This window comes from Exiguobacterium sp. J17977, from assembly GCF_018616375.1.
GTDB classification, from domain to species: domain Bacteria; phylum Bacillota; class Bacilli; order Exiguobacteriales; family Exiguobacteriaceae; genus Exiguobacterium; species Exiguobacterium mexicanum.
Genome location: NZ_JAEQBB010000002.1, coordinates 170474 through 228144, shown reverse-complemented (window position 1 = coordinate 228144; position 57671 = coordinate 170474). Strand labels below are relative to the sequence as shown.

At 52.4% G+C, this 57671-nt stretch carries 55 protein-coding genes (2 of these 55 running past the window's edge); 45 read left to right on the top strand and 10 right to left on the bottom strand.

Features of this window, described 5'->3' with window-relative positions; genetic code table 11:
* The 4 genes from KNO58_RS04660 to nhaC all read left to right on the top strand — a co-directional run.
* Positions 1-776: the 3' portion of a S1C family serine protease gene (locus KNO58_RS04660; RefSeq protein WP_214752112.1), read on the top strand. 487 nt of this gene lie to the left of the window's left edge; the window shows 776 of its 1263 coding nt (coding positions 488-1263); its start codon lies off the left edge, out of view; the stop codon is at positions 774-776.
* Between the two features lie 56 nt (positions 777-832).
* On the top strand, positions 833-1177 hold the full coding sequence (locus KNO58_RS04655) for a DoxX family protein (protein ID WP_214752111.1): 345 nt from the start codon (positions 833-835) through the stop codon (positions 1175-1177).
* Positions 1178-1197: 20 nt separating this feature from the next.
* On the top strand, positions 1198-2292 hold the full coding sequence (locus KNO58_RS04650; protein ID WP_214752110.1) for an amidohydrolase: 1095 nt from the start codon (positions 1198-1200) through the stop codon (positions 2290-2292).
* A gap of 161 nt (positions 2293-2453) precedes the next feature.
* On the top strand, positions 2454-3854 hold the full coding sequence (gene nhaC / locus KNO58_RS04645; RefSeq protein ID WP_214752316.1) for a Na+/H+ antiporter NhaC: 1401 nt from the start codon (positions 2454-2456) through the stop codon (positions 3852-3854).
* Positions 3855-3867: 13 nt separating this feature from the next.
* Here the strand turns inward: nhaC and KNO58_RS04640 are convergent, their stop codons facing one another.
* A complete protein-coding gene (locus KNO58_RS04640) occupies positions 3868-5061 on the bottom strand; it encodes a helix-turn-helix domain-containing protein (protein ID WP_214752109.1) in 1194 nt (397 codons plus the stop codon).
* 78 nt (positions 5062-5139) lie between these two features.
* Here KNO58_RS04640 and KNO58_RS04635 point away from each other — a divergent pair, with 78 nt between their 5' ends.
* Together KNO58_RS04635 and KNO58_RS04630 are read left to right on the top strand one after the other, a co-directional pair.
* Entirely contained in the window at positions 5140-6270 is a 1131-nt protein-coding gene (locus KNO58_RS04635; protein WP_214752108.1) for a mandelate racemase/muconate lactonizing enzyme family protein, read from the top strand.
* Positions 6257-6928 carry a hypothetical protein gene (locus KNO58_RS04630; protein WP_214752107.1) on the top strand — a complete coding sequence of 224 codons (672 nt, stop codon included), beginning with the start codon at positions 6257-6259 and terminating at the stop codon, positions 6926-6928. The genes KNO58_RS04635 and KNO58_RS04630 overlap by 14 nt, the downstream gene beginning before the upstream one ends.
* A 35-nt stretch (positions 6929-6963) precedes the next feature.
* Here the strand turns inward: KNO58_RS04630 and KNO58_RS04625 are convergent, their stop codons facing one another.
* The gene (locus KNO58_RS04625; RefSeq protein ID WP_214752106.1) at positions 6964-7713 is read right to left on the bottom strand and encodes a GDSL-type esterase/lipase family protein; all 750 of its coding nucleotides are present in this window, start codon (positions 7711-7713) and stop codon (positions 6964-6966) included.
* A 117-nt stretch (positions 7714-7830) separates the two neighbouring features.
* Here KNO58_RS04625 and KNO58_RS04620 point away from each other — a divergent pair, with 117 nt between their 5' ends.
* The 7 genes from KNO58_RS04620 to hfq all read left to right on the top strand — a co-directional run bounded on the left by KNO58_RS04620 (position 7831) and on the right by hfq (position 14581).
* Positions 7831-8751: an ABC transporter ATP-binding protein gene (locus KNO58_RS04620; protein ID WP_031200222.1), complete on the top strand. Its 921-nt coding sequence runs from the start codon at positions 7831-7833 to the stop codon at positions 8749-8751.
* Positions 8744-9742: an ABC transporter permease gene (locus tag KNO58_RS04615; RefSeq protein WP_214752105.1), complete on the top strand. Its 999-nt coding sequence runs from the start codon at positions 8744-8746 to the stop codon at positions 9740-9742. The genes KNO58_RS04620 and KNO58_RS04615 overlap by 8 nt, the downstream gene beginning before the upstream one ends.
* Positions 9743-9920: 178 nt before the next feature.
* Complete coding sequence (locus tag KNO58_RS04610; protein ID WP_214752104.1) at positions 9921-11450, top strand: M4 family metallopeptidase; 1530 nt, start codon at positions 9921-9923, stop codon at positions 11448-11450.
* Positions 11451-11562: 112 nt separating this feature from the next.
* Positions 11563-12423, top strand: a complete 861-nt coding sequence (locus KNO58_RS04605; protein WP_214752103.1) for a PPK2 family polyphosphate kinase — start codon at positions 11563-11565, stop codon at positions 12421-12423.
* Between the two features lie 113 nt (positions 12424-12536).
* Positions 12537-13130, top strand: coding sequence for an AmiS/UreI family transporter (locus KNO58_RS04600; RefSeq protein ID WP_214752102.1), 594 nt, complete (start codon positions 12537-12539; stop codon positions 13128-13130).
* 239 nt (positions 13131-13369) lie between these two features.
* Positions 13370-14320: a tRNA (adenosine(37)-N6)-dimethylallyltransferase MiaA gene (miaA, locus tag KNO58_RS04595; RefSeq protein WP_214752101.1), complete on the top strand. Its 951-nt coding sequence runs from the start codon at positions 13370-13372 to the stop codon at positions 14318-14320.
* 12 nt (positions 14321-14332) lie between these two features.
* Positions 14333-14581 carry an RNA chaperone Hfq gene (gene hfq, locus KNO58_RS04590; RefSeq protein ID WP_021067304.1) on the top strand — a complete coding sequence of 83 codons (249 nt, stop codon included), beginning with the start codon at positions 14333-14335 and terminating at the stop codon, positions 14579-14581.
* A 42-nt stretch (positions 14582-14623) separates the two neighbouring features.
* Here the strand turns inward: hfq and KNO58_RS04585 are convergent, their stop codons facing one another.
* Positions 14624-15136 carry a hypothetical protein gene (locus tag KNO58_RS04585; protein ID WP_214752100.1) on the bottom strand — a complete coding sequence of 171 codons (513 nt, stop codon included), beginning with the start codon at positions 15134-15136 and terminating at the stop codon, positions 14624-14626.
* 156 nt (positions 15137-15292) lie between these two features.
* On the opposite strand from KNO58_RS04585, the gene KNO58_RS04580 reads away from it, so the two are divergent.
* The 6 genes from KNO58_RS04580 to KNO58_RS04555 all read left to right on the top strand — a co-directional run bounded on the left by KNO58_RS04580 (position 15293) and on the right by KNO58_RS04555 (position 21733).
* A complete protein-coding gene (locus KNO58_RS04580) occupies positions 15293-16471 on the top strand; it encodes a DNA-binding protein (RefSeq protein ID WP_214752099.1) in 1179 nt (392 codons plus the stop codon).
* A 15-nt stretch (positions 16472-16486) separates the two neighbouring features.
* Positions 16487-17416, top strand: a complete 930-nt coding sequence (locus KNO58_RS04575) for a CobW family GTP-binding protein (RefSeq protein ID WP_214752098.1) — start codon at positions 16487-16489, stop codon at positions 17414-17416.
* Entirely contained in the window at positions 17413-18198 is a 786-nt protein-coding gene (locus KNO58_RS04570; RefSeq protein WP_251026080.1) for a 5'-3' exonuclease, read from the top strand. Before KNO58_RS04575 ends, KNO58_RS04570 begins: the two co-directional genes overlap by 4 nt.
* Positions 18179-18568 (top strand): reverse transcriptase-like protein, encoded by a 390-nt coding sequence (locus KNO58_RS04565; protein ID WP_214752097.1) that lies wholly within the window; start codon positions 18179-18181, stop codon positions 18566-18568. Before KNO58_RS04570 ends, KNO58_RS04565 begins: the two co-directional genes overlap by 20 nt.
* A gap of 107 nt (positions 18569-18675) precedes the next feature.
* Entirely contained in the window at positions 18676-20076 is a 1401-nt protein-coding gene (gene fumC / locus KNO58_RS04560) for a class II fumarate hydratase (RefSeq protein ID WP_214752096.1), read from the top strand.
* Between the two features lie 169 nt (positions 20077-20245).
* The gene (locus KNO58_RS04555; RefSeq protein ID WP_214752095.1) at positions 20246-21733 is read left to right on the top strand and encodes a GGDEF domain-containing protein; all 1488 of its coding nucleotides are present in this window, start codon (positions 20246-20248) and stop codon (positions 21731-21733) included.
* Positions 21734-21748: 15 nt separating this feature from the next.
* Here the strand turns inward: KNO58_RS04555 and KNO58_RS04550 are convergent, their stop codons facing one another.
* The 3 genes from KNO58_RS04550 to KNO58_RS04540 all read right to left on the bottom strand — a co-directional run bounded on the left by KNO58_RS04550 (position 21749) and on the right by KNO58_RS04540 (position 23843).
* The gene (locus KNO58_RS04550) at positions 21749-22228 is read right to left on the bottom strand and encodes a dihydrofolate reductase (RefSeq protein WP_214752094.1); all 480 of its coding nucleotides are present in this window, start codon (positions 22226-22228) and stop codon (positions 21749-21751) included.
* Positions 22225-23019: a thymidylate synthase gene (locus KNO58_RS04545; RefSeq protein ID WP_214752093.1), complete on the bottom strand. Its 795-nt coding sequence runs from the start codon at positions 23017-23019 to the stop codon at positions 22225-22227. Before KNO58_RS04545 ends, KNO58_RS04550 begins: the two co-directional genes overlap by 4 nt.
* Positions 23020-23156: 137 nt before the next feature.
* Positions 23157-23843 carry a Type 1 glutamine amidotransferase-like domain-containing protein gene (locus KNO58_RS04540; protein WP_214752092.1) on the bottom strand — a complete coding sequence of 229 codons (687 nt, stop codon included), beginning with the start codon at positions 23841-23843 and terminating at the stop codon, positions 23157-23159.
* A gap of 173 nt (positions 23844-24016) precedes the next feature.
* Here KNO58_RS04540 and KNO58_RS04535 point away from each other — a divergent pair, with 173 nt between their 5' ends.
* From KNO58_RS04535 to KNO58_RS04515, 5 genes are all read left to right on the top strand, one after another.
* The gene (locus KNO58_RS04535) at positions 24017-24298 is read left to right on the top strand and encodes a hypothetical protein (RefSeq protein WP_214752091.1); all 282 of its coding nucleotides are present in this window, start codon (positions 24017-24019) and stop codon (positions 24296-24298) included.
* 105 nt (positions 24299-24403) lie between these two features.
* Positions 24404-25324: an NAD(P)-dependent alcohol dehydrogenase gene (locus tag KNO58_RS04530; protein WP_214752090.1), complete on the top strand. Its 921-nt coding sequence runs from the start codon at positions 24404-24406 to the stop codon at positions 25322-25324.
* 89 nt (positions 25325-25413) lie between these two features.
* Positions 25414-25938 (top strand): type 1 glutamine amidotransferase domain-containing protein, encoded by a 525-nt coding sequence (locus tag KNO58_RS04525; protein WP_214752089.1) that lies wholly within the window; start codon positions 25414-25416, stop codon positions 25936-25938.
* Between the two features lie 26 nt (positions 25939-25964).
* Complete coding sequence (locus KNO58_RS04520; RefSeq protein WP_214752088.1) at positions 25965-26699, top strand: Bax inhibitor-1/YccA family protein; 735 nt, start codon at positions 25965-25967, stop codon at positions 26697-26699.
* Between the two features lie 76 nt (positions 26700-26775).
* On the top strand, positions 26776-27894 hold the full coding sequence (locus KNO58_RS04515; protein WP_214752087.1) for an NAD(P)/FAD-dependent oxidoreductase: 1119 nt from the start codon (positions 26776-26778) through the stop codon (positions 27892-27894).
* 65 nt (positions 27895-27959) lie between these two features.
* Here the strand turns inward: KNO58_RS04515 and KNO58_RS04510 are convergent, their stop codons facing one another.
* Positions 27960-28523, bottom strand: a complete 564-nt coding sequence (locus KNO58_RS04510) for a TetR/AcrR family transcriptional regulator (RefSeq protein ID WP_214752086.1) — start codon at positions 28521-28523, stop codon at positions 27960-27962.
* Positions 28524-28645: 122 nt separating this feature from the next.
* Between KNO58_RS04510 and KNO58_RS04505 the strand changes: the two genes are divergently transcribed.
* From KNO58_RS04505 to KNO58_RS04480, 6 genes are all read left to right on the top strand, one after another.
* Positions 28646-29518, top strand: coding sequence for an ABC transporter ATP-binding protein (locus KNO58_RS04505; RefSeq protein WP_214752085.1), 873 nt, complete (start codon positions 28646-28648; stop codon positions 29516-29518).
* Positions 29519-30316, top strand: a complete 798-nt coding sequence (locus KNO58_RS04500) for an ABC transporter permease subunit (protein WP_214752084.1) — start codon at positions 29519-29521, stop codon at positions 30314-30316.
* 66 nt (positions 30317-30382) lie between these two features.
* Complete coding sequence (locus KNO58_RS04495; protein WP_214752083.1) at positions 30383-31195, top strand: aldo/keto reductase; 813 nt, start codon at positions 30383-30385, stop codon at positions 31193-31195.
* A 218-nt stretch (positions 31196-31413) separates the two neighbouring features.
* On the top strand, positions 31414-32163 hold the full coding sequence (locus KNO58_RS04490; RefSeq protein ID WP_029595576.1) for a TspO/MBR family protein: 750 nt from the start codon (positions 31414-31416) through the stop codon (positions 32161-32163).
* Between the two features lie 280 nt (positions 32164-32443).
* On the top strand, positions 32444-36883 hold the full coding sequence (gene gltB, locus KNO58_RS04485; protein WP_214752082.1) for a glutamate synthase large subunit: 4440 nt from the start codon (positions 32444-32446) through the stop codon (positions 36881-36883).
* Positions 36880-38331: a glutamate synthase subunit beta gene (locus KNO58_RS04480; RefSeq protein WP_214752081.1), complete on the top strand. Its 1452-nt coding sequence runs from the start codon at positions 36880-36882 to the stop codon at positions 38329-38331. Before gltB ends, KNO58_RS04480 begins: the two co-directional genes overlap by 4 nt.
* Positions 38332-38479: 148 nt before the next feature.
* Here KNO58_RS04480 and KNO58_RS04475 read toward each other — a convergent pair whose 3' ends face one another.
* The 3 genes from KNO58_RS04475 to KNO58_RS04465 form a co-directional block, all read right to left on the bottom strand.
* Positions 38480-39799, bottom strand: a complete 1320-nt coding sequence (locus tag KNO58_RS04475; RefSeq protein WP_214752080.1) for a Na+/H+ antiporter family protein — start codon at positions 39797-39799, stop codon at positions 38480-38482.
* Positions 39800-39945: 146 nt separating this feature from the next.
* Positions 39946-40659: a YebC/PmpR family DNA-binding transcriptional regulator gene (locus tag KNO58_RS04470; protein WP_021067327.1), complete on the bottom strand. Its 714-nt coding sequence runs from the start codon at positions 40657-40659 to the stop codon at positions 39946-39948.
* A gap of 79 nt (positions 40660-40738) precedes the next feature.
* Positions 40739-41185 (bottom strand): MarR family winged helix-turn-helix transcriptional regulator, encoded by a 447-nt coding sequence (locus tag KNO58_RS04465; RefSeq protein WP_214752079.1) that lies wholly within the window; start codon positions 41183-41185, stop codon positions 40739-40741.
* Positions 41186-41573: 388 nt separating this feature from the next.
* Between KNO58_RS04465 and adhE the strand changes: the two genes are divergently transcribed.
* The 15 genes from adhE to KNO58_RS04390 all read left to right on the top strand — a co-directional run.
* Positions 41574-44165 (top strand): bifunctional acetaldehyde-CoA/alcohol dehydrogenase, encoded by a 2592-nt coding sequence (gene adhE / locus KNO58_RS04460; RefSeq protein WP_214752078.1) that lies wholly within the window; start codon positions 41574-41576, stop codon positions 44163-44165.
* Between the two features lie 141 nt (positions 44166-44306).
* Complete coding sequence (locus KNO58_RS04455; protein WP_214752077.1) at positions 44307-45503, top strand: zinc-binding metallopeptidase family protein; 1197 nt, start codon at positions 44307-44309, stop codon at positions 45501-45503.
* A gap of 481 nt (positions 45504-45984) precedes the next feature.
* On the top strand, positions 45985-46434 hold the full coding sequence (locus KNO58_RS04450; protein ID WP_214752076.1) for a hypothetical protein: 450 nt from the start codon (positions 45985-45987) through the stop codon (positions 46432-46434).
* Between the two features lie 79 nt (positions 46435-46513).
* Complete coding sequence (locus tag KNO58_RS04445; RefSeq protein ID WP_214752075.1) at positions 46514-46651, top strand: hypothetical protein; 138 nt, start codon at positions 46514-46516, stop codon at positions 46649-46651.
* A 616-nt stretch (positions 46652-47267) separates the two neighbouring features.
* Positions 47268-48179 (top strand): alpha/beta hydrolase, encoded by a 912-nt coding sequence (locus KNO58_RS04440; RefSeq protein ID WP_214752074.1) that lies wholly within the window; start codon positions 47268-47270, stop codon positions 48177-48179.
* A gap of 139 nt (positions 48180-48318) precedes the next feature.
* A complete protein-coding gene (locus KNO58_RS04435; protein WP_029595570.1) occupies positions 48319-49065 on the top strand; it encodes a DeoR/GlpR family DNA-binding transcription regulator in 747 nt (248 codons plus the stop codon).
* Positions 49062-49991: a 1-phosphofructokinase gene (pfkB, locus tag KNO58_RS04430; RefSeq protein WP_214752073.1), complete on the top strand. Its 930-nt coding sequence runs from the start codon at positions 49062-49064 to the stop codon at positions 49989-49991. The genes KNO58_RS04435 and pfkB overlap by 4 nt, the downstream gene beginning before the upstream one ends.
* A complete protein-coding gene (locus tag KNO58_RS04425; protein WP_214752072.1) occupies positions 49988-51895 on the top strand; it encodes a PTS fructose transporter subunit IIABC in 1908 nt (635 codons plus the stop codon). The genes pfkB and KNO58_RS04425 overlap by 4 nt, the downstream gene beginning before the upstream one ends.
* Positions 51896-52028: 133 nt before the next feature.
* Positions 52029-52550, top strand: coding sequence for a GNAT family N-acetyltransferase (locus tag KNO58_RS04420; RefSeq protein WP_214752071.1), 522 nt, complete (start codon positions 52029-52031; stop codon positions 52548-52550).
* A gap of 53 nt (positions 52551-52603) precedes the next feature.
* Positions 52604-53287: an alpha/beta fold hydrolase gene (locus KNO58_RS04415; RefSeq protein ID WP_214752070.1), complete on the top strand. Its 684-nt coding sequence runs from the start codon at positions 52604-52606 to the stop codon at positions 53285-53287.
* 195 nt (positions 53288-53482) lie between these two features.
* The gene (locus tag KNO58_RS04410; RefSeq protein ID WP_214752069.1) at positions 53483-54001 is read left to right on the top strand and encodes a hypothetical protein; all 519 of its coding nucleotides are present in this window, start codon (positions 53483-53485) and stop codon (positions 53999-54001) included.
* A gap of 54 nt (positions 54002-54055) precedes the next feature.
* Positions 54056-54916: an SDR family NAD(P)-dependent oxidoreductase gene (locus KNO58_RS04405; RefSeq protein WP_214752068.1), complete on the top strand. Its 861-nt coding sequence runs from the start codon at positions 54056-54058 to the stop codon at positions 54914-54916.
* Positions 54917-54977: 61 nt separating this feature from the next.
* Complete coding sequence (locus KNO58_RS04400) at positions 54978-56456, top strand: class I adenylate-forming enzyme family protein (RefSeq protein WP_251026079.1); 1479 nt, start codon at positions 54978-54980, stop codon at positions 56454-56456.
* 68 nt (positions 56457-56524) lie between these two features.
* Positions 56525-56992 (top strand): SRPBCC domain-containing protein, encoded by a 468-nt coding sequence (locus tag KNO58_RS04395; protein ID WP_214752067.1) that lies wholly within the window; start codon positions 56525-56527, stop codon positions 56990-56992.
* A 171-nt stretch (positions 56993-57163) separates the two neighbouring features.
* Positions 57164-57671, top strand: partial view of a methyl-accepting chemotaxis protein gene (locus KNO58_RS04390; RefSeq protein WP_214752066.1) — the start only. 1472 nt of this gene lie beyond the right edge of the window; 508 of the gene's 1980 nt are visible here — the first part of the coding sequence; it begins with the start codon at positions 57164-57166; its stop codon lies off the right edge, out of view.

Here is a 57671-nt window from a genome sequence, read left to right as displayed (position 1 = left end):
TCAATGATGGGTCGACAGCGGACGCGAAATTGATGGGCAGCGACGCCACGTACGATTTGGCTGTACTCGAAGTCGATGCGGACAAAGTCTCATCCGTCATCACGATTGGGAAGTCAAGTGAACTAAAACCTGGACAGACCGTCATCGCCATCGGCAATCCGCTCGGCCAGTTTGAGAACTCGGTCACGCGCGGCGTCGTCTCGTCGACGTCACGTCTCGTGCCGGTCGATACGGATGAGAACGGACAAGCCGATTTTAATGCCGAGGTCATCCAGACAGATGCCGCCATCAACCCGGGTAATTCCGGTGGCGCCTTGATTAACGAATCGGGCCAATTGATCGGCATCAACTCGATGAAAATTGCGACGGAATCAGTCGAAGGGGTCGGTTTCTCGATTCCAGTCGATATCGCTTTGCCGCTCATCAATCAAATCGAACAGACAGGTGAAGTGAACCATCCGTCGCTCGGCGTGTCGCTCCGAGACGTGTCCGAGTTCCCACCAGGGTACTTGACCGAGCAAATCAATTTGCCGGAGTCGGTGACAGCCGGTACGATTATCGTCGAGGTGCAGGCGAACAGCTCGGCCGCACGGGCCGGACTTGAAGCGCGCGACGTCATCGTGAAAATCAATGATCAAGCCGTCTCGTCGTTCATCGACCTTCGGAGTGAATTGATTCGCGATACGGACGGAACGGTCACCATCGAATACGTTCGTGACGGCAAGACCGAGACGGTCGATGTCGAGATTCAAAATGCGAATGGGGATGCATTGTAAAGATGGGCACGTAGCCCATCTTTTTTGTTATGCTTAGAAAAAAGGAGGGGATTCCATTGATTCGCACACTATACGGGGTTTTATTTTTAGGAGCCGGCATCATGCACTTCGTTCAAGAACGGGCATTCATGTCGATTATTCCGAAATCATGGCCGTTCAAACGGTTCATGGTCCAGGCGAGCGGGGTCATCGAGGTTGTCTATGGGGCACTGTTGCTCACGAACAAAGGGACACGGTTCGTGAAGCGCACGTTACCGGCATTTTTAATTGCCGTCTTCCCGGCTAATATCAATATGGCGCTCAAACCGTCAAAACTCGGTAAGATGCCACTCCCGAAATGGGTGACGTGGGCCCGCTTGCCGCTGCAATGGGTATTGATTAAAGGGGTCAAAAAAATATAAGTACATATGGGGGATCGATCATGACGAACGTATTGAACTGGTTTGAGCATTTTCATGCCCATCCCGAAGTGAGCTGGAAAGAAATCGAGACGACGAAGACGATTGCCGATATTTTGACGTCATGGCAAGTCCGTCACGAAACGTTTGCCGACGTCACCGGCGTCATCGCCGAGATTGGTGAGGGAGATGATGTCATCGCTGTCCGGGCCGACATCGACGCGTTATGGCAACAAGTTGACGGGACGTTCCAAGCGAACCATTCATGTGGCCACGATGCCAATATTAGCATGGTGCTCGGTGCACTTGATGCGTTGCGACACGAACACTTGTCGAAACGGGTCCGGTTTATATTCCAACCGGCTGAAGAACAAGGCAATGGGTCGCTCGCGATGATTCGACACGGGGCGTTAAAAGACGTCAGTCAGCTGTACGGTATTCATTTGCGTCCGCTCGAGGAACTGAAACGCGGTCAATATGCGGCTGCGATTCAACACGGGGCCGCCTTCTTCTTGAAAGGCAGAATCAGCGGCGACGATGCTCATGGCGCACGGCCGCATCAAGGTCAGAACGCGTTAGACGTCATCTTCACGATTCAACAGATGCTCAAAAGCATCTATTTGTCGCCGTTCGAGCCACATTCAATCAAATTGACGGGCGTCCAGGCCGGGAGTGACAATTTAAATATCATTCCGGGTAATGCGACGTTCTCGATTGACGTCCGAGCCCAACAGAACAAGGAACTGCTCGAGCTGCGCGACCGGGTCGAGACGATGTTGCACCAGATTGCCATCCTGCATGGGGTGACGATTGACTGGGAATGGCAAGATTTCACCCCAGGCGCCTTGATTGGCGAGCGTTCGAGCCGTCATGCGGCCGAAGCGATAAGCGAGCGGTTCGGCGCCGAAGCGCTCGTCGATCGCATCATCACGTCAGGTAGCGACGATTTTCATTTTTATACGGTCGAACAGCCGGGACTCGATGCGACGATGATTGGAATCGGGGCCAATTTGACGCCAGGGCTTCATCATCCACAGATGACGTTCGATCGTGACGTATTACCGGAAGCGGCCGATTTGCTCGCCGATACGTTGCGCCGGGCCGTACACGCTATATGAACGACGAAATGAACGAGGCGACTTCGCTTCCGTTCATTTTTTTATTGCCTTCCTCGAATGTAAGCGTTATCATCATCTTATTAGCGACAATATAACGACAATTCAGAATCTTTCGCTATCGGGGAGGAAGACACATGGAACAACAGGGGAACAAGGTAGACATGAAGCTTCGCTGGGCGGTATTGCCGCTACTTGTCATGATTGGGGTCATGCTCGTAGCCATCGTCCAATTAAAACAAGGGCCACACATCCCGCTCATCATCGGGACGGCGGTGGCGGCACTCGTCGCCTGGCGACACGGCTATAAGTGGAAAGAGATTGAAGAGATGATGTACAAAGGGATTCGGCTCGCCTTACCGGCGGTCGTCATCATCATCTTGGTCGGCTTGACGATCGGGGCGTGGATTGGGGGAGGTGTCGTCGCGACGATGATTTATTATGGGTTGACGATTATCTCGCCGGCCTATTTCCTCGTGACGATTTGTATCATCTGTGCGGTCGTCGCGCTCTCGATCGGCAGTTCATGGTCGACGATGGGGACGATCGGAGTCGCCGGGATGGGCATCGGGCTCAGTATGGGGATACCTGCGCCGATGGTCGCCGGAGCCGTCATTTCAGGCGCTTACTTCGGAGATAAGATGTCACCATTGTCAGATACAACGAACTTGGCTGCCGGTTTGACGCATACCGATTTATTCGTACATATCCGTCACATGCTGTATACGACGATTCCAGGGCTCATCATCGCGCTTGGCGCCTATTGGTGGCTCGGCCGCCGCTTCAGCGAGACGACGACGGACTCGTCGGAAATCGTCCAGACGCTCGCGATTTTAAAAGACAGTTTTGTCATCTCACCGTGGTTGTTGCTAATCCCGCTCGCCGTCATCGCGCTCGTCGCGAAAAAAGTGCCGGCCATTCCGGCACTCGTCGTCGGCATCGCCCTTGGCTTTTTGGCGCAAGTCATCGTCCAAGGCGGCTCGCTCTCAGATAGTGTCGGCGCGCTCCAAAGTGGATACGTGATCGACACCGGCAACGAACTCGTCGATAACTTGTTCAGTCGGGGTGGTCTCGATGCGATGATGTATACCGTTTCGATGACGATCGTCGCGATGACGTTTGGGGGCATCTTGGAATACTCGGGCATGCTCCAGTCCATCATGAACCAAATCGTCAAACTTGCGAAGACGGCCGGATCGATGGTCGCTTCGACGATTTTAGCGGCGTTCGCGACGAACGCATCATGTTCCGAACAATACATCTCGATCGTCGTGCCGTCACGCATGTTCGCCAGTGCCTACGAGAAGATGGGACTTCATTCGAAGAACTTGTCGCGAGCGCTTGAAGACGGCGGTACGCTCACGTCGGTCTTCATCCCGTGGAATACGTGCGGCGTGTTCATTCTCGGGACACTCGGCGTCGGGGCTTTCGAATACGCGCCATACGCTATCTTAAACTTTGTCGTTCCTGTCATTTCAATCATCTATGCGTTCACAGGCTTCACGATTGAACGGATTGCTGTGTTGAGTGCAGAACCACCGATTGAACAACAAGCTGCACAATAAAAAATTCCCGGCCTCATGAGGTCGGGAATTTGAATTTATAGACGGCGCGAGGCCTGCCTTGGCCATAGCTCATCTCTTCACCGATCACATCGACGATGCCGGCGTCATGAAGTTTTTTGATGAGCCGTTCCGCAGTCCGTCGCGTCACATCGAGATAGTCGGTCAACTCTTTAGCCGTGAATTCATGCTTTCGCTTGGCGAACTGTAAAATCTTCCCGATATTGACGGGGCTGACTCCGGCTTGTTTGATGAAGTCGAAGGCAAGTTGTTCCGTCACGCGATACGGGATTTGCGCGTCACGGGTTGGGAACGATAATCGTTTCGAATCATCGACGATGCGGATGCGCTCTTTACTTGCGGCAGACAAGGCGATTTGAGCATGCTCGTCCGCCTGTTGATAGTCCGTGCCATAGCCGATTCCGATGCGGTACGTCCCGTTCGGTGCGAGCGTATCTTCTTCGAACGCGTTCATCACTTCACCTTTTGTCGTCAATACCGTGAGGAGAAGGTCCTCAGCGGACTCGAGATGTCCACCGAGATATCGGACCGAGGCGAGGTGATCCCGCAATGATATATCGTCTGTGTCGTAGCGGATGATGGCGAACTGGGCGGCATCGGCCAACTGTTGCCGCACTTGTTGAATCAACTGGTCGAGATGATGCCTGACGGTCGCTGTCGGCTCAATCATCAGTTGGCTGTTCAATCCGGTACGAACGAGCTCATGATGCACCCGCTCGATGCTCGTGATGGCTAGCGAAGTTTGCTTCACTTGGTGGCTGGCGTGAAAGGCGATGACGTCCTCGAAGGCTAAATCAGGACTGATGCGCATGACGGTGGGGATGCCCCGTTCGTTCGGGAACGAGTCGAGAATCGATGTCAGCCGTTCCGGGTCGACCAAATCGATGGATATTTGATTGAGCGACACGGAGTGGGTGAGCGTCGCATATAAGAGCGTCGTCAAGAGGACAGTCTCGTCCTGGACGACGTGATGTGCTGCCACGTGGCTAAGGTGAGGGATTGCATAGGCGAACGGGAACGAGCCGGAAAAAAAGACGCCGTCGAACGAGCCGAGTGTTTGAGCGATAGTCGCCGCTTCGTGTGGATGCTCATACGGATGATAGGCGAACCGGACGTCCTCTGGTGAACCGAGCGAGCGAATCGTCTCCACGAATTCGTGCGATCCGACGATGGCGATATGGATGGACATCAAAACTCCTCCTTGCAATTTAACGACTATTTAACGACAATATAGCTAATGACACGTAAGAAGTAAAGGAGAATAGATATGAGAATAGACAAGATTGAACTGTTTGCGATTCGTTTACCGTTAAAAGTGCCGTTCATCGTCAGTTACCATCGTTATGACGACATGCCGTCGGTGATTGTAAAATTGACGACCGAATGTGGTCATGTCGGCTATGGAGAGGCCGTCGCCGATGAACACGTCACGGGCGAATCGCTCGATAGTACAATCAGTGTGATTCGACATGTTCTCGGGCCACTCTTGATTGGCGAAAATCCGCTGCAGATGGAACGGATTCACGACGTGATGGACCGGGCCATCCGTGACGTGCCGGCGGCGAAGGCGGCGCTCGATATCGCCTGTCATGACGTCGTCGGGAAAAAGCTCGGGCTTCCAGTGTATGATTTGCTCGGTGGCCGTTATCACGACGCGTTTCCGGTCACGCACGTCCTCAGTATCGGCGAGCCGGAGGCGATGGCGGCCGAGGCTCGCGAACAGATTGAACAAGGGTACACGGCCGTCAAGATGAAAGTCGGCGTCGACGTCGCCTCGGACGTACGTCGGGTCGAGGCGGTCCGTCGTGCCGTCGGTCCAGACGTGCCGATTCGGGTCGACGTCAATCAAGGCTGGGTGAATGCCGCCAAGACACTTCAAGCGATGAAGCAGCTCGAGCCATTCCAAATCGATTGGGTCGAACAGCCGGTCAAGGCCGACGACTTTGAAGGCATGGTCGAAGTGAAAGGGAAAATCACGGTGCCGCTCATGATTGATGAAGGCGTGCGCGGCGTGACGGAGATGCGTCGGTTGACGATGATGCAGGCCGCCCACAAAGTAAACATTAAACTGATGAAGTGTGGCGGCATCTATCCGGCGAAAAAACTCGTGCATATGGCCGAAATGTCGGGCATCGAGTGTCAAATCGGGTCGATGGTCGAGTCGTCGGTCGCCTCGAGTGCAGGCTTCCATGTCGCCTTCTCGAGCAAAATCGTCCAATCGGTCGAGTTGACAGGTCCGCTTCGTTTCGCCGAAGACATCGGCAACTTAATGTACGACTTGCCATTCATCCGCCTGTCCGATGGGCCAGGTCTCGGTGTCGACGTCGATGAGGCCGTCTTGTCACGGCTGACAACGGCGACGTACGTCGTCGGAGGGGCCGACCATGTGGCGCGGTGATTGTAACGGTCTCGACATCGAGGTCAACTATTTGACGATGACAGAGCTCGAACAAGTCGAGGCGGTGCAACAGGAAGTCATGGCCACATTGACGGAAGGAAGCCAGTACCAGTCCCTCACAACTGATGAGTTCGTGAAGCTATTGACCGACCGTACGTTGATTGGGGCGTATCACGAGGGGACGTTGATTGCGTTCCGTGCACTCCTGATCCCGCCGCTCGACGAAGAGCATCTAGGATACGACATCGGTTATCCGTCTGATGCGCTCGACCGCATCTTGTATCAAGAAGTGACAAACGTTCATCCGGATTACCGCGGCTATGGTCTGCAACAGCATCTAGGTAGGCTACTCATGGAAGAGCTTGAACAGGGCAGTCGGTTCGACCTCGTCTGCGCGACCGTCGCGCCGTTCAATATCCCGAGCCTGAAGGACAAGTTCGCCCTCGGCCTTCGCATCGGTGCCCTCAAACCGAAATATGGCGGAAAGCTGCGTTACATTTTTATGAAGGAACTGCATAGCGACTGGCAACCGTCCGGTGAGGCGACGTGGCTCGATATGGGCGAGACGGAGAAGCAAGTCGCCTTATTGAAAGCAGGCTGGTTCGGGACGATGATGACACGCGACGGGGAGAGCTGGCTCGTCAAATATGAACGATAAAACATGGCCTGATCGCGACGATCAGGCCATGTTGCTTATTCGAGGATGAACAATACGTCCTCGGCTAACTTTTCATATGTCCGGTCGCTCGGATGGAACTGGTCGGTCGCAAGGTCACGGCCGACGTCCGAGACGTAAGCGAACGGGTCGATTACATCGATGCGTTGCGCGTTAGCGAACGTGGATGCCGAGGCGTTCCAATCGAGAATCAATTGATTGAACGCCTCACCGTTCTCGTTCTCTTGGAACGGGTTATAGAGCGCGATATAGACGATTTGCGCCGAATCGTTCAATCCGCGAACTTGTTCGAAGATGTCATTCAAGTTCGTCTTCGCATCGGTCACGACTTGCTCGATATCAACCGATTCGAAATTGTCGACGTTCTCGCCGCGGTTGAACAAGTCGTTGCCGCCGATTGTGAGCGTGATATAGCGGGCGTTCTCAATCGTACGTCTCACTTCAGGTTGTTCGAGCTGCGCTAATAAGTCTTCCGTCCGCGCACCAGAGACGGCCAGATTCTGCGTGCGGATGTCATCTTCCTCGAGCGCTGCGCCGACCGGTTGGACGTAGCCCGCACCCGATGTAGAGCCGACACCGCGTGTCAATGAATCTCCGAGTGCGACGTAGACATCCCCGACCGGTTCGGGTCTCGAGTCTTCGCTGACGGAAAGTGTCCGTTCCGGCGGATTGACGATATCTTGATAACCGATCCATAAACCGTATAGGGCGATGCCCGTCAAGAAGATAGAACCGATTAAAAACGTATACCATTTCCCATTTTTCATGTGATGACCTCACTTTCTATAGAACTATCATATCAAATAAGTTTGAACCTGCCCTATGTGAATGTTCGAATAGGACAGATGCGATTGAGTCCGATAGAATGTAGGAGAGGTGAGATGATGCAACCAACATTGAAAATAGACCATTTGACAAAAGTAATCGGTAAGAAAACGATCATCGATGACATCTCGTTCGATGTGTTCCCCGGGGAAGTGTTCGGCTTCTTAGGACCGAACGGGGCCGGCAAAACGACGACGATTCGGATGATTGTCGGATTGATTAAGCCGACGAACGGGACCGTCTCGATTTGTGGGTTCAGCGTCGAACGTCAATTCGTTCAGGCGATGAATCAAATCGGCGCCATCGTTGAAAATCCGGAACTGTACAAGTTCATGAGCGGGCGTGAGAACTTGAACGCCTTCGCGCGAATGTTGCCTGGGGTCGATGAGGCCCGGATTCAAGAAGTGATTGATCTCGTCGACTTGACGGCACGAATCGATGATAAAGTGAAGACGTATTCGCTTGGGATGCGGCAACGGCTCGGCATCGCCCAGGCCATGCTGAACAATCCGCGTGTCTTGATTCTCGATGAGCCGACGAACGGGCTCGACCCGATGGGGATTCGTGACCTTCGACTCTTCATCCGCCGTCTCGTCGAAGAGACAGGACTGAGCGTCCTCGTCTCGAGCCACATCTTGGCCGAGATTGAACTGCTCGCGGACCGCGTCGCCATCATGTCGCGCGGGAAAATCGTGAAAGTTGGGACGGTCGAAGAACTGATTCATGAGTTGGCGTCGACGGTCGATGTCCATGTGGCCGACAGTTTTGAAGTTTTGCCAATCATCCGCGGATTCGAATCGATTGATCATGCCGACGTCGTCGACGAACGGACGATTCGGGTGTCGATGAATTTAGAAGACACGGCCCGCTTGAACCGCTATTTGCTCGATCGCGGCGTCGACGTGTTCGGTCTCGAACGACGCGTCCAGACGCTCGAAGAACTGTTTATCTCATTGACCGGGGGTGACCACATTGTCTAATCCGTCAATCCTTGGCCTCATCCGGAACGAAGTGTTAAAGATTCATAAGAAACGTCGGCTGCTCGTCGTGTCAATCATCCTCATCGTGCTCGTCTCGATGTTCACGTATGCCAACTACCGGCAAATCGAGAAACAACGGGAAGAACAAGGGACAATCGACTGGCGTGTCGATTTACAGCAAGAGATCGTCGATACGCAAAACCGGCTCGCCTCGGCGAACGTGCAGGACGAGTTCCGTCAAATTTTGGAGTTCCAGGTGCAACAGAATCAATACTACTTAGATAATGATATTAACCCGAACTACCCTGGGGCGCCGACGTTCATGCGTGTCTTCTTCTCGCAAGGGACGACGCTCGTGCTCCCACTCTTCATCATCGTCCTGATGGCGGATATCGTCAGCGGCGAACATAATGACGGCACAATCAAGACGCTGTTGTCCCGTCCGGTCCGGCGCTTTAAGATTTTACTTGCCAAATGGATGACGACGCTGCTTTACACGTCGATTCTCATCTTCATCACGGCACTTGTCAGCTATGCCATCTCCGGCATCGTACTCGGCTGGGACGGTTGGACCGCCCCGATTTTGACGGGGTTCCAAGCCTCGGCGACCGGGACGTTCTCGACCGACTTCGTCCATACGCTGCCGATGTGGCAATATTTGCTCATGTCGGTCGGCCTATCCTGGTTCGTCGTCGCGGCCGTGGGGACGATCGCGCTCATGATTTCGGTCATCGTCAAAAACACGGCGACCGGGATCGGAATTATGATGGCCGTCCTGATCTCAGGACCGCTGCTCACGTCGCTCGGGTCAAATTGGGACAGCTCGAAATACTTGGTGAACGTCAACTTCGGTCTTCATACCTATCTCGAGGGGCAAGCCCCACCAATCGAGGGGATGACATTACCGTTCTCGCTCATCGTCATACTTGTCTGGTCGCTAGCAGCTCTCGCGTATGCGTTCTACCATTTCACACAAAAAGATGTCTATTGATGACGGGCGTCACCTTCCACGGTGACGCTTTTTTTGTAAGGTTGAAATGACTACAAGGAGCTCTCGAGTAGGACAAATGTCTTAATAATTTGAATTGTCAAAATAATTAGATAGTTGGATATCTTGATTGTGGGAAACTATGTAAAGTAGGAGACACCACATAAGGAGGGAAACACATATGAAAAAAGTTTTATCTACATCACTCATTGCAGGCGTTTTGCTCGTGCCGCAACTTGTCGGCGCAGCGGAACTCAAATCGGGCACGTTGACGAAACCATCGAGCGAGGCTCCGACGACAATCGTCAAAGAGTATGCGAAAGCGAAAGGCGAATTCAAAACGCTCGAATCAAAACGTGACAAAGTCGGACAAGTCGTCAAATTACAACAGACGGTTGACGGTGTACCGGTCTTCGGCGGGATCGTCGTCGGTGTCGTCGACAACGAGGGACAATTAAAAACGGTCGTCGATGACACGAAACAACTTAAAGGGTTACATAAATCAATCAAACTGAATGAACAAAAAGCGGTCGCTCGTTATAAAGAGCTTGTCGGCCATAAAGGCGCATATGAGCTTGAGCCGGCGGCAGAACTCGTCGTTTATCCGAACGGGGAAGAGGCAGCCTACGCGTATGAAGTGACCGGAACGATTCTTGACGCGGATGAGCCGTCACGCTGGACGTACTTCATCGATGCAGCAAGCGGGAAAGTATTGAACAAATATAACCAATTGGCGCATGCCAAACCGGCGAACGGCGTCACGGGCACGACGTTCACGGGAACGGGAATCGACGTCCTTGGCCAGAGCCAAACGTTCAAGACGACGAAGAGCGGCTCTTACTACTATCTTCAAGACTCGACACGCGGCAAAGGCATCTACACGTATGACGCGAAAAACCGGACACTGCTCCCAGGATCGCTTTGGGCCGATGCCGATAACGTCTTGAACACGACGTATGATCGGGCGGCGGTCAGCGCCCATGTCAACGCGACGAAGACATATGACTTCTTCAAGAATACTTATGGACGCAACAGTTACGATAACAACGGCGCGGCCCTTAACTCGACGGTCCACTATAGCCGCAGTTACAACAACGCGTTCTGGGATGGCAGCAAGATGGTGTATGGTGACGGTGACGGGCAAACGTTCACGTACCTCTCTGGCGCTCTTGACGTCGTCGCTCACGAATTATCACACGCGGTCACAGAATACACGGCCGGTTTGATCTATCAGAACGAATCAGGCGCCATCAACGAGGCCATATCCGACATCTTCGGTACAGTCGCGGAGTATAGCGTCGGCTCGAACTTCGACTGGTTGGTCGGGGAAGACATCTATACGCCAGGTATCGCCGGGGACGGACTTCGTTCGATGTCGAACCCAGCAGCCAACGGTGACCCAGACCACTACTCGGTCCGTTACACAGGGACGCAAGACAACGGTGGCGTCCACATCAACTCTGGAATCGTCAACAAGGCGGCTTACCTCTTGGCAGCCGGCGGTTCACACTACGGCGTATCGGTTCAAGGCATCGGCGTCATGGAGATGGGGGATATCTACTACCGTGCCCTCACGGTCTACTTGACACCGACTTCGAACTTCTCAAGCCTACGTCAAGCAGTCGTTCAATCGGCCAAAGACTTGCACGGTGCGACGAGCACGCAAGCGGTCGCAGCGGCGAAATCGTTCGATGCGGTCGGTATCAATTAAGCGTGATCCAATCCTTTTCGCTTCGGCGGAAAGGATTTTTTTGTCGCTATTTTTTGAAAGAATAGGGTAAATACGGATTGTACGTAAAAATTGTCGCAATCAAGGAGGACATATGGACATTCAATCGTTTCGCATTGACCATAAAAACGGGATTCGCCTGGAAGATTACCCGACCACGGTCAAAGACCGCCCATCGGACGACACGTTGCAAAACGAGCTGATTCCGGAGAGTGTCAAAAGGTTGAAAGAATTGCATTGGAAATTATATGCCGAAGCCAAAAGGGGTGTCGTCGTCGTCTTACAGGCGCTCGATGCGGGTGGTAAAGATGAGGCAATCAGTTACATCTTCTCGAATTTGAACGCGCAAGGGTTAAAGACGAATGCGTTCCAAAAACCATCGGATACAGAAAAGAAACATGACTATCTCTGGCGGATGCATGACCTCATGCCGGAACGCGGTCAGGTCGGCATCTTGAATCGTTCCCATTATGAGGAAGTGATCGCCCCGCGCGTCCATGACCTGCTCGGAGAAGAGGTCATCCCGGACGACGAAGACAAAAAGTCGGTATGGAAAGTCCGCTATCGTCAAATCAACGATTTTGAGCAATATTTATATGAGAACGGTTTTGCGGTCATCAAGTTCTTTTTTAACGTCTCGAAGGAAGTACAGCGGGACCGCTTGCTCGAACGATTGAAAGATCCAAGCAAGAATTGGGAGTTCTCGTTCAGCGACGTCGAGGAACGAAAGCATTGGGATGATTATCAAGCCATCTTTGAGGACATGTTATCGAACACAGCGACGAAACGCTCCCCGTGGTATGTCCTTCCGGCAGACGACGACTGGTACGCCCGTTATATCGTCTCGACAGTCATGATTGACGTGTTAGAAGACATCGATCCACAATTCCCGACGTTCACCGAAGACGAACAGGAACGCATCGACGAGGCGATTGCGACGCTCGAAAACGAATAACGTTTGTCGAGTCCGTGAACGTCCATTTCCCCACTTGCACTGAAAGCGAATTCACGTTACAGTGGACGTAGATAAAATTAGACGTCAGACATCTGTATGAAGGAGCAATGAGTGTGGGGAATATCAGTTTATTATTTGGAGGCGTGGCGTTGTTCATCAACAGCCTCGTTTTATTTGGAAAAGTGGACGTCAAGAGTGCGGGTGTGTTTAGTCTTTTCACTGGACTATTGCAGACGTTCATCGCAACGTGGCTCGTCGTCGGGGCGAGTCCGGCGGAGATGTTCGGGTATGCGAGCATCTACTTGTTCGCGTTCACGTATTTGTACGTCGGTGTGACGTTCCTGTTCGATTTGGACGGCCGGGGCGTCGGATGGTTCTCGCTGTTCGTATCGATTTCGGCCGTCTTCTATGCGGTGATCGCATTCACGACAGGCGATATGATGGGCGCAGTCACATGGTTATTCTGGTCGCTCTTGTGGGGACTGTTCTTCATGGGGATGGGCCTCGGACGCCAGATTGACGGGTTGACGGCCCGGGTCGCCTTCGTGCTCGCCTGGTTGACGTTAATCATTCCGGCACTGTTCGGCCTTGCCAACTTGATGACGCCGCTCTACAGCGTTATGTGGTGGGCCGCGAGCGGCACGGCAATCCTCTATTTCGGATTGACGATGTGGCGCCAACGCCGATTAGTAGAAGTGACACAATGAACGATGCTCCTATGGGAGCGTCGTTTTTTTGCGCATTCATTTGTGTCTAAAATGTGAAAAATGGGAAAGAGGTACATAAAAGGAGGCGACCTCGGATGAGTGACGGCTTAATTTTACTGATGGGACTATTATTATGCGGATGGATGCTGTTTGCGGTCGTGTTTGATGATACAATTAAGAGGAGAATTTAACGGACCGTTTCCTTTAAGGGACGGTCTTTCGTTTGAGGAGTGACAAGGATGGAAAAGACACCAGTCATCGTCCTCGTCGGACCGACGGCTGTCGGGAAGACGAAGACCGGGATTGAGCTCGCCAAAGCGTTCAACGGGGAAATCGTATCGGGCGATTCGGTCCAAGTGTACCGCGGCATGGATATCGGTTCGGCGAAAGTGACGGTCGAGGAAGCGGAAGGGATTCCGCATCATTTGATTGATATATGCGACCCGGACGAGGCGATGAGCGTCGCTACATTCCAAACGTTGGCCCGGGCGGCGATCGATGACATTTATGCGCGCGGGAAATTGCCGATTCTAGTCGGCGGGACGGGTCTCTACATCCGTGCGATTCTATATGATTACGAGTTCACGGAACGACCGGTCAATCACGAATTACGTGAGGCGCTCGAATTAGAGGCGGAGACGGACGGGCCTGAAGCGCTGCATGCGCGCCTGCAGTCACTCGACCCAAAACGTGCCGAGAGCATTCATCCGAATAACGTCCGCCGCGTCATCCGGGCACTTGAAGTCGCGCTCCAAGGCGACGCCCAGGCGATGGACAGCCTCCCGTCGGAGCATTACGCCTATCAATTGTTCGTCTTGCATGCGGACCGGGACGTGCTCTACTCGCGTATCAACCATCGTGTCGATTTGATGCTCGAAGCAGGTCTCATCGAGGAAGTCGAACGCTTGCTCGCGGCCGGTTACCGGGACACGCAAGCGATGCGCGCCATCGGTTACAAAGAAGTCGTCCCGTATCTGGATGGCTTGATGACACGGGAACAGATGACCGAGACGCTCAAACAGCACACGCGCAAGTTCGCAAAACGTCAATTGACATGGTTCCGGCATCAATTTAATGGGATTTGGGTCGATATGGGACGAAAATCATTTGAACTATCGTATCAAAATATTTATGATGAAGTTGAGGAGTTTTTTCGAAAATTCCGATTATTTCAAAGAGACATAGACTAGGGGGAATGCAACATGAAGGCTAGCTATAACATTCAAGACCATTTTTTGAATCAATTACGTAAAGAAATGGTGCCGACGACCGTGTTTTTAGTCAGCGGGTTTCAAATTCGGGGAGTCATCAAATCGTTTGACAACTTCACGGTCATCGTCGAATCGGAAGGGCGCCAACAGTTGATTTATAAGCATGCGATTTCAACGTTCTCACCAGCACGGAACGTCACGTTGTTCGAACCGGAAGCGGTCGAAGTGACAGAAGGATAATTGAAAGCATAAAGAAAGAGCGGCCCGGGGACCGCTCTTTCTTTATGCCGTTTTGACGTTCGGGTCGAAATCGATGGCCTCGAGCACACGATGGACGGCACAGCCGCCGAGAAGTGAGTCGAGTTGGTCACAGAGCTGACTCGGGGCCGAGCGGAATAAGTGTGTATACGTCCGCTTCCATGACCGTTCGGCCGACTGGATGCGCACGAGCAGGTCGGCATGACCTAGTTCTTTCAGTTTCTCGATATTCATCCGGTTCGTCCGGGCGAATGCCGATAAGACGACGGCCTTTGCGAGCGGTGTTTGGATCGGATAACCGGCGACGACGAGGACGGCCATTGCGCCTTTCATCTCATGCTCGATGACCGAGTCGACGAGTTGGTCCGGCGTATATGGATTCCCGGCATGTCCCGACACCGCCGCCACGAGTTCGTGATGTGAGACCGGGCAAGCCGATGCCTGTAAAATGCTATCAATTGTTGAGTGCGCTGTTGCGTAACGTGTCGCTTCCCCTGTTGCGATCAACCGTTCGTACGTATCTACCAATGAAATCATGTGAGTTCCCCCTTTATCTGGCTGTCTTAATCGTATCAATTATAGTAAGCGCTTTCAATATAATTTAGCAATCTTCCTGACCTATAACGAAAGTATGTTCGCCTCGAAGTGGAAAACACGATACAATGGGCAAAGAGAAGAAGGAGGGCATTATATATGAACTATTATCAACAGATTGATTCGATAAAGGGGAGCGGCTTCGACCAGACTCGGTTCCAACTCCCGACCGTCGAGAAAGCGTCGACGCGATTGACTGACCTCGCGGACGGGACACCGGTCCAGACGAAAGCGCTCGTCAGTACGGTCGAAGTGAAAGAAGGCAAATCGGGTGCAAAATGGTTGCAACTGAATCTGACGACATCGAGCGGACTCATCCGTGCCAAGCAGTGGTTGCGTGGCAACGAAGAGCAGCTGTTACCGATTTACGAGTCAGGCGTCATCGAGCTCGAAGGAAAAATCGACGTCTATCCAAAACCGGACGGCGCCAAGTCGATTACGATTGACCGGGCTAAACCGATTGCCCGGGACGAAGCGGTATCGTTGTTGCCAGGTCTTCCCGGAGACGAGACGATGGAACAATACGCCGACGAACTGTTCGCGATTCTGTCGACGCTCTCGCCTGACTATCAAGCGATCGCGATGTCACTCCTCGACCGCTATTGGGACGATTTCGTCCTTGCACCGGCCGCGCTGTATCATCATCATAACTATGTCGGCGGTCTGTTAAAGCATACGGTCTGTATGCTTCGACTCGGCTATCGCATCCAAGAACAGGACGACTATTTGGCGATGGCGTTCCGGGTCATCAAAGAAGCCGAGCAGTTGCACAAAGTAGACGTATGGAATACGATGAACGGTGTAAAAGTTGAACAGGCGTTCCGCGGCACGTTCGAGTCGCTTTATGCGGCCTGCGAGGCCATCGCCGAATTGAAAGAGCCGCTCCGCTGGGACGAGCTCGCCCTCGGGATTTTATTCCATGATATCGGCAAGCTGTTCGAATACAGCCATTTGCTGTCGTCCCCGAACCGGTTCGAGCAACTGTTCTCGGTCAACGGCACGAGTGAAACGACCGGAATCTCAATCAATCCGTTGGGAAGCTTGATTGGACATATGCCGTACGGCGGACTATTGTTCGAGAAGAGTCAACAAGCCGCAAGCGTCACGTTGCCGCTCGACGCCCATCACCGGATTTGGCACATGATTTTATCTCACCACGGCAAACGCGAGTGGGGTTCAAGCGTGTTACCGGTCACGACAGAGGCGTGGATGCTACATTTGATCGACTTGCTGGATGCGCGCTATGAGAAATGGGCGCGGGTCCACGAAAATTTATAAGGTGAGGTGCAGTACATGATTCCCGTGCAATTGGTGACCGGTTTTTTAGGCGCCGGAAAAACGACCTATATGAATCGCTTGCTAGAAGCGACGGACGAGCGGCTGCTCGTCATCGTCAACGAGCTCGGATCGGTGAATATCGACGAACAGTTAATCGTCAAGATGGACCAAGAGCAGATCGAGCTGTCGAATGGTTGCATCTGTTGCTCGATTCAAAGCGATTTGAGCAAGACGTTCTATCAGCTCGCATCGAAGGATACGTTCGACCGCATCGTCATCGAGACGACTGGTGTGGCCGACCCGGCGCCAATCATTCAGACGATTTATTATGACGACTATTTGCGCACGCGCTTCAAGCTGACGGCGATATTGACGGTCGTCGATGCCAGTCAACTGGACCGCGAGCTGTTTATAGAAGGAATCCATCAAATTGCCTATGCTGACGTGATTTTATTGAATAAAGTCGACCTCGTCGATGCGGATGCGCTCAAACAGGCGCATGAGCGGATTCACGCGCTGAATCCGACCGTTCGAGTCATCGAGACGGTGCAGACGGTCGGCGACTATGACCTGACCGAGAATACGTTCCAGCTCTCACGAGTCGACGAACAGCTCCTCGGTCGACTGACGGCCGGTCACTCCTCGGTCTCATCGCTTCGGGCCATCACGCTCACGACGGACGTACCGCTCAAACGGGAACGTGTCACGCAATACGTCCGAGAAGTGCTCATGCACTATGAAGATGATGTCTATCGCTTGAAGGCGATTGTCCGATTAGATGGAGAAACATCAAAATTCGTCGTCCAAGCGACGAATCAACTGATGGGGGCGACGTTCGCGAACGAACCGAGCGACGACTCGCGCTCCGTCTTCGTTTGGATCGGGAAGAATCTCGACCGGGACGCGCTCGCGCGCGGATTACAAGCTTGTGAGGTGACTGCATGATGAAATTGATGTTGGTCGACGGGTTTAACCTCCTGTCGCGCTATTATTTTGCCACAGAGCGTCGGCGGGCGCTCGACCCCGATGTGACGTTGAAAGGTCTGCTCCGTAAAGTTGACGGGTGGACGAACGACTTCACGCACATCGCCTTCTTTTGGGACGGACCACGTGAGACGACGCATCGTTACGCTCTGTTTCCGGACTATAAAGCGACGCGTACGGGCTTACCGGAACCGTTGTTCCACGATTACGTCAAGTTGCGGGCAGCGTTGACCGAGCGCGGGATTTTTCAATCGGAGCTCGCCGGGTACGAGGCCGATGATTTGATTGGGGCCGTTGCGACCGCGTTTCCGGGCGAATCTTATATGTATTCGTCAGACCGTGATTTGCATCAGTTGCTTTCCCCGAACGTGTTTCAAATCGTCCCGAAAAAAGGGGAAGAGATGATGATGAATCGGGAAGTGTTCGTTGAGACGTACGGCGTCCGGCCTGAGCAGTTCGTCGATGTGAAGGCGCTCCAAGGCGATGCCTCGGACAATATTCCGGGTGTCCGCGGTATCGGACCAAAGACGGCGACGATTCTTGTCCAGTCGTATGATACGGTCGAAACGCTCTATGACATCGTGAGGCAAGAAGCGCTTCAAGAGGCGCATCAGAAGTTTGCGAAGAAACTTGATGGGCAAGAGGAAGTGGCGCTCTTGTCGAAACGTCTCTCGCTCATCGATATTCATGCACCGATTGAGACCGATTGGGAGGCGTATCGTTTTGGTTCACATTTATTTTGATGCGGCGACGAATCAAGAGGCGGGTGAGAACGGTCTTGGCGTCTGGATTAAGGCGACCGACGGCACGGTGTCCACGTACATCGACAAACGCGTCGGGTTGACGAGCGTTCAGGCGGAGCTCGCCGCGCTTGCGTTCGCCCTCGAACAAGCGCACGATCTGACGGGCGAATCGACGTTCATGTTCTATTCAGACGCTGAGACGGTCGTACGGGCGCTCGAACAGCGCTTCCTCAAAGACCAATCGATGCGTCCGTTGTTCATCAAGGCGTTAACGCTGTATGACGAATTGCCGAATAAGTTCATCAAATGGATTCCACGGGCTGAGAACCGGGCTCACGACGTGGCGAAACGGGCATTGATGACAGGATAAAAGTCGGGCGTGGGCCCGACTTTTTGTCAAATGCGGGGGAATGATTTCTTTTTTGCAAAAGTTTCGCTAAAATGAAAGCGTAGTCAAAAAAAGAGGGGGAATTTTTCATGGAATATCGGATCGAACGGGACACGATGGGGGAAATCAACGTCCCGGCTTCAGCCAAATGGGGAGCCCAAACACAGCGCAGTCTGGAGAACTTTAAAATCGGGACGGAGAAGATGCCGCTCGAGGTCGTACATGCCTTCGCGATTTTGAAGAAGGGTGCCGCGCTCGCCAACGCTGAGCTCGGTGTATTGGAGCAAGCGAAAGCCGACGTCATCGCCGAAGTCGCCGATGAGATCGTCGCTGGGCAACATGATGCCGAGTTCCCGCTCGTCGTCTGGCAGACGGGTTCAGGGACACAGTCGAACATGAACGTCAACGAAGTCATCGCCCACTTGGCGAATGATAAGTTGAAAGACCGTGGTCAAACGCTCACGATTCATCCGAACGACGACGTCAACAAGTCGCAGAGCTCGAACGACACGTATCCGACGGCGATGCACATCGCGGCTATCCTAGCGGTCGAGGACCATGTGTTGCCATCGATTGAGGCGCTCCACGCGACGCTCGCGAAGAAAGCCGAGTCATTCATGGACATCGTCAAGATTGGACGGACGCACTTGCAAGACGCGACGCCGGTCACGCTCGGTCAAGAGATTAGCGGTTGGGTCCGTATGCTCGAGCTGTCAAAACAGATGATTGAGCGCACGCTCGAACCGTTGACAGAGCTCGCCCTCGGCGGGACGGCGGTCGGGACGGGCATCAACGCCCATCCACAGTTCGGCGAAGTCGTGGCCGAGAAAATCTCGCAAGAGACCGGCAAACAGTTCATTACGGCTGTCAACAAGTTCCATGCGCTCACGAGTCACGATCAGCTCGTGTTCACCCATGGTGCCTTGAAAGCACTCGCCATGGACGCGATGAAGATTGCCAACGATGTCCGTTGGCTTGCGTCTGGTCCGCGTGCCGGTATCGGCGAGATTTTGATTCCGGAAAACGAACCGGGCAGCTCGATCATGCCAGGAAAAGTCAACCCGACGCAGAGCGAGGCGTTGACGATGGTCGCTGCCCAAGTTCTTGGCAATGATGCGACCATCGGATTCGGTGCGAGCCAAGGAAACTTCGAGTTGAACGTGTTCAAGCCTGTCATCATGTACAACTTCCTCCAGACGTGCCGCCTGTTGACGGACAGTCTACATTCGTTCGACGTGCATTGCGCCGTCGGGATTGAACCAGACTTGGACGTGATTGCCCACAACGTGGAACGTTCGCTCATGCTCGTGACGGCACTCAACCCGCATATCGGGTATGAGAACGCAGCCAAAATCGCGAAGCTCGCCCATAAAAACGGGACGTCGTTGAAGGAAGCGGCGCTCGAGACCGGGCTCTTGACGGAAGACCAGTTCGAACAATGGATTCGTCCGGAAGAGATGACGTCTCCTAACCTAAAAGTTGGTAAATAAGGGAAGGGCGGTCCATGACCGCTCTTTTTTTATTATGTAATGAGTCGTAAGTACTATTTTACTGTCAAACAAGAGGGATAAAATAAGTAAATAGTTGTATTTTTGTGGAGGAAGTCGCATAATCATAGTCAGAAGCGAATATCGGGAGAACGAAACTGGGGGGTCGGGAATGAAGCAGCAACTCACAGATCGTATACATAAGATTTTGGCGCAAATTACGAGCGCTAGACAGATTCAAACAACAGATATCGAGTTTTTATTGGATTGGATGAAACAAGAAGTGAAACAGCGACGGTTCATGCACTTGCTTGAAATCTTTAGTCGTGTCGAATCTGACGTGCGTGAGTTGCCGGCCGTCCTGACGCAAGCAGAAGCGATGGCCATAATTGCCCCGGTGAAACGATATATCCATACGATTCTGGGCATCGAGCAAGAGGACGAGGACCTCGTCTTAATTTTGTCGAACAACTTTGCCACGTTCAGCCGCTATAAGCCGCGGGTGGAAAAGCTCGGGGCTCGTCCTGTCTTTTTACAGACGTTAGAAGAAGCCGTTGAATACGATTATGAGGACGTGCCGAAGGCGATCATCATGGATGTCGAACTGTGGGCTCGTTTCCCGGAACGGGCGATCCAATCGTTCGTCAGCAAGATGAAGAAGCTGTACGTCCCGCTCATCGTGATCGGAACGAATGAACATTATCGGCTCGCCGCCTACTCGTATGGGTTCGATGACTATTGGGAAGAGTGGATTCCGATGGAAGAGCGGCTCGTGCGGCTTGGACATCATATCGAGAAGGCACGGCTCGTCTCGAACGCGCTGCTCGTCGACGAATTGACAGGCGCCTTCAACCGTAAATATTTGAAAGCGACGTTCAGTCGCTTCATGTCCCGCCTGGAGCGGTCCGGTGAAAGCTTCACGCTCGCGCTGCTCGACATCGATCATTTCAAGCAGTTGAACGATACGTTCGGTCATGCCTATGGGGACGAGGTGTTGCATCGCGTTGCCGAGGAGATTCGTTTGGCGATTCGCTCGAGTGACGAGTTGATTCGTTACGGCGGGGAAGAGTTCCTCATCATCTTGAACGTGTCCGAGCGCCACGTCGTCGATGCGGTGCTCGAACGGGTCCGCAGCCGGATTGAGGAGATGACGTTTACATACGAGCATCACGTGACGGTGTCCATCGGCTATACGCGCGTCTGTCAGACCGGGATGACGCTCGGCGAGTGGTGTGCGTACGCCGACGAGGCGCTCTATAAAGCGAAACGTGACGGGCGCAATCGGATCATCCGTTATTCGACGGCGGTCCGGGAGGAGAAGCGGCTCGCTTACGTGACGATGAGCCCGGAGAAGTACGCCATGCTCGCCGAACAGTTGCCGAAACAACATCGACGTTACGAGGTCGTCTATCGGCCTTACGACCGTTACGCCTGTAACGATCATATGGAGATGTTCATCTTAGACGAATCAAGTACGACGGAGACGAGAGGGACGCTTTCGGCCGTCAAAGAACAACGTGGCAAGTACAGTCATGTGTTAGCGTTGTCGAAACGGACGGCACTCGAGCTCGGTTCGCTATACGACGATTTGGCCGAACAGGATCATCATGATGTCATCACTGAAAAAATCGAGAAGTGGCTCGAAAAATTGCCCGACTAAAAAAGGGACGTCGACTCAGTCGATGTCCCTTTTGTCATATTGACGGAAAGTGAAGCTATAGGCATGTCGCTCGTCGACCGGATGGAACTGTTCGTCCGACACGGTGAGTCCGTCCGGCAGCGGTGGATAATACGTGTCCGCCTCGAACGTGCCATCTACCTCGGTGACATAGAACCGGTCCGTCATCGAAAGCGTCTGCTCATAGAGCGTGGCGCCGCCGATGATGTAAAGGTCTGTCGTCTCGGTGTTGAGCGACTCGAGGTCGTGCCAAACATCGACACCTTCAGCTGAAAATGATCGGTCGGACGTGACGACGATATTGCGGCGGTTCGGTAACGGACGACCGATTGATTCGAACGTCTTTCGACCCATGACGACCGTTTGGCCCGTCGTGATGGCCTTGAATTGTTTCAAGTCGTCCGGCAGACGCCACAACAAGGCGTTATCTTTCCCGATTTCCCGATTTCTCCCGATGGCAACGACGTGGACGATCATACGCTGACCGCTCCCTTGATATGCGGGTGCGGGTCATAGCCGACAATCTCGAAGTCCTCGAAGCGGAAGTCCTCGATCGACGTCACGTCGCGCAAGATGTTCAATGTCGGGAGCGGGCGTGGCTCACGTGTCAATTGAAGGTTCACTTGTTCGAGGTGGTTATGGTAAATGTGGGCGTCGCCGAGCGTATGGACGAAGTCCCCGACCTCAAGGCCGGTCACATGGGCGACCATATGCGTGAGCAAGGCGTATGACGCGATATTGAACGGTACGCCGAGGAACGTATCGGCGCTGCGTTGATAAAGCTGACACGATAGTTTGCCGTCTGCGACGTAAAATTGGAACAACAAATGACACGGTGGCAGCGCCATGTCCTCGAGTTGCCCAGGGTTCCATGCCGAGACGATGAGTCGGCGCGAGTCCGGGTTCGTCTTAATCTGCTCGATCACTTGTGCGAGCTGGTCGACACTCGTGCCGTCTGGTTTTGGGAACGAGCGCCATTGTGCCCCGTAAACAGGGCCGAGATTGCCGTCCTCGTCTGCCCATTCGTTCCAAATACGGACACCGTTATCTTGAAGGTACTTGACGTTCGTATCACCGGTGATGAACCAAAGCAGTTCATGGATAATCGAGCGGGTATGTAGTTTTTTCGTCGTAATCAGGGGGAATCCGTCCTGAAGGTTGAACCGCATTTGGTAACCGAACACGCTCGTCGTCCCGGTCCCGGTCCGGTCCTCTTTGACGACACCGTGCTCGAGGATATGGGTGCATAAATCATGGTATTGTTTCATGTGGGAAGTCCCCTTTCTCGTTCGAATTTACAAAAAGTCGCACTCATTATAACACAATATATGGACTTCAGAACGTTTCGCTTTCCATATACAGATTTACTCTCGTACACATCTCGAGGATGCATAATCAGTCCCTTCTAGAGCAGGGGTGAAAAATTAGTGGCAAAGGACTTGGTCTCAGGTAGCTTCGTCATGTTTCGATTCGAGTACAAATAGACGTCACCGAAGATATCGAATTGATCGCCTTGAACACGAAGCGCACAATCTTTGTTCGACAAATAGATTGGTATTTCTTCAGAGAACGAGGCTAGCTCTTGCTTGACGACGTGCATGTGTTGTTCGAGATTGAAGTGGGAGAGCATCGAAAAATCGTTGAGGGCCACGCCTTGAAAAATAGTTGAGGTTGTTACGTTATAACCCATATTTGGCGAGCATAACCAAGACGAAGACATATTGATGGCGCCAGCACTAGCACCTAAGACGATAGCGTCGCTTTGTTGAATCGATTGGATTAGGTCATATTCATGAATAAACTGATTTTGCTTGATGGTGTCCCCACCTAATAAGAAAATCATCGAAGCTGCGTCGAGAAGATGTTTCGCATTAGTGCGATCCATTTCATAATTGATTACGTGAGAATCGTTGAACAAGATGCCAGCCTCCTGTAGCCACGATTGCTCGATAACACCATTAACCGCAGTTGAGGCAGGATCTGAGCTAATCATTACAAGGGACTGCCGATCTGTCACGTCTCGTGACAAGGCATTTGCCAAATAAGTTGGGAAAAAATCATTGAACCATCCAAGATAATAGCACGTCTTCATTGTAAACCTCCTTCGTGTAAGAGTTCTTTCAATAAATTGATATAGAAGCCACCTCATTGTAACCGAACTAGTTGAATTTTTTTCCATAAACAATATGTGATTGCTTATAATGAAGAAGACAAGCGAGTCTAGCTCGTCATGTTTATTGAAATACTTTTAAAAGGAGGATCATCTTGAAACAGCACTCATTACTTTTTGCATTATCTTTATGCTTACTGAGCCTTGGCCTAATCGGAAATGTTGTTTTTGAAGCGATGGGTTTTTTCTCAAATCCAACCGTTCAGGTGATCAGTATCCCAATCGCATCCGCCGAAGGGTATTTCATCCATGGATTCCTAATCCTCGCCATCACTGTTCTTGGGCTATTTTTGCTTCCTTTTTCGTTGAATCGAAATAAAGCAAAGACCACTGCCGTATTTCTGTTGGCGGTCATTCTAATTCCTCAGCTTGTATGATGAAAAACCAATTTCAGAGATCAGATGACTCTTTCATCTGGTTTTATTTTATTGAAACGGTGAATTCCTCTAGTAACAACATCACGTCTTAAGAGGAGGGATACGATGAAAGCAGTAATTTGTACCGCATATGGACCACCGGACGTGTTGCAGCTTCAAGAAGTCGACAAACCGGTGCCAAAATCGGATGAGTTATTGATTCAAGTTTACACCACAGCCGTTCATTCCGGGGACCGTCGGCTACGGTCACTCGATGTACCGGCTCTAGGTAAGCTTCCGATGCGAATCGTCGTCGGTTTCAAGGCACCGCGTCAACCGATTCTGGGTGTCGTCTTGGCAGGCGAGGTCGTCGAGACGGGCAGCCGCGTCGAGCACTTCAAGGTCGGCGACCGTGTCTATGCGCTGACCGGGATGCGGTTCGGTGGCTATGCCGAATATGCGTGTGTCAAAGCGAGTAAATGTGTCGAGCGCATGCCGAACAACGCTAGTTTTGTCGAAGCAGCCAGCTTGCCGTTCGGCGGTACGACGTCCCTTCACTTTTTGCGTAAAGTGAACATCGAGCAAGCGAAGACCGTATTAATTTACGGGGCCTCCGGAGCAGTCGGTTCGATGGCCGTTCAAATCGCGAAATATTACGGGGCTCACGTAACGGCAGTTTGTCGGGAGCGAAACTTCGAACTGGTGAGAAGTCTCGGCGCGGACGTCGTGGTCGACTACACGAAGCCTAACTACGACGAGAAACTGACCACATACGACGCTGTGTTCGATGCGGCTGGGAACATCGATAAGCGTTTGGCCCGGAAGCATGTCGCCGAACACGGGAAATTCAGTTCTGTCGCTGGGCAAGGACCTGCCAGTGAACGAAAAGAGGATTTGGCTTTCTTGAACGAGCTGTTTGAAGCCGGTCGGTTAAAGGCTGTCATCGATTCGGTTTATCCGCTCGAAGAAATCGTCGCGGCGCATCGATACGTTGATGCCGGAGGAAAGGCCGGCAATGTGATTGTGACCGTGACACAAACGAATTGATGGGAGACACGCACTCGGTGGACAGTCCCTGTTTTCGCCACGTGGCTTATAGGGTATACTGGTGAAAGACAAATAAAGGGAGGGATTCGATGCAATTACAAGGTAAAAACGTCCTGCAAATCGTCAGCGACGACTTTGAAGATTTAGAATTATGGTATCCGGTCCATCGGTTACGCGAGGAAGGCGCGAACGTCATCCTTGCCGGTGAGAAGGCGGATCATGCCTATATCGGCAAATACGGCGTTCCGGCCAAATCGGACATCGCGTTCGATGACGTCGACATCTCATCGTACGACGCTATCCTCGTCCCCGGCGGCTGGTCACCAGACTTGTTGCGCCGATTCGATTCGGTGAAAGGGTTCGTCCGCTATATGCATGACGAGAAACGGCCGATCGGGCAAATCTGTCACGCGGGCTGGGTATTGATTTCAGCCAACATTCTCGACGGTGTCAACGTCACGAGCACACCTGGTATTAAAGATGATATGGAAAACGCCGGTGCGATTTGGCATGATGAGCCGGTCGTCGTCGATGGCCATATCGTCTCGAGTCGTCGTCCACCTGATTTGCCTGATTATATGCGTGAATTCATCAAAGTCATGGCCAAACACTGAAAATAGAATAAAGGGGTTAACGACAGTTGAAGCTTAAATCGAATCCAGTTCTCCGTAAATCAATGGAGACAACAGCTTATAGCGCCACGCCGATGACGAAAGCCGGTACGTGGTCGAAAGTGTTTACACTGCTCTTGCTCGTCACGGCAGCCGCCGGGACGACGTGGATGCTCGTGCCGACAATCGGGGAGGCGTTGTTGTTCCCGCTCATGATCGGCTCACTCATCCTTGGTTTGGTGTTAGCACTCGTCATCACGTTCAAACCGAGAACGGCACCGGTCGTTGCGCCATTGTATGGTATCGTCGAAGGTGTGTTCGTCGGGTTGATCTCGTACTTCTTCGAAGCGATGCTTCCAGGCATCGTCGGCCGTGCCGTGTTGACGACGTTCATCGTCGCGTTCGCGATGTGGTTCGTCTACTCGACGGGTCTCGTCAAAGTGACGCAAAAGTTCCGTGCCGGCGTCACGGCCGCAATCTTTACGGTCATGTTGCTCTATCTCGTCCAAATCGGAATGAGTTTCTTCGGTTCAGGACTCCCGTTCATGACGGGCTCATCACCGCTTGCGATCGGTGTGCAGTTTGTGATCGTCATCATCGCCTCGCTCGCGCTCGTGCTTGATTTCGACTATATCGCTCGTCAAGTCGAAAGTCGGGCTCCGAAAGAACTCGAATGGGTCGCGGCGTTCGGTTTGATTGTGACGCTCATCTGGCTCTACATTGAACTACTCGATTTACTCTATCGCCTCGCCATGCGCGACTGATCATCGGCCCTCGGGCCGATGATTTTTTTAAGAAAGGATGTGAAGCCGTCATCGAACCGATGAGGGCGCTTAAGTCATGAAAAAAGTGATTGTGATTGGATCAGGAATTGTCGGCATCTCGACCGCGTATCATTTGGCGGGGAAAGCCGACGTCACCGTCATCGACCGGAAAGAAAAGGGCCGTGCGACCGACGCGGCAGCAGGCATCGTCTGCCCATGGATCGCCCAGCGTCGCAATAAGGCATGGTACGCGCTCGCCAAAGGCGGCGCTCACTACTATGCGACGGTCGTCGATGACTTGAAACGAGAAGGCGAGACCGAGACCGGCTATAAACGAGTCGGGACGCTCGCCTTGCATGAAGACAAGAAATTGAACGAGATGCAAGAACGGACGGCGCTGCGCCGGGAAGAAGCACCAGAAATCGGGGAGTTGACCCGGATGACAGCGGAAGAGGCGAGAGCGCTATTCCCACCGCTCTCGGACGAATATGACGCCCTCCTCGTTGAGGGCGGGGCTCGTGTCGATGGAGAAAAATTGAGAGCGGCCCTCGAACGGGTCGCCGTGAAGCGTGGCGTGACCTTGGTTGACGGTTCGGCCGTCCTCGTCGAAGCGGACGGCTATCATGTCGAGTGCGACGGTGTCCGCTTTGAGGCGGATGAGATCGTGCTCGCCTGTGGGGCGTGGTTGGCCGAGTTGATGGAGCCAATCGGCTATACGGCCCGTGTCGCCGGCGAAAAAGCGCAAATCGTGCACGTGCAGCTACCGGACACGGATGCGTCTGACTGGCCGGTCGTCATGCCGCCACGACGTCGTTATTTGCTCGGATTTGAAGAAGGACGAATCGTCATCGGCTCGACGCATGAGCGGGACAAGGCGTTCGACGCACGGCCGACGGCAATCGGAATTCATGAAGTGCTCTCGAAAGGGCTAGAATCGGCTCCGGGACTCGCTGAGGCTGAACTGATTGAGACGCGGGTCGGCTTTCGCCCGGTCACCCCGAACTCGATTCCGATTCTTGGACGCGTACCGGGAGCGGAGCAGTTGCTCGTCGCCAACGGTCTAGGGTCATCCGGTTTGACAGTCGGCCCGTTTATCGGGAAAGTGCTCGCAGACCTCGTTCTGACAGGAGATTGCGAGCTCGACCTGTCGCTTTATCCAATCGAGGAATCGGTGTTCCGAACGAATGATAAATAACAACGAAATATAAAAAGTCGCCTCCCCCTTGCTATACACACAAGAAGGGGAAGGCGACTTTTTAGTTATTTCCGAATGATGCCGTGCAAGAAAAATCGGAAATAGTCTTGCATCGATTCGCTCATCGGTGACGTCGACAGGCCCGGGTCGGATAAAATCGCTTGTTGCACGAGTTGCACGTACCGTAAATACGAATCGGTCGACAGCTCCGGGTCGATGGCCCCGCTCGTCTTCCCATATTCAATCAAGTGCCGGAATGCGGCGTAGCCCCGACCGGCCAACTGTTGCCATGAGGCGTCCGCTTGAATCATCGCCGTGACTGTCTCATCGAACAACCCTGCCGTCTCGATTTTTCGAGACAAAATCTCAATCAGCAGTTGATCGAACGGAACATGGTCAGCAATCTGTGACTCAATCCATCCCATCTGTTCTTCCGTCATCTCGGTCAAGACGGCGATGATGACTTGTTCTTTCGACCCGAAATAATTATAAATCGATACCGGTGAGACCGAGGCGGCGCGGGCCAGCTCGCTCACCGTGAAACGGGACTGTTTCACGGCCATCAGTCGAATGGCCGCGTCTAAAATCGCGCGTCGCTTCGTCTCGGTCCGTTTTGTGAATCCATCCATGGGCATCCTCGCTTCTCTTGTAGTTTTGTAACCAATATACCATTTCCATTTCAAAAAATAACGTGATATACTTGTTTTGTAATCATATAAACTATATATTTCAAAACTAAGGAGTGAGATCAGTGATTCAATTGAAAGGATTGACGAAACGGTTCGATTCGTCCCACGGCATCTTCGACGTGTCGTTCACCGTCGAACCGGGTACCGTCTTCGGTTTCATCGGGCCGAACGGGGCAGGGAAATCAACGACGATTCGTCACTTGATGGGATTGCTCCACGCCGATTCCGGCAGTGCCACCGTTATGGGTCACGACTGTTGGAACGAGAGCGAGACGGTGAAGGCGCTCGTCGGTTATTTACCGGGCGAAATCAATTACCCACAGGATATGACCGGTGAGGACGTCATTCGGCTCACCCGAAAGCTTCATGCGACGAGTGCTGAGCGCGAACGGACGTTACGCGACGTGTTCGCTTTTGACACATCGCTCAAAGTTCGTAAGATGTCGAAAGGGATGAAACAAAAGCTCGCCATCGTCACGTGTTTCATGAAAGATGTGCCCGTGTATATCCTAGACGAGCCGACGAGCGGACTCGATCCGCTCATGCAGGAACGACTCGTCGATTGGGTAATTGCGGAGAAGGCGGCGGGCAAGGCAGTGTTGATGAGTTCGCACCACTTTCCTGAGATGGAGAAGACGTGCGACCGGGCCGCGCTCATCCGCGACGGTCGGATGATTATCGAAGCGGAGATGACAGAGTTGAAACGGCATAGTCAGAAGACGTATCGCATCGAATTGAAGGACGAGGTGACAGCTCAGCGCTTGAGCGAAGAAATTGGTGTGCGTGACGGAGTGGTCGTCACTGTCAACTTGTCGACGGTCGAGGAGTTGAACGACTTGATTCATCGACTCGCTCGTTTCGAGGTCCAATCGTTGTCGAGCGGCACCGACGAGCTTGAGCATCTGTTCATGCAATATTACGGGGAGGCGAACTAAATGGTTCTCATCGCGGCACTGTTCAAACAAAACCGGAGCTGGATTTTTGGATACTCGCTCGGGACGAGTCTCTATTTGTTCTTTTTGGCGGCGGTGTTCCCGTCCATCCAAGAGACGGGATTGATTGAAGGCAAACTGGATTCATTGCCACCTGAGCTACTCGATGTGTTCAAAATCGATCCGAATTTGGCGATGGACAACGTCATGAACTTGTTGGCCGGCAATTACTATGGGCTCATCTTTTACGTGTTGGCGATTCTGTTCGCACTCACATTCGCCTCACGGCTGATGGCCAAACCGGTGGACTCAGGCGAGGTCATGCTCTATTTGGCCGCACCGATTTCGCGTGGCGGTTACGTGACGGCCAGTCTGGTCGTACTCTTGATGGCGTCAGCCTTGCTCGTCGGACTGAACGGGCTCAGCCTGATGCTCGCCAACGTCTTGTTTGATTTACAGATTGACCTTGGCTTATTGTGGACGCTGCAGTTGAACGCGGGTCTGCTGCTGCTCGTGCTTGGGACGCTCGCTTATGTGCTCGCGAGCCTGTTCGACGACAGCTCACGGTCGTATATGGTCACGGGAGGCATATTCGCCCTCTTCTTGATGGCGAATGTGTTCTCAGGATTTAGTGACCAACTCGACTGGTTGAATGCGCTGTCGATATTCTCGTTGTTTGACGCCAACGCACAAATCCAAGGGGATTCCACGCTTCGTTCCTTCTTCTTGTTGGCGGGGATTCTCGTCGTCAGCATGCTCCTATCTTATGGACGCTTCACACGAAAAGATTTGACGATTTAGTTTTTCGAAATAGAATGACGGGTATGATACAATCAGCTCGAACAGATTGGAAAGGGGAATGATTGTATGCAACTCGCAACGTTACGCAACGGTGTCAAAATTCCGATGATCGGCTTTGGGGTATGGCAAGTCGACAACGAGACGGAGGCGCCACAGGCCGTCGCCGAGGCACTCAAAGTCGGATATCGCCATATCGATACGGCAGCCGTCTATAAGAATGAAGAGGGTGTCGCCAAAGGGATTCAAACATCAGGCGTCGCTCGTGAAGATATCTTTTTGACGTCGAAGATTTGGAACGAAGACATTCGCCAGCGTCGGACGAAAGAGGCGTTTGACGAATCACTCGCTCGACTCGAGACTGACTATTTAGATCTCTGTCTGCTCCACTGGCCAGTCGACGGGTTCGTCGAGGCATGGAAAGATTTGATTGACCTCTATGAGGCCGGTAAAATCAAGGCGATTGGCGTGTCGAACTTCAAAGAGCATCATCTCGAGACGTTGAAACAGGAAGGCCTGATGACGCCGCTCATCAACCAAATCGAGCTCCATCCGCAACTCCCGCAACCGGATCTCGTCGAATATTGCCAAGACGAGGGCATCCAAGTCGAGGCATGGAGCCCGCTCATGCAAGGGAAGTTCCTCGATATCCCGGCCTTTGCCGAGATCGCTGAGAAACATGGGAAGACGCCGGCCCAAGTCGTGCTTCGCTGGCATTTGGACACGGGGAACGTCGCGCTTCCGAAATCGGTCACGCCGCACCGGATTCAAGAGAACTTCGATGTGTTCGACTTCGCGCTCGACGCGGACGATTTGGCGAAAATCGATGCCGTGGCGACCCATGACCGTCTCGGTCCAGACCCGGACGAGATCGACTTTTAAACAATTGATGCCTTTTGTCCATGAACTCAGATGGGCAATCCCGAACGCGGTGACACTGCCGCTTCTTTGAAACGACTCCGGTTGAGACCGGGGTCGTTTTATTGTGTAATTAGCGATTCTTCCTAGAGCTAGTCCGGATGTGTATGAGCGTTGGCACATGGGTATAGAAAACTATGCTAATAAAGGAGGTGTCAGGTCTTCTTCGGAGGATCCTACTTATGGACTTATCAAAATGGCCATTAATCAACTGGCTGGCATTTTTGGCGACGGTCGTCATCAACTACTTCGCGAGCGGTGAAAACGCGGCTGTGTCGGACCGCATCGATATTTACTTCAAACCGGCCGGCTATGCGTTCTCGATTTGGGGCGTGATTTATGTCGCGCTCGCCGTCTGGCTCGTCTTGCAATTGAAGAAAGGGTCGGTCGCGAACCGGCAGGCGAATCGGATGAAAGCGGGCTTTCTCGTCTCGTGTATCTTGAACGGCCTTTGGTTGCTCACGTTTACGAACGAGTGGTTCATCGCCTCGCTCGTCGTCATGGTCGCGTTCTTGGCGACGCTCGCTTGGCTCTATTACATCGCCTTCCGGACGTCGACGAGCTGGCTCGACCGGTTCCCATTCTCGATATATATCGGCTGGGTGTCCGTCGCGACGATCGTCAACGTGTTCGTCGTCATGAATCGGGAGCGGGTCACAACCGTGCTCGGACTCGACGAGCTTGCTTGGACGTCGCTCATGCTCATGGTCGGGGTCGTCCTAGCACTCGTCTTCATGTGGTGGCATCGTGACTTCATCTATCCGCTCGTCTTCGTCTGGGCGTACATCGCCATCTTCGCGCGAATCGAGGAAGCAACGCTTTACGTCGTCCTCGTCAGTGCCTTGATTTTGCTCACGCTCGGTTATGTAGGCTTGATCATTTGGAAGAAGCCACGGGCATTTTTACACCATTCTCGCAAGACGGTCGAATAAGTTGGTTGAAGTTGAAGCGGTAGCCTAATTTGGTTATCGCTTTTTCTTGTGCATATTTAAGTTCTTGTGAACCTATATACTAATATATTTGATGGATAATTATTCTTTATAGATTATAAGTGGTTTTCATAAATAGCTTGATAAAGCTAATGAATCCGCTTTCAATTATGACTTTGACGATTTGTGTTATGCAGAATAGTATACAACCCACTTGATTTATCAGAATATTTAGAACAAAATAAAATTTACGAAACAAGATCGAGAGAGAGGGGTTGATTCGATGAAGCGAACAGGCTTGTACGATTCACGATTCGAAAAAGACGCATGTGGCATTGGGCTATATGTCAACCTAAATGGAGAGAAAAAACATGACATCGTTAGTAAATCGCTGTCGATGCTCTGCAAGCTAGAACATCGTGGCGGACAAGGGGTCATCGATGCGGGAGACGGCGCGGGCATCATGACCGAGCTGCCGCACGAACTGTTCCTGGAGACGATGAATTTGCCGACGCCAGGTCGCTATGCGGTCGGAATGGTCTTTTTCCAACCGGATGAGTCGAGACTGCAGGACAAGCAACGTCAGATGGAAGCAATCGCCGACGAATTCGATTTTGCGACCATCGCCTGGCGCGAAGTCCCGGTCAATCCACATGCGATTGGTGAACATGCCCGCGTGACACAGCCGACCATCTATCAATGGTTCGTCTCGTGCCCGTTCGCGGACTATGACTCGAACGAGCGGACGCTCTATCAGCTCCGGCGGACGATTGAAAAGACCGAAGCGTTGAACCTGTACATGCCGAGCTTGTCGACAAAGACGATCGTCTATAAGGGGATGCTCACGCCGGAACAAATCGAGCGCTTCTATCTCGATTTGCAGGCGCCGTCCTTTAAGAGCACGTTCGGCATCGTCCATTCTCGCTTCTCGACGAACACGTTCCCGTCATGGGAACGGGCGCATCCGAACCGCATGATTGTCCATAACGGGGAAATCAATACGCTCCGCGGCAACATCGATGCGATGCGGGCCCGCGAAGGCGTGACCTCAACCGATTTGTTCGAGGACGTCAATCAGCTGTTCCCGGTCCTCCAAGAGACGGGCAGCGACTCGTCGATGCTCGACAACGCTTTTGAATTCTTCACCCGGACCGGGCGTTCCATCGCCCATACGGCGATGATGCTCATCCCTGAGCCGTTCGCGGAAGTGAAAATAGACCCGTTCAAAAAAGACTTCTATCAATATCATTCGTCCATCATGGAGCCTTGGGATGGACCGACTGGTGTCGTCTTCACGGACGGCCGTCAAATCGGTGCCATCTTGGATCGGAACGGACTGCGGCCGATGCGCTATATCGAGACGCTCGATGGCGAGCTCATTTTGTCGTCAGAGAGCGGCGTCATCCCGGTTCAAGCCGAGAACGTGAAGTCGAAGCAACGACTTCGTCCCGGGCAACTGTTGTTAATCGACTTGGAGTCGAAACGACTCATCCCGGACGCGGAAATCAAACAGACGATTGCACGGGCCGAGCCGTACGGCAAATGGTTGAAGCAGATGACCGAGCTCAACGATGGACCGGTCGACGAGCCGTTCGTCGCCGACCTGCATCGGAAGCAGCGTGCGTTCGGATACACGAAAGAGGACATTGAACAATATCTCGTCCCGCTCATCCTCGAGAAAAAAGATCCAATCGGGTCGATGGGACATGACCAACCGGTCGCGGTGTTATCCGAGCGGCCACGTTCTTTGTTCCATTACTTCAAACAGCACTTCGCCCAAGTTACGAACCCGCCGATCGATGCGTTGCGTGAAAAAATCGTTACGGCGACATTCACGTGGCTCGGGCCACAAGCGAACCCGGTCCATACCGGGCGAGGTCACGCCCGTCGTGTCTGGCTAAAGCATCCGTTCCTCGATGCGGCCGCGCTCGAGAAAGTGAACGAGACACTGCGCGTCGAGCGGGTCGATACGTCATATGCGTACGATTTGGAAGCTTCGCTAGAGACGCTGTTCGAGCGAGTCGACGGTCTGATCCGTGACGGCGCCGACGTCATCGTCTTGTCGGACCGCAACATGAACGAAAATATGCTCGCCATGCCGGCGCTTCTCGTATTGAGCGCCGTCCACCAACATTTGATTCGCGTCAATCTACGGGCATCATGCAGTCTCGTCGCCGAGAGCGGCGAAGTTCGTGAAGTCCATCAAGCTGCCGCCTTAATCGGTTACGGCGCCGACGCCGTCTACCCATATCTCGCCTATGCGACCATCGCCGAGGCGGTCGAGGCGGGCCAGCTGTCCTACTCGTTCGACGAGGCGGTCCGCCGCTATCAGACGGCCTCTGTCGACGGCATCGTCAAAATCATGTCGAAGATGGGCATCTCTACCGTCCAAAGTTACCGTGGCGCCCAAATCTTCGAGGCGGTCGGCATCGACCGCGCCTTGATTGAGCGTCACTTCCGCGGTACGACGTCACAGTTGTCCGGTGTCGGTTTCACCGAACTTGAAGACGAGTCGCGCCGGCAGCACGAATCCGCCTATAAACGCGAACGACCACTCGAGGCCGGGACCGACTTCCAGTGGCGCGCCGATGGGGAAGAACACGCCTTCAATCCGAAGACGATTCACCTCTTGCAACGAGCCTGCCGCGAGAACGAGCGCCGGTATTACGATGCCTACGTCAAGCTCCATGAGTCGTCAGGTCAATTCTTGCGCCAGTTGTTCGCCTTTAAACAACAGGATGCAATTCCACTCGACGAGGTCGAGTCGGTCGCATCGATCGTCAGTCGGTTCAAGACGGGAGCGATGTCGTTCGGTTCTCTATCGAAAGAGGCCCATGAGACGCTTGCCATCGCCATGAACCGAATCGGTGGCAAGAGCAACTCCGGGGAAGGCGGGGAAGACCGGAAGCGATTCACCCCTGATGAGGACGGCAGTGAACGCGTCAGTCGTATCAAGCAAGTCGCGAGTGGACGTTTCGGCGTGACGGCCGAGTACTTGTATCACGCCGATGAGATTCAAATAAAGATGGCGCAAGGGGCGAAACCGGGTGAGGGCGGACAACTGCCGGGTAACAAAGTTTACCCATGGGTCGCCGAAGTGCGCGGCTCCGTCCCAGGCGTCGGACTCATCTCGCCTCCACCGCACCACGACATCTATTCGATTGAAGATTTGGCGCAACTCATCTTCGATTTGAAGCATGTCAATCCGAACGCGAAAATCAGCGTCAAGCTCGTCTCGAAGTCAGGCGTCGGGACAATCGCGGCCGGTGTCGCCAAGGCGAACGCCGATACGATCGTCATCAGCGGCTACGACGGTGGGACCGGGGCGTCGCCGCGGACGTCAATCAAGCATACGGGACTCCCGTGGGAGCTCGGTCTGCTCGAGACGCACCAGACGCTCGCGTTGAACGGGCTCCGGGGTCGCGTCACGCTCGAGACTGACGGCAAACTCATGACCGGACGCGATATCGTCCTCGCCGCCATCTTCGGGGCCGAGGAATACGCGTTCGCGACGGCACCGCTCGTCGTGCTCGGTTGCATCATGATGCGGGCGTGTCACCTCGATACGTGTCCGGTCGGTGTCGCGACCCAAGACCCGGCGTTGCGTGCGAAGTTCATGGGCAAGCCCGAACATGTCGTCAACTTGATGACGTTCCTCGCCGAGGAAGTACGGGAGATTTTAGCCTCGCTCGGGGCGACCTCGCTTCGTGACGTCATCGGGCGGACGGACTTGTTGGAGGAGAGTGCCTGGAAACAAGCTCATCCGAAAGCGAAAACGCTCGACTTGACGCCGATGTTGTCGATTCCGACGGCTTTGCCGGAGAAAGAGGAATTGGCCCATCCGGCCTATCAGTCTTATGATCATCGCAAATTGATTCCGGCCGTCTCCCGTTCCATCAAATCGCTCCAACCGACGTTCTTCGTCGGGCGCGTCCGCAATACGGACCGCGCCGTCGGGACGATGCTCGGCCATGAGGTGACGAAAGTGCATGGCAACGTCGGACTCGCCGAGGACACGATTTCACTCCGTCTCAGCGGTTCGGCCGGACAAAGCCTCGGCGCCTTCTTGCCGAACGGGATCACCATCTCGGTCATCGGTGACGCCAACGATTATGTCGGCAAAGGCCTGAGCGGTGGAAAGCTCGCCATCATCGCCGAGAAACATGCCCCGTTCGAAGAGAGTGAACAAGTCATCGCCGGTAACGTCTGCCTGTATGGCGCGACATCAGGGATGGCGTTCTTCAACGGTCATGTCGGAGAACGGTTTGCCGTCCGGAACTCCGGTGCCGTCGCCGTGACTGAAGGCGTCGGCGACCATGGCTGTGAGTATATGACCGGTGGCACGGTCGTCGTCCTCGGGGATGTCGGGCGTAACTTCGGTGCCGGGATGTCGGGCGGGGTCGCCTATCTGTACGGGGACCAAGCGTACGAACAGCTCGTCAACCAAGAACTCGTCTCGGTCGACCGTGAGTTGACCGACGAGGATGCCGAACAAATTTATGCACTGCTCGAGATGCACCAGTTCCATACGGACAGTGTCAAAGCGAGAGCTGTGCTCGAGGCGTTCGAGCAAGAACGCAAACGCTTCGTCAAAATCGTGCCGCGTGACTATGCGAACGTGCTTGACGTCATGCGTCACATCGAGGCGACGCGTCCGGAATTGAGTGACGCCGACCGCGCCCTCGAACTATTCCGTGTCGTGACTGAAGGAGGGGGAGTATGAGACATAAATTTATCGATATCCCACGACAGACATTGCCGGAGCGCTCAGTCGTCGAACGGGTTCATGATTATAAAGAATACGCTTCCCGCATGGAAGACGGACCAATCGTCAAACAAGCCGAGCGCTGCATGGATTGCGGCACCCCGTTCTGTCACGTCGGGGATATGATTGGACAAGAGACGATCGGTTGCCCGATTCACAATTTGATTCCGGAGTGGAACAAGCTCGTGACAGATCAGGACTGGTATCGAGCCTATGAGCGGTTGATGGAGACGAATAACTTCCCGGAGTTCACGGGTCGTGTCTGTCCGGCGCCGTGTGAAGGATCTTGTACGCTCGGTATCAGCGAAGATCCGGTCGCCATCAAATCGATTGAGCGGACGATTATCGACCGCGCCTTCGAGGAAGGCTGGGTCAAACCTCGTCACGTCGTGAAGCGGACCGGACGCCGTGTCGCCATCATCGGCAGCGGGCCGGCCGGGCTCGCAGCGGCCGATCAGTTGAATCAGCTCGGCCATGCGGTCACGATTTATGAGAAAGCGGATGAGGCGGGTGGCCTGTTGTTCTATGGCATCCCGAACATGAAGCTCGAGAAAGATGTCGTCCGACGTCGTGTACGTCTGCTTGAGGCGGAGGGGATTCGCTTCAAGACGGGCGTCAACGTCGGGACCGATGTGACCATCGAGTCACTCCGTCACACGTACGATGCCGTCATTCTCGCCACAGGGGCTCAAAAACAGCGTACGCTCGGCATCGATGGGGATGATGCCACAGGCGTCGAGCCGGCGATGGATTATTTGACCGAGTCGACGCGTTCGCTCGGCGGGAAATCGCTCGACGCTCGATTCGACGCGAACGGGAAAGACGTCATCGTCATCGGTGGCGGGGACACGGGCGCGGACTGTGTGGCGACGGCGATCCGTCAAGGCGCCAAGTCGGTGACGCAGTTCGGGAAGCATCCGGAGAAAGGCGTGTTCCGGGCGCCGGAGAAGCCATGGCCGCTCCAACCGGACACGTTATCGACCGATTACGCCTATGCGGAAGCAATCGAACACTTCGACCGTGACCCGCGCACATATTTGATTCGCTCGAACCGGGTCATCAAACAAGGGGACCGGGTCGTCGGGATTGAGACGGAGCGGATGGAGAAAATCGTCAAACCGGACGGACAGGCGACGTTCTTCGTCGTCGACGGTTCGGTCGAGACGTATCCAGCCGATCTCGTGCTTGTCGCCATCGGATTCGAACGACCGGAGCGTGAACTCCGGAAAGTCGGCATCGAGGCGAACCATGACTATACGTCGAACGTCGAGGGTGTGTTTGTCGCAGGGGATGCGAGACGGGGACAAAGCTTGATCGTTTGGGCAATCCGGGAAGGCCGCGAAGTCGCGGATACCGTCGACGGATACTTGAACACTTGTCAACAACAGCTAAAAACTTCATCATAAAAAGGAGCGACGCGATGTCGCTCCTTTTTACATGGACATTTAGGAGGAATTAGCAATGATTATCGAGATCCTCATGTATACCGGGATTTGGTTCTTACTCGTGCTCGTCTTGCTCGGCACGATTTACGCTCGGCGCAATCGGAAGTGATTACAATACCATGGCGGCAATCAAGCCGAAGATGATGAGCGGGATATTGTAGTGGAGGAACGTCGGCCACACCGTCTCACGCAAGTGATCGTGTTGACCGTCGGCGTTCAAGCCGCTCGTTGGTCCGAGTGTCGAGTCACTCGCCGGGCTACCGGCGTCACCGAGTGCACCGGCCGTCCCGATGATGGCGATTGTCGCCTCGACCGAGAAACCGTATTGGATGCAGAGCGGGACGAAGATGGCTGCGATAATCGGAACCGTCGAGAAACTCGAACCGATGCCGAGCGTGATGACGAGTCCGACGAGGAGCATGACGAGTGCGGCCACGAATTGTGAGTCACCCATAATGCCGCTCGCACCACTGACGAGCGGTTCGATGGCACCGGTCGCGCGAATGACGGCGGCGAAACCGCTCGCCGCAATCATGACGAAACCGATAAAGGCCATCATGCGCATGCCGCTCGTGAAGATGTCATCGGCCTCTGACCAAGGGATGAGGCGAAGCAACGTCAACAAGATGAGTCCTGTGACGGCCGAGGCGATCATCGACTCGGTCTGAAGCTGTACGACGAGCACAACGAGGATGACAGCGGCCGTGAGCCAAATCTTGAGCGGGCTCAACGTCCGGACCTCATAGTCGCTTGGTCCGAGTTGAATCGTCTCATACGAACGCGACTTCCGATAGTGGAAGAAGGCAGTGATGAGACCGACGAGCATTCCGAGCGCCGGGATGGCCATGATGCTGACGATGTTGACATCACCGACGGTCATGCCGTTCGTTTCCACGTTCGGCAGCAAAATCTCGTTCAAGTAAATGCCACCGAATCCGACCGGGAGTAACATGTACGGGGTGACGAGACCGAATGTGAGAATCGTCGCCACGAGTCGGCGGTCGAGCTTCAACTCGTTAAACAGCACGAGGAGCGGCGGGATAACGATCGGGATGAACGCGATGTGAATCGGTAGCGCGTTTTGTGAACTGATCGCTAGAAGTAATAAGAACGATAGCAATAGCGCCTTGACCCGTGTCACACTTTTGCCAGTGACGTCGCGTCCTGACATGCTGATTAACTTTTCAGCCAGGACGTCTGGGAGTCCAGTTTTTGATAGACCGACGGCGAAGGCGCCGAGCAACGCGTAACTGAGGGCGATTGTCGCACCCCCGCCGAGCCCGTCACTGAAGGCGGTCAACGTCTCATTGAATCCGAGACCTCCGACTAGACCACCGACGACGGCGGCAAGGATGAGTGACAAGACGATGTGCACGCGACTGATTGCGAGCGCGAATAATACGATAACAGCTAATAAGACAGCATTCATCAATTCCAACACCTTTCATTCAAAAACTCTTTCTCTTATTATCACTTTAATATGATAAAGACTTTTGAAATTTAACATATGTGTTTCGGGTTGTCAAATCGATTGTTCAAAAAAAGCGATAACTCCGAAAAGTTATCGCTCGTTCGTCATCCTTCAACGTTATGGTATACCTGGCGCACGTCTTCGAGGTCTTCGAGGACGTCGAGCAGTTTTTCGAACTGTTCTTTCGACTCGTCGTCGAGGGCAATCTCGTTTTGTGGCAACATCGTCAACTCGGCGACTTCGAACGTCTCGATGCCTGCTGCTTTGAAGGCAGTCTGGACGGCGTGGAACGCTTCTGGTTCCGCATAGACGATGACCGTCTCATCTTCTTCGATGACATCACGGACGTCGAGGTCGTGCTCCATCATGAGTTCGAGTACGTCGTCAGCAGACATGCCGTTGACACCGATGACGGCCGTCGCGTCGAACATGTAAGCGACCGACCCGCTGACACCCATGTTGCCGCCGTTCTTACCGAAAGCGGCGCGGACTTCAGACGCCGTCCGGTTGACGTTGTTCGTGAGCGTATCGACGATGAGCATCGAGCCGTTCGGTCCGAACCCTTCATAGCGGAGCTCATCGAAGTTCTCTTCGTCGCCGCCCTTCGCTTTGTCGATGGCACGGTCGATGATGGCGCGCGGAACGTTGTACGTCTTCGCTCGTTCGACGACGAACTTGAGTGCTTGGTTTGATTCTGGATCTGGTTCCCCTTGACGGGCGACTACGTAGATTTCACGGCCGAACTTCGCATAGATGCGACTCGTATTGGCGTCTTTTGACGCTTTTTTCTCTTTAATGTTGTTCCATTTACGACCCATTACATGTCATCTCTCTTTCCATTGTTCGATTGATTCATCCTCGATTATATAAGAAGACGTGGATGTTGACGAGCAAAAATCATCCCTCGCTCTTATCCATCTTCTCGACGATCTCCGTCAGCGTCTTCAAACTGTCAATCAGGCGGTCCGTCTCTTCCTCGTTCAGAAACGCGAGACGGTCTTCGAACAGTCGTCGAAACGAATCGCGACGCTCACGGAGGACGAGTTCGCCCTTATCGGTCAGTTGATTCCAGATGACGCGGCGATCGCGTTCGTCCGGGACGCGGGTGATGTAGCCCTCATCGACGAGTTTCGTGATGAGCGGCGTCACGTTTGGCGGGGCAATCGATAACGTCTCACTGATGTGCCCGTTCGTGACCGCGCCTTCATCTTCAATCAACATGAGGAGATGAAAGTGGGAAAAGTTTAAGTTTGGGATTTGCGGAAGGTCGGAACGACGTAACAACTTCCGGCGAATTAATGGGATCAGTTTCACAAACTGATCGGCTGCGTCTTGTCTCGGCATAATCATGTCACTTCCTAATTAGGTTCTTTCTTCATTATACACGACCGAGCGCTGGGTGGACGAGCAATCCTCATCACGTGACATTTTACACAGTGCATTCGCCATATCATGGACATAATGTATGTAAGCGTTTACATATAAATCAGACTTTGTTTTCATGAAAACGCATTCGATTTTACTGAGCGTCACATGAAAAAGCAAGTCCTATCCTCATTCTCCTAAAAAATATTGTGAAAGAGTTCACATTGTTGTCACGCACAAACTGCAAGAAACGTTGTATTCTAAGAATGTGAAGGAAAGCACAAACTCTTATCAAACGAACAGCTCATCCCCCGTGCTTCCCATCAAGTCAGCAGTTTAAGCTCTCATTCATGAGGAGGAAACCAACATGGCAGTTAAAGAGAAAGCAGTAGTGGAAACATCAGCAGAACAGATGGTCGATACGCTCGTCACACGAGCACATACGGCGCTCGAGACGTTGATGACGTTTGACCAAGAGAAAATCGATGCAATCGTTCAAGCGATGGCGCTCGCAGGACTCGAACAGCACGTCGCCCTCGCGAAACATGCTTATGAAGAAACAGGTCGCGGTGTATTTGAAGATAAGATGATCAAAAACATCTTTGCGACAGAATATATTTATAACTCACTCCGTGGCGAGAAGACGGTCGGTGTCATCGAAGACGACGAGCAAAACGGCATCACGTACATCGCCGAACCAGTCGGCGTTGTTGCCGGGGTCACACCGGTCACGAACCCGACATCAACGACGATGTTCAAAGCGATCATCGCCATTAAAACGCGTAACCCAATCATCTTCGGTTTCCACCCATCAGCACAACAATGTTCAAGTGAAGCGGCTCGCATCCTTCGTGACGCAGCCATCGAAGCCGGTGCGCCGGAACATTTGATTCAATGGGTCGAAAAACCATCACTCGACGCGACGAAAGCGCTCATGAATCACCCAGGCGTCGCCATGGTCCTCGCAACTGGGGGAGCGGCGATGGTCAAATCAGCCTATTCGACGGGTAAACCAGCTCTCGGTGTCGGTCCTGGTAACGTACCGGCCTATATCGACAAAACAGCAAAAGTGAAACGTGCCATCTCGGACGTCATCTTGTCGAAAACGTTCGACAACGGTATGATCTGTGCATCTGAACAAGCGATTATCGTCGACCAAGAAGTGTACGAAGAAGTGAAAGCGGAAATGACGGCGCTCGGTTGCTACTTCTGCTCACCAGAAGAGAAAGCGAAACTCGAGACACTCGTCATCAAAACAGACTCTTGTGCGGTCAACCCGGAAATCGTCGGGAAGCCGGCAGCCTGGATCGCCGAACGAGCTGGACTCACAGTCCCGGCCGATACAAAAATCTTGATCGCCGAACTCGAGACGGTCGGTGCGACAGAGTTGCTCTCACACGAGAAACTCAGCCCGGTGCTCGGTGCTTATAAAGTCCAATCGCGTGAAGAAGGATTCGCCATCGCAGAGAAGATGCTCGAAATCGGTGGTCTCGGACATACGGCAGCGATCCACTCGACTGACGACGACGCCATCCTCTCCTTCGGACTCCGGATGAAAGCTTGCCGCATCATCGTCAACTCGCCAACGGCACACGGTGGGATCGGTGACCTCTATAACGAAATGACACCATCACTCACACTCGGTTGTGGGTCGTACGGTAAAAACTCCGTCTCTGAGAACGTGACGGCGAAACATCTACTCAACGTGAAAAAGGTGGCGAGACGTCGCGTGAATATGCAATGGTTTAAAGTCCCTGAAAAGATTTACTTTGAGAAAAACTCGGTCCAGTACCTTCAATCGCTCACATCGAAAAAACGGGCGATGATCGTCACGGATGAAATGATGGTCAAACTCGGATTTGCCGATAAAGTCGTCAAAAACTTGCCAGCTGGCGTCGAGTACCGCATCTTCGACCAAGTCGAGCCAGACCCGTCAGTTGAGACGGTCATGCGCGGTGCCGAAGCGATGCGTCACTTCCAACCAGATATGATTATCGCCCTCGGCGGTGGATCACCGATGGATGCTGCGAAAGGCATGTGGCTCTTCTACGAACGCCCAGAAGAGAAGTTCTCGAACCTTCGCCAAAAATTCATGGATATCCGCAAGCGGACGTACAAGTTCCCGACGCTCGGCAACAAGTCCATGTTCGTCGCCATCCCGACAACATCAGGTACGGGTTCTGAAGTGACACCGTTCACGGTCATCACGGATAAGAAACGCAACGTCAAATACCCGATTGCTGACTACGCGATCACACCGGACGTCGCCATCGTCGACCCTGAGTTCGTCATGACGGTCCCAGCGTCAATCACGGCCGATACGGGAATGGACGTGTTGACACACGCCATCGAAGCATATGTCTCAGTCATGGCTAACGATTATACAGACGGACTTGCGCTTCGTTCGATGAAGATGATCTTCGATTACCTCCCGAAAGCGTATGAGAACGGAAGTGACGCCGAAGCGCGTCAGAAAGTCCACAACGCATCGACGATGGCGGGTATGGCGTTCGCGAACGCGTTCCTCGGTATCAACCACTCGATCGCACACAAAATCGGTGGCGAGTTCCACGTCCCACACGGACGGACGAACGCGATCCTCATGCCGCACGTCATCCGCTACAACGCGACACGCCCATCGAAACTCGCGGCGTTCCCTAAATATGAGTCATTCATCGCCGATGAGCGTTATGCAGAAATCGCACGCTACCTCGGACTTCCAGCCAGCACGACGGAAGAAGGCGTCGAGTCGCTCATCCAAGCGGTCATCGAGCTTGGTCAGCGCTTGAACATCAAACTCTCGTTCAAAGCCCAAGGCATCAAGAAAGCGGACCTCGACGCGAAAATCGATAAGATGGCGGTCGACGCGTTCGAAGACCAATGTACGACGGCCAACCCGAAAATGCCGCTCGTCGAAGAATTGAAAGAGATTATGTACACTGCTTACGAAGGCGTATAAGTTTTGTACCAATCAAACGGTTTCCCTCATAAGTGAGGGAGGCCGTTTTTTTTTGAAAAAGAAATATACAATTGTCAGATAACTTAATATAATAGGATAATACAACCATTTATTGGTGAGTTTTTCGATGGAGATACGCAGATGACAATTATGTATAGCTTACTGACGGCACTATTTACCGTTTTTCTTTATTTCAATCCGGCCTCATCGACAAGTCCTTATGAGACGGCTGAATATTTTGCGTCTTATGATCGAGATGTTAACAGTTGGGAGAACGTCGAGCTATTTGAGTCGCTCGGAAACGAACTGAATCTTGAGATGGACAGCTTTGTCCATTACGCCTCTGTACCTAGTTATTGGACGACGTTGACAGTGGATGATGAAGAGCAATTCGACGGTTTATCTCATTTCGTTTTAGAAGCTGGTTTTACTGGTGAAGTCGTTAAGATGGATTGGGACGAACCGTTTGATCGTTTGAAAGGGAAAGTTGTCGTGTTACCGATGACGGAGGAGTCGCTCGAACTTGATATGAGAGACACGTCAGCTGATCCATATGGAGAAGTGATTATAGACAATAAGGCGAACCGGTATTTGTTAAGTTTGTTGGAGGCGGGGGCCGAAGGGTATATAATCACGCCTCCTGCAGACGATGATGAATACTTTGGAACGATTTATACATCCCCACGGACACGTCTACCGGGCATCGGTGTCGATGCTGAAGCGGCGCAACAGTTAAAAGAAGGAACAACTGTATCGGTCGAACCATTCGTTGACGAAGAGGTACCATATACTGAATTTGTACAACCGGGTAAAACAGAGGAGCAGATTGTGATTTTAGCTAGACTCGACGGCACCGCTTACGGGGACCATGCCTTATGGAGTCTTGGTGGTTCATCCATCTTGTATACGCTCATCCAACAAATGGACGGCATTGAAACGGATGCGACGATTCGGTACATCTTTTTGAATGGAAGTGGGTTTGGGTACGAGTCCGCGATTGATTATTTGGAGACGACGAAACAGGATGGGACGTTACCGTCTCTCGTGCTGTCACTCGACATTCTTGGAACTGGTGAAGATAATCGATTCGTCAGAACAAAAGGAATGACCAAATTACCGGTACTGGAGAAAGGAAGCTGGTCAACGCTTGACGTGAAGCCGCTTGGGACCACCTATTTAGATGACTTTCAAGCTGAAGGTGTACCGGTCATGGCATTAAGTGACTCGTTGACGGCTGAGTTTGACGCTTTAACCGAAGCGGATACGATTGAACGTTTATCGGACGAGGCGATGAAAGACCATGTCGCTTGGTTGGCCGATTGGTTAAAAACGCAATAAACGGCTTCAGGACTGTAGACGACACATAGTCTGCAGTCTTTTTGATTCAGATGAATTTTGCAATGATTGACCAGGCGTCAAGCCGTTGATAAGCTACGATAAAACTATCTTAAGGGGAAGTTTTCTAAATCGGCATTTCAACATTCGATGCTGATTTTTTGTTACCTGCCATAAAACTCGTAAGTGGTTATTCTAGTCACTATGGCATTATCTTAATCAATGAATCAGATGATGAAGTCGACTGAACAACTCATGAACATTCTGGTAGAGGAGGGGATAAGTAATCAAATACAATTCGATTTCACGAAACTTGTACCTTTATTATATAGAAAACATTACAGCGTGTATGTCTTGGGAAGTTCGAATGAAGAGCAACAGCTAAGCTGTTTTTATATGGATTGTAAGTAAAAGTAGGCAATCAGTGACAATCGAAATACATGAATTTCTAGACTATACTGTCTTTGATTGAGGTGAATGATAGTTGACTCATAGCTTGGAAATAACCGGTGCATGTTTTAATGAAGAATTTTCTTGTCTGGGGAGACAGTTGGAACAAATTTTGCAATCGATAAGTCGAGTTCAATCATCGGAACTGACTTGGTATCTATTTGATGTTTACGGTGGGACTGAGATGTCGCTGTCGGAGCTTTTTCCATCGGAAAGCGTCGGAGTGATCAAAATCACAAATACCGGTGAGTTGGCGGAGCGGGTCAAACAGGTCGTTCAGTTTGAGAGCGGCGTCTTCATCGCTAGTGAAGATAACCAGTTGAAAGTCGATCATGAGAATGAACCACATTCAGAAGCAGAGTTTGGATTTCAATTGCAGCAATCGGTGATTGAGATTAGAGCGTTTGACTTTCGAAGTTTCGAGATATTTATGCTAGATGAAGAGATGTATAAACACCTGAGCAGAGCTTTTTCTGTACATTGATTACATAATAATGGAAACGTGGTAAGCTGGTTTGTAGTGATTGAAGTTTATAAATCTAAACGACAAAAGGGTGGAATGAATGAACGATAAAATCCAAATGTTCAAGTGTTCGATGCTCATGATAATTGCAATCAGTACCGGCTATATCGCCTGGCATCTCGATGAACTGATCAGCGCATTAAACGGCATTTCATTCTCGCTACAAGCATTGATCTAAACCATATCTATGTATTGCACTGAACTTTTAAACCAAAGGGCTTCTGCTTATGCGGAGGTCCTTTCGTGATGACTACAGGTATTTTATGAAGTAGGGATAGAAGAAGCGAAAACTAAAAAAGTTCCATTGCGCGCAGAACAAGAAATAAATAATATAGCGTCGGGATGAATGTGACTAAAAAACCAATCCATTTCATCCGTTGCTTGAATTGCAAGAGGAACCCGATGATCCATAACGCAAACCACAACATAAAGTACCAGCGATAATACGGTGTATCCGTCTCCGCTATGCCCGGGCCGCTTAACCAAAGTGAACATAACAGCACAAATAAACCTGAAAGAACGTTCCAACTATGTCTTACGATTTTCTTAAGCATTCTGTTATCCCTTTCTTAAATCAAAATAGAAGTGTCGTGAAACAAACTCAACATGAAGCGATATACTTTGTTTCGACAAATGGAAGGATTATCCTTTCGATACGTTCCGAACGAGTGAGTAGGGTAGTACCCAATTATATTTACCCTCTAAAAATGTCGAGATGACCGAGGTGCATTGGGTCTTTAGTTTTCCTCGAAACGTACCTCGATGTCCGGTATGATGAAAGGGGAGGCGATATGATGGAACGACAACTGAACGTGACAACGAATTATGGACAACTAGCCGGTACGTGGATGACCCACGGCGAGCCCCGAAAGACGGTCGTCCTGCTCAGCGGGAGCGGGCCGAGCGACAGGGACGGCAATTTGGGACCATCCCAACTCGGCACATATAAAAAACTGGCCGAGGCGCTTTTTGAGATGGGTGTCAACGTCTACCGCTATGACAAACAAGGCATCGGAGAATCGGACGGTGATTTCAATAAAGTCGGGCTGCACGACCTAGTGACCGATGCGATCACCGTCGTCAACGCCATTAAACAGGAGCCGGACGCAGGGGACATGTATGTGCTCGGTCATAGCGAAGGGGCCGTCATTGCCCCGGCTGTTCAGCTTGAGACGAATGCGGCCGGTCTGATCCTTCTTGCCGGATTCAACGATTCCTCGAAGAAGATGTTCTTGCTGCAAGCCGACGCGCTCGCAACTGAAGTAGGTTCGGTGAAAGGACTTAAGGGCGTATTCTATCGACTGACTGGCGTCCCGAAGAAGATTCGCCAGCGCCAAGACGATTTGCTTGAACGGTCGCTGCGGACGAACGTCGCCGCCTTCAAGTACCGCGGCCAAGTCGTGAACGCCAAATGGATTCGTGAACATGCATCGTACGACGTCCGCGAACGGCTCGAACACGTACAGGTCCCGGTGCTCGCCCTGACCGGTGATCGCGACGTCCAAGTCCCGCCGGAACACGTCCACTCGATTCGGACGAAAGGGGAGGTCGACAGCCACATCATCCACGACATGAACCACTTGCTCGTCGAACGGACGAGTCCGCACGCGCTCCTCACGTTGCATAAGGAATATCGGGACGCCATTGAGGCGCCGCTTCACCCCGAACTCATCCGTCGATTGAACGATTGGTTGATGAAACGATAACGAACTGTCAAAAACGGTCACTTAGTGACCGTTTTTTATGTTATAATTGTGACAAGGTAAAAAAAGATGAATGTTTTTGAATGTTTATGATTGTTTTTTAAATGAAAACGCTTTATATTAGAGCTACGGAGGGAATATGATGTTAACGAAGCAACGACATCAACTGATTTTGCAACGTCTGTCGGAGCAAAAGATTGTCAAATTGAAAGAATTGGTCGAGTTGACGGCATCGTCGGAGTCGACGATTCGCCGGGATTTGACCGACCTCGAAGCCGAAGGTTATCTCGAACGGGTACACGGCGGCGCAACACTTGTGGCCCGCTACGAAGAAGAGCCGACGTTCGAGGAGAAACGAGATCAACACGTCGATGAAAAAGTCGCGATTGCACGGAAGGCCGCGACCTTCATCGAAGACGGGATGTCCGTCTATCTCGATGCCGGGACGACGACGCAAGCGATGGTTCCTTTCTTAGATGGAAAAGACGTGATCGTCGTGACGAACAGTTTACCGATCGCCAACGACTTGTTCGACCTCGATATTAAGACGTTCGTGATCGGCGGTGAGTTGAAACGGTCGACACAGGCACTCGTCGGCTATAACGCTCGGGAGAGCATGATGAACTATCGGGTCGACCTCGCTTTTCTTGGCATCAACGGCGTCGACCTAGAGGCTGGGTATACAACCCCAGACCCGGAAGAGGCACTCGTCAAAAAAACAGCAATCGAATTGGCGCGCGAGGCATATATCTTGGCGGACGATTCAAAATTCGGGAAACGTTCGTTCAGCCGGGTGGCACCGCTCGAAGCGGCCACGCTCGTCACATGGAGCGACTCGACAAGCGTCAGTTCGATTCAATCAATCACAAAGGTGGTGAACGCCCAATGATTTACACGTTAACACTGAACCCCTCAATCGATTATTACGTCACACTCCCTGAAATCGTTCTCGGTGAAGTCAACCGGATTCAAGAGACGACGCAGCGGGCCGGAGGTAAAGGAATCAACGTATCATTTGTCTTACGTGAATACGATGTCGACACGGTCGCCCTTGGATTCGTCGGCGGCACGACGGGAGACTTTATTAAGAAGGCACTGACAGATAAAGGCGTCCAAACCGATTTCGTTGAAGTCGATGGACAGACGCGCATCAACGTCAAGATTCGGGCGAAAGAAGAGACGGAATTGAACGCGAGCGGACCGGTCATCTCGGACGCGGAACTGGACCGGTTGACGCGTCAGTTCGATCATGTCCAATCAGGCGACATCGTCGTCCTCGCGGGAAGCATCCCGGGCAATCTGCCGGACACGCTCTACCGGACGCTCGCCGAGACGGTTCGGGCGAACGGTGCCGAGTTCGTCGTCGATACGACGAAAGAAGCGATGCTCGAAGTGCTCGCCCTCAAACCGCTCATGATCAAACCGAACCATCATGAACTCGGTGAACTCTTCGACACAGACATCGAGACGTTCGAGCAGGCGCTCCCGTACGCGGAGCAGTTGGTCGAACGCGGCGCTCAAAACGTCATCGTCTCATTTGCCGGTGACGGTGCCATGCTCGTCAACCGTTCAGGCGCCTATACGGCGAACACACCGAGCGGCAAACTCGTAAACTCGGTCGGCGCAGGCGATTCACTCGTCGCCGGATTCGTCGCCAACATTCAAGACCACGACGCAACCGAGGCGTTCCGCTATGCGGTCACGACCGGCAGCGCGTCTGCATATACGTTCGGGCTGTGCACAAAAGAAGACGTGGACCGCTTGGTCGGCGAAGTCAGCGTCACCCCACTATCTCGATTGGAGGAAACAACATGAACATCACGGACCTTCTCAAAAAGGACACGATTCAACTGAATCTCCGCAGCCGTTCGAAAGCCGAAGTCATCGAAGAACTCGTCGACGTGCTCGACCGCGCCGGCAAGCTCTCGGACCGCAACGGCTACCGCGACGCCATCCTCGCACGTGAAGCACAAAGCACGACCGGCCTCGGTGAAGGGATTGCCATCCCGCACGCGAAGACGAAAGCCGTCAAACAACCGGCCATCGCCTTCGGACGCTCGGAAGGCATCGATTACGAAGCGCTCGATGGTCAAGACAGCCGCTTGTTCTTCATGATCGCCGCCGGAGAGCACGCCAATAACGAACACTTGGAAACACTTTCGAAATTATCGGTCTTCCTTATGGACCCTGCGTTCCAAGAACGTCTCTATGCGGCCACGTCAGAAGATGACGTTATCCGGGCCATCGAAGAAAAAGAAGCGGCTGAGGCGGCTCCTGTCGCATCGAAGCCGGTGCAAGCCGATGCGCCTTACATCCTTGCCGTCACGGCTTGTCCGACGGGGATCGCGCACACGTACATGGCGGCCGACAGCTTGAAACAAAAAGCAGAGGCGATGGGTGTCGATATCAAAGTCGAGACGAACGGTTCGACCGGCGTCAAGAACGAATTGACAGCGGCCGATATCGCGAAAGCGACTGCCATCATCGTCGCGGCCGATAAAGCCGTCGAGATGGACCGTTTCGCCGGGAAACATGTCATTGAAGTCCCGGTCGCCCAAGGGATCCGGAAGCCGGAAGAGTTGATCAACCGGGCTGTGAAACAAGATGGACCGGTCTATCAAGCGACTGGAAAGTCTGGTCAGCAAAAAGAACAACGCACCGGCATCTATAAGCACTTGATGAGCGGGGTATCCGCGATGCTTCCACTCGTCGTCGCAGGTGGTCTGTTGATCGCCCTCAGCTTCTTCTGGGGCATCAACTCGGCTAACCCGGATGACCCGTCGTACAACGAATTCGCCGCCCAACTCATGACAATCGGTGGCGCCGCGTTCGGCTTCCTCGTCCCGATTCTTGCTGGTTTCATCGCGATGTCGATCGCCGACCGTCCGGGTCTCGCACCAGGTCTCGTCGCCGGGGCACTCGCCAGCCAAGGGAACGCCGGATTCCTCGGTGGTTTGATTGCCGGTTTCCTTGCCGGTTATGTCGTCCTCTTCTTGAAGAAAGCGCTCGCGAAATTGCCGGCCACACTTGAAGGAATCAAGCCGGTCCTGTTGTATCCGCTTCTCGGTTCATTCATCTCTGGGATGATTATGTTGCTCGTCGTCAACGAACCGATTGCAGCACTCATGACTTGGTTGATGGACACACTCAATGGCATGAGCGGCGCGAACGCCATCTTGCTCGGTGTCATCGTCGGTGGCATGATGGCCGTCGATATGGGCGGTCCAATCAACAAGACAGCTTACGTCTTCGGGACAGCGGCGCTTACGGCCGGTAACCAAGAAGTCATGGCGGCCGTCATGGCCGGTGGGATGGTGCCACCACTTCTCGTCGCACTCGCATCGACTGTATTCGCCCGTCAAAAGTTCTCGAAACAAGAACGTGAAGCCGGGAAGACAGCGTATATCATGGGAGCCTCGTTCATCACAGAGGCGGCCATCCCGTTCGCAGCGGCCGACCCGATTCGGGTATTGCCGTCAGCGATTCTCGGATCAGCCATCGCTGGTGGATTGTCAGCCTTCTTCGCCATCCAATTGCCAGCGCCGCACGGTGGAATCTTCGTCTTCCCACTCCTTGAAGGAGCTGGAAACGTCGCCATGAGCATGGGTCTTTACGCCCTTGCGATTCTCGCCGGTGCCTTGATTGGAGCACTCCTCCTCTCATTCTTGAAAAAACCATTGACGGACACGCAAGCTACAACGACGCGTAACGTCGCTTAACCTTTACGACCGTAGGCTATCCTACGGTCGTTTTTTGTCAAATGATTGTCAGTCAAATCTGGAAGAACTGTGATTTCAGTTGGATGATTTGTGGTAAAATACTTGTAAATTGAACGGGTAAGGAGGGGTACGGATGCTCATACGGAAAGCCGAGCCGAAAGACGCTTACGGGATTGCGCGGGTGAGGGTGAACGGGTGGCGCACGACCTATCGGGGGATTGTGCCAGCCGACTTTCTTTTGAAGCTCGGTTCGAACGCGATCGAGTGGTCTGAAAAGGTCCGCAGCGCCCTCGCCAAACGCGAAGTCGAAGGGTTCGTCGCCACGGTCGAAGAAGAAATCGTCGGGTTCGTCCTTTACGGGGAAGAGCGGACCGGCGACTATCCGGATCATCGCAATGAAATTTATGCGATTTACATTTTAGAGGACCATCAACGCAACGGGATTGGCTCGCTCCTGCTCGAGCGAGCGGTCCAAGCGATGTCGAATCACGGGCTCATCATCTGGGCGCTTGAATTGAACCCGTACCGCACGTTCTATGAGCGGCGCGACGGACAGGTCATCGATGCGAAAGAGCGTTTATTCGGGGAACTCGCTCTGCGCGAAGTCGCCTACGGGTGGACGAAAGGGAATCACGACGCCATCGTCGGCGCATGAACGGACGCGGCCTGAGCGGGTCGCGTCCGTTTTTATAAATAAGGGGGATCATCATGCAAGAACAGACAACTAAGCTAAAAGGATTTGACGGGATTGAAGTCTCGTATACTTTGTTGACGCAGGACAGGCCATCGCGGCAACTCGCGATTTTACTACCGGGGTTTCGGTATTCGACCGCTGCCCCGATGTTCCATTTTACAACGAGCTTGCTCTTAGAACGCTCAAGCGATGTTTTGGAAATCAACTACCAATATTACCGTGACGACTATGCGCACATCGATGACATCGACGACGTCGTCCGTCACGATGTGCGGACGGTCATCGATCATGTCTTGTCGACACATGAATACGAAGCATTCGTCTTCGTCGGGAAGTCGCTTGGTACCGTCGCGCTAGCCCATGAGTTGACCCGTCCCATATTCCACGAGGCACATGTCATTTGGTTGACGCCGCTCCTTGGACGCGAGGATGTGACACAGACGATGAGGACGACCCGGGCATCTCAACTCGTCGTCATCGGTGACAAGGACCATTGTTATACGGCGAATCGGGTAGACGCGTTAGCGGCCATCCCATCGCTCAAGACGCACCTGCTCATGGGAGTGAACCATGGGCTAGAGCGGGATGCCGATACGTTCGGTACGATTGAGGTTCTACAGGAAGTCATAGAAGCAATTGATGCGTTTTTACCGTCTAAGCTGAAGAGAGTGAGGTCTCCGTTTCTCAAGACGGAGTGATTCGTGATGAAGCGGCGTATCGATTACATGTTAAGAGACCATCAACGCAACGGGGTTGGCTCAATCTGCGCGAAGTCGCCTACGGGTGGACGAAAGGGAATCACGACGCCGTCGTCGGCGCATGCTCGGACACGACTCAACCGTTGTGTCCGTTTTTTAGACTGCCAATATTTAAAGAACAGGCCAGGTGACTAGATGAACATCTATAGCGTAACCAAATATCATCCTGAAACGAGAGGTGAGATTGACGAATGGACCGAAATCTCTGACATCAATCGAACGTTTGACGGAGTCGTCTTCACATTGGAGGAATATCTCCGCGTGGAATCGAATTACGTCAAAGCGATTGAGCAAATCATGTTCTATTTAGGCGTAAAGACATTGACCGTCTCCTATCTAGAACGACGCGACTATGACTATCGACCTTTTTCGCAACACGCGTTCAATGAGCTTTATCCGATCCGGATGAGAGAACTTCGTAAAAAAGTGAAGCCAGGAAAGGTCTTGTCCCGAGACCAAGTCCCGAACATGCTTCGCCTCATGTTCCGGAATACGCTTTATGCCGAGTTAGAGTATAAAGAGAATGAGTCAGACAAACAATACACGTTCAAGGTGTTCTTCGGATACGACTATATGATGGGGGTCCATTCGGTAAAAGATTTGTCGCCGCTTCGAGACGAGCTGTTGCATTTGGATATGTATCTCGAACATTAAGTCAACAGTGATTCCTGATTCAATCACAATATTTTATAAAAAGGTGCTGGCTATATGCATAACTACACGCTTTTGGAGAAGTTTCTATTTTTATCGCCTTCCTTTCATTTCGAAAAGATGAAACAAGAAGTGGATGGGAAGACGGTCTTGATCACTGGAGCGAGTTCAGGAATCGGCAAGGCGTTCGCCTATCTGTTAGCGGATACGACTGCGCACCTGATTCTAGTGGCCCGCAGCGAAGCAAGCATGAACGCTATGAAAGACGACATTGAACAGGTTTCAGCCCGTGTGACGGTATTCCCGGCAGATTTGCGAAACGAAGAGGAACGAATCGAATTGCTGGCATTTCTGAACCAATTGCCGGACGGATTGGATGTTGTCGTCAGCAATGCCGGCATCTCCATCAACCGTCCAATTGTCCAATCGCTGGATCGTTACCATGACTTCACACGTACGATGGCACTCAATTATTTTGCCCCGGTCCAGTTATTGCTATCACTCATTCCGATGCTTGCGAGGAATAATGGGCAAATCATCAATGTTTCCTCTATCAACGTCTTGTTATTGCCTATTCCTTATTGGGCTGCCTACCAGGCGTCTAAAACCGCGTTTGATACGTGGCTGCGCTCGGCGGAGCCGGAACTGAAAGTCAAAAACATATACACCACTTCGATTTACTTGCCGCTCGTGAGGACACCGATGATCGAACCGACGATTGCTTATCAGAACTCTCCCGCCATGTCACCGGTTCACGTGGCGGAAATGATTGGTCACGCCTTGTATACGAAACGGAACGTCTATAAACCGTGGTGGCTGATTTTAGGTCAATGGGCTTCAGTCGTTTTCAGATCACCGTTATCCTTCATCGTTCTCAAGTTAGTCAAGAAAAAGGAGCGTGACAGAAGAAATGTTTAATTTGTTGAACATATTGTCGCAGCTCAATTTTCTTTCCCCATCGAACTTAGGACGTCTTTGCTTGGCAATCCGTCAACACGGTGTAAACCTGATGCTTCTTTTTGCATTGACGGAAAAGACAGGCGACCAAAAGATTGCTTTGGTGGATGGTCGGGAAACAATCAATTATGAGGAGTTGAAGAAGCGCTGTGAACATCTAGCTTCTCTTTTAGCAGAGAGGTATGGAATTGTTAAAGGCCATAAAGTGGCGTTCTTCTGTAAAAACCACGCGTCGTTCGTGCAAGGCATTTTTGCTGCGTCGCGGCTCGGCGCAGATGTATACTTGCTCAATTGTGCGATGAGTCAACGGCAGTTCGACCGACTCGTACAAGAACACCACTTCGACTTCCTGATTTACGACGAAGAATTTCGTGGATTGATTGAAAAATCGTCCTATCAGCATGCCAAAATCGTCAGTTATCATGAAACGCAAGAATCCATCAACAGGTTGTCAACGTCGGCTTCACACCGAAAAGCCAAACTGACGGCTTCATCCAGCGGAAAAATTGTGCTGCTGACCGGTGGCACGACTGGAAAGCCGAAACAAGTTGTTCATCGCCCATCCCTGTTTAACTTCTTAAATCCGTTTGCGGCTTTACTGAACCGATTGCAGTTACCAACCTACAATACGGCCTATATCGCCACGCCGATTTACCATGGCTATGGGATTGCTGTCCTATTATCCTTTATTGCTCTGGGAAAGAAAGTTGTCATTCAAGAGAGCTTTGATGCGAAAAGCGCATGCGCCCTCATTCGGCAGCATCAAGTGGAAGTGGTCACGGTCGTTCCTTTGATGGTCCATAAAATGTTGAAGCACGATCAAGAAGCGCTAGGTTCCTTGGCTTGCATTGCGTCTGGGGGTGCAAATCTAAATCCGGTTTTAGTGAGTGAAGTAACCAATCATCTGGGGAATGTCCTATACAATCTATACGGGACGTCGGAAGCCGGCTTGAACATCATTGCTACACCCGAAGATTTATATGATCATCCAGACACGCTCGGAAAAGCAATTCCGGGAAGCCGATTGCAGGTCGTGATGGACGGGAAAGAAGTTGAACCCGGTAGGGTCGGGCAATTTTGTATCCGGAATACATGGTCCATGAGAAACAGCTCAAACCTCTGGATTGAAACGGGCGATATGGGTTACCGGGACGAGAACGGGTATTATTTTCTATGTGGACGAACAGACGACTTAATCATTTCAGCCGGCAACAACATCTATCCGTCAGAAATCGAAGCTGCTCTGTGCAACCATCCGAGTGTCGAAGACGTCGCTGTCATCGGTGTAGACGATGTCTACGCTGGCCAAATTCTGAAGGCATACGTCCAATTATATTCTGATAAACAAATGACTGAAGAAGCACTTTTGAGCTGGTTACGCACACGAGTGGCAGCCTATCAAATCCCTCGTGAAATCGCCTTCGTTGAAGAGCTGCCCTATACGCCTGTAGGCAAGTTGGACCGAAAACGAGTTCAATCAATGACTCGTATCGAGGGCTGAGAACTGGTGATTGGGTACGCGAATAGTTGATAAAGAATTCAATAACGACATGTAAGGGGTGATGAGTGATGAATCGACGGATTGATACGGCCAGAACATGGATGGAGGCACCACCAGATCGAATTTATCAAGCGTTTCTCGACAAGGAGGAGCTCGTCAAGTGGCTCCCGCCGGAAGGCATGTCGGCTCGCGCGACCGTGTTCGAGCCTTGGATTGGCGGTACGTACCAGCTCGTCCTTACGTATGAAGAAACTGATTTCGCCTCTGGCAAAACGACTGACCGGACCGACGTATCAAATGGCCGCTTTCTAGACCTCGTTCCCGGCCTCAAAATCGCACAAATCGGAACGTTCGAGTCCACAGACCCGGCCTTTGCTGGAGAGATGATTCAGACGTGGTATTTAGAGGCACTCGATGGAGGAACACGCGTTACAATTGTTTGTGAGAACGTCCCACCGGGGATTCAGAAACAAGATCACGACACCGGGCTTCGCTCCACGCTCGACAATCTGGCCCGCTATTTGACCAACGACTGAGGCCGTTTGTTCGCTTTATGTGAACAAATGGTCTTTTTGTGTATGAAAAGGGTTTCAGTAACGAAAAATAGAAAAAGGTGATGTTTTTTTGTCTAGGGTGTCAACATTCTCCTCCTTTTGTCCGATACAAAGGTTAACATAACGAGTTTTCTCGAGAATGGGAGTTGTTTTATGAGACGAAAGCATGACCGCACGATTACCATTAAACAAAAATTGATTACGATGTCGCTGGTGCTATTATTGATTCCTTCTTTATTGATTGGATTTGTCGCTTACAATCAGGCGAAACAGAAAATCACCGAACAAATCATGCAGTCAGCTCACGCGGGAGTGGAGCGGATGAATGATGAGATCACCAACTTGATTAAACCGATTCAACGCGATGTCGCGTTCTTCGCCGGACGGATTGATTCGTCTCTTTATGAGTCGGGGACAGAGAACCTTGCCTTGGAAGAGAAGTTTCTCGAGTATTTGGAGACGCATCCGAATGTGACGAATATTTACTACGCCTCGACTGAAGGCGAGATGACGATTTATCCGGCGCAAGAATTACCGGATGATTACGACCCACGGACACGACCGTGGTATGAGGCGGCTGATGCGGCCGGTGGGAACGTCGTCGTGACGGACCCATATGTCGATGCAGCCTCGAACAAGATGATGATCACGCTGTCGCAGA

What these genes read in the sequence shown, in the direction of transcription:
- KNO58_RS04650 (WP_214752110.1), top strand. Translation starts at nt 1,198, where the DNA reads ATGACGAACGTATTGAACTGGTTTGAGCATTTTCATGCCCATCCCGAA.
- nhaC (WP_214752316.1), top strand. Translation starts at nt 2,454, where the DNA reads ATGAAGCTTCGCTGGGCGGTATTGCCGCTACTTGTCATGATTGGGGTC.
- KNO58_RS04640 (WP_214752109.1), bottom strand. Translation starts at nt 5,061, where the DNA reads ATGTCCATCCATATCGCCATCGTCGGATCGCACGAATTCGTGGAGACG.
- KNO58_RS04635 (WP_214752108.1), top strand. Translation starts at nt 5,140, where the DNA reads ATGAGAATAGACAAGATTGAACTGTTTGCGATTCGTTTACCGTTAAAA.
- KNO58_RS04630 (WP_214752107.1), top strand. Translation starts at nt 6,257, where the DNA reads ATGTGGCGCGGTGATTGTAACGGTCTCGACATCGAGGTCAACTATTTG.
- KNO58_RS04625 (WP_214752106.1), bottom strand. Translation starts at nt 7,713, where the DNA reads ATGAAAAATGGGAAATGGTATACGTTTTTAATCGGTTCTATCTTCTTG.
- KNO58_RS04620 (WP_031200222.1), top strand. Translation starts at nt 7,831, where the DNA reads ATGCAACCAACATTGAAAATAGACCATTTGACAAAAGTAATCGGTAAG.
- KNO58_RS04610 (WP_214752104.1), top strand. Translation starts at nt 9,921, where the DNA reads ATGAAAAAAGTTTTATCTACATCACTCATTGCAGGCGTTTTGCTCGTG.
- KNO58_RS04605 (WP_214752103.1), top strand. Translation starts at nt 11,563, where the DNA reads ATGGACATTCAATCGTTTCGCATTGACCATAAAAACGGGATTCGCCTG.
- miaA (WP_214752101.1), top strand. Translation starts at nt 13,370, where the DNA reads ATGGAAAAGACACCAGTCATCGTCCTCGTCGGACCGACGGCTGTCGGG.
- hfq (WP_021067304.1), top strand. Translation starts at nt 14,333, where the DNA reads ATGAAGGCTAGCTATAACATTCAAGACCATTTTTTGAATCAATTACGT.
- KNO58_RS04585 (WP_214752100.1), bottom strand. Translation starts at nt 15,136, where the DNA reads ATGATTTCATTGGTAGATACGTACGAACGGTTGATCGCAACAGGGGAA.
- KNO58_RS04580 (WP_214752099.1), top strand. Translation starts at nt 15,293, where the DNA reads ATGAACTATTATCAACAGATTGATTCGATAAAGGGGAGCGGCTTCGAC.
- KNO58_RS04575 (WP_214752098.1), top strand. Translation starts at nt 16,487, where the DNA reads ATGATTCCCGTGCAATTGGTGACCGGTTTTTTAGGCGCCGGAAAAACG.
- KNO58_RS04570 (WP_251026080.1), top strand. Translation starts at nt 17,413, where the DNA reads ATGATGAAATTGATGTTGGTCGACGGGTTTAACCTCCTGTCGCGCTAT.
- fumC (WP_214752096.1), top strand. Translation starts at nt 18,676, where the DNA reads ATGGAATATCGGATCGAACGGGACACGATGGGGGAAATCAACGTCCCG.
- KNO58_RS04555 (WP_214752095.1), top strand. Translation starts at nt 20,246, where the DNA reads ATGAAGCAGCAACTCACAGATCGTATACATAAGATTTTGGCGCAAATT.
- KNO58_RS04550 (WP_214752094.1), bottom strand. Translation starts at nt 22,228, where the DNA reads ATGATCGTCCACGTCGTTGCCATCGGGAGAAATCGGGAAATCGGGAAA.
- KNO58_RS04545 (WP_214752093.1), bottom strand. Translation starts at nt 23,019, where the DNA reads ATGAAACAATACCATGATTTATGCACCCATATCCTCGAGCACGGTGTC.
- KNO58_RS04540 (WP_214752092.1), bottom strand. Translation starts at nt 23,843, where the DNA reads ATGAAGACGTGCTATTATCTTGGATGGTTCAATGATTTTTTCCCAACT.
- KNO58_RS04530 (WP_214752090.1), top strand. Translation starts at nt 24,404, where the DNA reads ATGAAAGCAGTAATTTGTACCGCATATGGACCACCGGACGTGTTGCAG.
- KNO58_RS04525 (WP_214752089.1), top strand. Translation starts at nt 25,414, where the DNA reads ATGCAATTACAAGGTAAAAACGTCCTGCAAATCGTCAGCGACGACTTT.
- KNO58_RS04515 (WP_214752087.1), top strand. Translation starts at nt 26,776, where the DNA reads ATGAAAAAAGTGATTGTGATTGGATCAGGAATTGTCGGCATCTCGACC.
- KNO58_RS04510 (WP_214752086.1), bottom strand. Translation starts at nt 28,523, where the DNA reads ATGGATGGATTCACAAAACGGACCGAGACGAAGCGACGCGCGATTTTA.
- KNO58_RS04500 (WP_214752084.1), top strand. Translation starts at nt 29,519, where the DNA reads ATGGTTCTCATCGCGGCACTGTTCAAACAAAACCGGAGCTGGATTTTT.
- KNO58_RS04495 (WP_214752083.1), top strand. Translation starts at nt 30,383, where the DNA reads ATGCAACTCGCAACGTTACGCAACGGTGTCAAAATTCCGATGATCGGC.
- KNO58_RS04490 (WP_029595576.1), top strand. Translation starts at nt 31,414, where the DNA reads ATGGACTTATCAAAATGGCCATTAATCAACTGGCTGGCATTTTTGGCG.
- gltB (WP_214752082.1), top strand. Translation starts at nt 32,444, where the DNA reads ATGAAGCGAACAGGCTTGTACGATTCACGATTCGAAAAAGACGCATGT.
- KNO58_RS04480 (WP_214752081.1), top strand. Translation starts at nt 36,880, where the DNA reads ATGAGACATAAATTTATCGATATCCCACGACAGACATTGCCGGAGCGC.
- KNO58_RS04475 (WP_214752080.1), bottom strand. Translation starts at nt 39,799, where the DNA reads ATGAATGCTGTCTTATTAGCTGTTATCGTATTATTCGCGCTCGCAATC.
- KNO58_RS04470 (WP_021067327.1), bottom strand. Translation starts at nt 40,659, where the DNA reads ATGGGTCGTAAATGGAACAACATTAAAGAGAAAAAAGCGTCAAAAGAC.
- KNO58_RS04465 (WP_214752079.1), bottom strand. Translation starts at nt 41,185, where the DNA reads ATGCCGAGACAAGACGCAGCCGATCAGTTTGTGAAACTGATCCCATTA.
- adhE (WP_214752078.1), top strand. Translation starts at nt 41,574, where the DNA reads ATGGCAGTTAAAGAGAAAGCAGTAGTGGAAACATCAGCAGAACAGATG.
- KNO58_RS04455 (WP_214752077.1), top strand. Translation starts at nt 44,307, where the DNA reads ATGACAATTATGTATAGCTTACTGACGGCACTATTTACCGTTTTTCTT.
- KNO58_RS04445 (WP_214752075.1), top strand. Translation starts at nt 46,514, where the DNA reads ATGAACGATAAAATCCAAATGTTCAAGTGTTCGATGCTCATGATAATT.
- KNO58_RS04440 (WP_214752074.1), top strand. Translation starts at nt 47,268, where the DNA reads ATGGAACGACAACTGAACGTGACAACGAATTATGGACAACTAGCCGGT.
- KNO58_RS04435 (WP_029595570.1), top strand. Translation starts at nt 48,319, where the DNA reads ATGTTAACGAAGCAACGACATCAACTGATTTTGCAACGTCTGTCGGAG.
- pfkB (WP_214752073.1), top strand. Translation starts at nt 49,062, where the DNA reads ATGATTTACACGTTAACACTGAACCCCTCAATCGATTATTACGTCACA.
- KNO58_RS04425 (WP_214752072.1), top strand. Translation starts at nt 49,988, where the DNA reads ATGAACATCACGGACCTTCTCAAAAAGGACACGATTCAACTGAATCTC.
- KNO58_RS04420 (WP_214752071.1), top strand. Translation starts at nt 52,029, where the DNA reads ATGCTCATACGGAAAGCCGAGCCGAAAGACGCTTACGGGATTGCGCGG.
- KNO58_RS04415 (WP_214752070.1), top strand. Translation starts at nt 52,604, where the DNA reads ATGCAAGAACAGACAACTAAGCTAAAAGGATTTGACGGGATTGAAGTC.
- KNO58_RS04410 (WP_214752069.1), top strand. Translation starts at nt 53,483, where the DNA reads ATGAACATCTATAGCGTAACCAAATATCATCCTGAAACGAGAGGTGAG.
- KNO58_RS04405 (WP_214752068.1), top strand. Translation starts at nt 54,056, where the DNA reads ATGCATAACTACACGCTTTTGGAGAAGTTTCTATTTTTATCGCCTTCC.
- KNO58_RS04395 (WP_214752067.1), top strand. Translation starts at nt 56,525, where the DNA reads ATGAATCGACGGATTGATACGGCCAGAACATGGATGGAGGCACCACCA.